The sequence below is a fragment of the Zoogloea ramigera genome (assembly GCF_006539865.1).
Classification (GTDB): Bacteria; Pseudomonadota; Gammaproteobacteria; order Burkholderiales; family Rhodocyclaceae; genus Zoogloea; species Zoogloea ramigera.
This window is the reverse complement of sequence record NZ_BJNV01000004.1, coordinates 53054-109236: the sequence shown is the minus strand read 5'-3', so window position 1 is coordinate 109236 and position 56183 is coordinate 53054. Positions and strand designations below refer to the sequence as shown.

The window sequence follows — 56183 nt, the reverse complement described above, 5'->3', positions numbered from 1 at the left end:
TGACAAGGGGAGGGCCGGGGAGGGGTTTGGCGGAGGCTGCGCTTGGGCTCGCACCGTCGGCCTCACGTCACGGCGAGTCGTGCCGCTTACCCCCCATGGTAGCCGCCCCACCGCCCGAGAAAACCGGAGACGGCTGAGCGAGGAGAGCAGCGCCACCCACCACGAGCCCGCAACGAACCCGCGTCAGCGGGCTTCTTGCTGTGTAGGATGTCGGGGTATCCGGCTTGGGTGAGGCGGGCGCCGCCGGGGAGGCGACCATCGGCGAACCCTTAACTGTCACGTACCCACCAGATACCCGCCAGATACCCGCAACACCCGGCACGCTGCCGGCGCATCCATCGACACCCCTCCACCAAGGCCGAAGCCCACTGCACGACGGCGGCAAACCGCCAGATCACCCGGAGAGAGACGCATGAACACACAAAATCACGTGCTTGCAATCACCCTGATGCTCGCCGCCGGCACGGCCATCGCCGCGCCCGCGCCGGCCCGGCAGACCGCCGACAGCATCTGGTCCGGCGGGGCCATCCTCACCATGAACGACAAGGCCATGCGGGCCGAGGCGGTGGCGGTGGCCAACGGCAAGATCATCGCCGTCGGCAGCCGCAAGGAGGTGATGAAGCTCAAGGGCCCCGGCACGCAGCTGGTCGACCTCGCCGGCCGCACCCTGGTGCCGGGCTTTGTGGACGCCCACGGCCACGTCATGGTCGGCGGCCTGCAGGCGCTGGCGGCCAACCTGCTGGCCCCGCCCGACGGCAGGGTGCTCGACATCGCCTCGCTGCAGCAAACGCTGTGTGACTGGGCCAAGGCCAACGCGGCCGTCGTCGACAAGGCCAAGGTCATCATCGGCTTCGGCTACGACCCCTCGCAGCTCAAGGAGCAGCGCCACCCCACCCGCGAAGAGCTCGACGCCGTCTCGGCGGATGTGCCCATCCTCCTGGTCCACCAGTCCTCGCATCTGGCGGCGGTCAACTCGGCGGCGCTGAAGATCATGGGCTACGACGCCAGCACCAAAGACCCGGCCGGCGGTGTCATCCAGCGCAAGCCCGGCGGCACCGAGCCCAACGGCACCCTCGAGGAGACCGCCTTCTTCCTCGGCGCCCCCAAGCTGCTCGGCGGTGTCGGCCAGGACGGGCTGAAGGTATTTGCCCGCGAGGGCGCCAAGCTGTGGGCGCGCTTTGGCTACACCACCGCCGACGAAGGCCGCGCCACGCCCCAGACCGCCGAGGTGCTCAAGCAGGTGGCGGCCGAGGGCGGCTTTGCGAATGATGTGATCGCCTACCCCGACGTGCTGCTGGGCCGTGAATACATCAAAACCAACCAGCGCGCCACCTTCACCAACCGCTTCCGCATCGCCGGGGCCAAGCTCACCATCGACGGCAGCCCGCAGGGCTTTACCGCCTGGCGCGACCAGCCCTACTACAAGCCGGTCGGCGACTACCCGCAGGGCTACTCCGGCTACCCCGCGGCAACGGCCGAAGAGGTGATGAGCGCCATCCAGTGGGCCTACGAGAACAAGCTGCAGATCATCACCCACTCGAACGGCGAGCGCGCCTCCGACCTGCTGATCGCCGCCCACCAGGCCGCCCAGGCGCGCTTCCCCAAGGTAAAGGGCACCCGCCCCGTGCTGATCCACGGCCAGTTTCTGCGTGAAGACCAGCTCGACCGCTTCAAGGCCCTCGGCGTCATCCCCTCGCTGTTCCCCATGCACACCTTTTACTGGGGCGACTGGCACCTCGACCACACCGTCGGCCCCCAGGCGGGCTTGAACATCTCGCCCACCGGCTGGGTGCGCAAGCGCGGCATGATCTTCTCGAGCCACCACGACGCGCCGGTGGCCTTCCCCGACTCGATGCGCGTGCTCGACGCAACCGTCACCCGCCGCGCCCGCGGCTCCGGCCGCATTGTCGGCCCCGAGCACCGGGTGGATGTGATCACCGCCCTCAAGGCCATGACGATCTGGCCCGCCTACCACCACTTCGAAGAGAAGACCAAAGGCAGCCTCGAGCCCGGCAAGCTGGCCGACTTTGCGATCCTGTCGAAAGACCCCACCGCGGTCGCCCCCAACGCCATCGCCGAAATCAAGGTCACCGAGACCGTCAAGGAAGGCAAGACCATCTTCAAGCTCGACCCCGCCACCCACGCCGACAACGCCAGGGTGGACATCACCCCGCTGCTGGCGGCTTTTGGTGGACATGGAGGGCAGGGCGGTGAGCCCGGCGACACCTGCGCCCACGACGCGATGTTCCGCATGACCGCAGTGATGGCGGGGAGCGCGGAAGGGCGCTGATTCCGCGTCTTGTGCCAGGTCTTTTGCCACGTCTGTGCGCTGAAGTTGTGAGCCGCGCGCCCCCGCGCGAGGCTCACAACACGGCGCGACGCCCCCCGGCCGCTCTCCCTGCCCATTTCCAACCCGCCGAGGTTCTCGCACAAGCGCTCGAGGCTCTCGAGCCAGCGCTCGAGGTTCTCGACACGGTCGACGAGAACCTTTGCACGCCTGCAAAGCCTCTCATCATAGTAAAAACCCTTAATCGCACGCGTGCAAACAAGGGTTTTTACTATGATGAGAACCATTGCAAGCCTGCAACCCATCTCGACACGCCTCCCATCGATGTTTGCACGGCTGCAAACATCGATGGGCCGTGCGACATCGATCATCCCACCCCCGTAATCGAGGGTTGCAAGCCTCGCGAGACACATTGCACGCCGCTCGAAGACCATTGCAGGCCTGCAACAAGGCTCGCCACCCCGCGCGAGGCCCCCGGCACCTCCGCCGTCGGGCCTTCGCCGCCCGGGTGTCATCCTGCAGCTACCGGAAGGCATTTTCAGCTTATCGGCACATCATTCGCACAAAAGCTTGTGCGAGTATGGTGAACGAATTAATCTGACGCCTCGGCCAGCGCCACCTACCGGCCGCACAACCCAAAGGAGACAGCATGACCGCCAGCACCCGCCGCCGCATCACTGCCAAGGAACTCCAGGACGATATCGACGCGTTCTACGCCCTCAAGCTCCTCACCGACTACAAGCCCCACGACCCCAACGCCACCGTCGAAGCCATCGCCCCCATCGTCGACAAGATCCGCGCCAAGCAGGAAGCCATCATCGCCCACCAGGTCGCCCTCGACGCCATGCGCGACGACCTCAACGACTCCTCCCTCGAACTCCACGGAAGAATGGGCGTCTCCAAAAACGAAGTCCGCGCCCAATACGGCGACAACTCCAACCAGATCGCCTCGCTGGGCTTGAAGAAGAAATCGGAACACAAACCCCGCAGGCCGAAGAAGGTGAAGGCAAGTGAGTGATGGAGGTAGGTGAGACTGCCTGAAATGAGCCCGCGGAAGCGGGCTTTTTGATGAGGGTGGGGGTAGGATTAGAGAAAGTCGAAGGGGAAGTGTGTCGCGTTGGGGGCGTCAGTCGGCCAACTGCGGACTATCAATCTCGAACGTCCCAAGCTTACGTTCAGATTTTCCACACTAAACACGTTTGCCCGCACTATCAATCATAGACGGGCTCATATAGCCGCCTACTATTAGTTAATCTTTACAATAAAAAAACTCATGACCATTTATATACTAAATAACGACCACGGCAGATCTGCCGAAGAAATTATTGATAATGAAATACTGTCATTGAATAGAGTAAAGCAACGAAGACACGAGTTGTGGATACTCACTTGTTATGTTGATTTTGGCATTTTAGAAGAATATGTAGAGCACCTACTTAAGCGTATTCGGATTACCGACGTATACTTGACATTCAATTTTTCGGAAATATACAAGGATGGTCCAAAAAATACCGCCAAGAAACTGAGAGAGATTACAAGTCGTCTAAAAAATAAAAGCGTAAATTTTCAGTGGAGAGCGCTTGCATCTTCAAAATTAGTTCACGCTAAAGGATATGCATTAATTCAAAGATCTAATGGCGCTGTGTCGGGTGGTATTGTGCTGACGACTTCAGCGAATTTTACCACCCCGGGCTTCAAAGGAGAAAATGTTGAAATTGGATATCTATCAACCAAGAAAAAAGATATCAACGACTTTGAAAAAACCTATGACTATCTTTGGGAAAGCTTGGGTAAAGATATAGAATCAGCCGTTTTCAAACAAGAAAAATATCTACTGCAGTACGCTTTGCTGTCTTCTGGTCTATTTCTTCACAAGTGGTCAGGCAGTCTAAGTCAACATCTTGGAATTAAGTATAAGCTTACGCCACTTGCTAAAGAAAAAGGAGCAATTGCTCCGGAGTTGGCAGCTGTTGGCTTTGAGGCTGGTGATACATTTACAAGGCAAGTGTTAAACATGAGCGAACTCCCAGCCAAAGACATACCTAGCTCATTCATTAAACAATTTACTATTGAGACTTACTGGGGAAGGTGGTGTCCGCTTGATGCTTGGAACGCGTTGAGTACATCTTTTGAAGGGGCAGGTCAATTTATAAAAGAATTTGAGATCGCGACAATAGAAAGTACATTGATTGATGCAAGTGAAAAAGCACTTGCAGTGCAAAATGATCTCGTTGCAAAAGGTTTGATAAAGCCTGTCAACGAAAATCACCTAGAAAACTGGGTGGCTAGAATTATGGAATTGCGATCCAATCGCCGGCGCCTTGAGCGCTTCTATATCGGGTATGAGGCGCATGAACTACCCTATACGATCGATCAAAAAGCCGAAATTGAAGAATTGTTTGATAGCTTAATGGAAGCAGTCGAGCTTTCAAAATCCACGAATGTCGCAAAAAAGAAAATTATTGCTGCAATGACGAAGGCAAATCCTAATGTTCTCGCGCTATCGAATGAACAAATTCAAAGAGTGCGAGAGATGAGCAGGAGCGCTTGACATAGCTCGCTACCGGAAATAAATGCCACTGAGCTCCATTGCTACTGTTGAGCTTAATCGTTGAATGTTCGCTCTTCAAGAGTCTGACTGTCCGCAGACGGTCATCGCATTCCTTATTCAGTCTCGTAGGTCGGGTTAGCGCAGCGTAACCCGACACCGCCCACGCAATACCGACGCGCTACGGTTCCCGGCGGCTTCTTCTTCACCCTCGTAGCGGAATCCTGCCGACCCATCCTGGCTTCGGCTGATGTCGTCAATGTCTTGCTTAATCCCTTTCGATTCGCCTTCCAATCACGTCCGTTCGATAACGACGCCATCGTCGTCATGCCCGATCATGTACAGTCGGGTTACGCTTCGCTAACCCGACCTACGGGACTGCCAGACATCATGCGCAACACACTTCTCATTGCAGCCTGCCTGGCGCTCACTTTCGCAGGTGCTCAGGCAAATGCTACCGAATGTCAGAGTCGCTCCGCTTTGCTAACTCATCATTACGGAAGGCCTGTGTCATGTCACTGTGGCGCAGAGCTCGCCAATGTTGAAGTTACGTTGCCGAAGGGGTTGGTGCTCGCGCGAGCGTGCAATCTTCGTTTTTCCGATGGACGTTCGCCTGACATTCGTCAGGAGCGAATTTCGCTAGATCGGTATGACTCGGCGGGGAATGCAATATATGGCGAATTTCTTCTGAAGGGCGAGTTGCACCTGACTGGCTATGTTCGCTACGAACCAAGCGATGGCGGCGATCTTTGGTTTCGTCCAAGCGTTCCTGTTCTTCAGCGGCAAACGGCATTCGAACCGAATTTCCGTTTCTTTGCCCTGCGCCAGCAGAGCGCTTACTCGAAATTCCGCCTCGCAAAACATCTTCGCGCCAAAGGTGACTGTTTTCAGGCAAAGGCAGAAGTCGTCTTTCGTGGCTTTGAGCTTCTTGTTAACGAATCTGACGAAGCAGGAATCTCACCCCGGACTATAAAAGTCATAAACGTGTCGGGTTTTTCGGCATGCAAGAGGGGGGAATGATGTCTGGTCTTTCGTGGCAAGCCGCGCAATCTGGTTCGCTCCACGATTGAACGCCCGCACTTCAAATCCTGACCGTTGCCATGTGCGCCAATTACCGTCCCTCCACCCCCGAAGCCCTGAAGTCCTTCCCGCTGCCTCCGCCCGACTTCGCCTACGGCGAGGCCTACCCCGGCTCGGTGGTGCCCATCGTCACCAACTTCGCGCCGCGGCAGTGGGTGCCGGCGTCTTTCGGCTTGGTTCCAGGCTGGGCGAGGGACGCGAAGATCGTGCGGTCGACCTACAACGCCCGCAGCGAGACGCTGGCCGAGAAGCCGTCGTTTCGGGATGCCTGGCAGCGCGGGCAGTTGTGCATCATCCCGGCGGAGGTGCTGTACGAGCCCTGCTACGAGACGGGGAAGGCGGTGCGCTGGGCGATCCGGCGGCAGGACGGCCGGCCGATGGGGATCGCGGGGCTGTGGGAGAGGAGGGCGGGCGAGGTAGGTGAGGTGGGCGAGGGCGGCGCGGCCGTGTGGTCGATGACGATGCTGACGATCAACGCCGACGGGCATCCGCTGATGCAGCGCTTCCACAAGCCGGAGGACGAGAAGCGTTCTGTGGTGATTCTGCCGGACGCGGCGTGGGGTGAATGGCTGCGGGCGAAATCCGAGGGCGCGGCGCGGGCGCTGTTGCAGGGGTTCGATGCGGCGGGTTTGGTGGCGGAGGCGGCGCCCCGCTGAGGGCGGGGTGCAAGGACGCCGGTTGCGGTTCATCCGGCAGTCGCCGCCTTGCGGGTTGAAGGCTTGGCTCGCCGGGGTATGCTTGCGGCACGCCATTCATCTGGCACCCACTCACCCTTGCTTTGCCCCGGAGGTTTCGCCTTGACCACGCCCGCCGACATCCTCGATTTCTGGTTTTCCGAGATCCAGCCCGCCCAGTGGTGGAGTAAGTCCGATGACTTCGACCGCCTGATCGCCGCGCGTTTTGGCGCCGTGCTGCAGGCGGCGGCGCGCTGCGAGCTGTACGCCTGGCGCGCGACGCCGGCCGGGCGGCTGGCCGAGGTGATCGTGCTGGACCAGTTCTCGCGCAACATCCGCCGGGGCGAAGCGCAGGCCTTTGCCAACGACGCGCTGGCGCTGGGGCTGGCCCAGGAGGCGGTGGCGGCGGGGGCCGACCGGCTGCTGGCGCCGGCCGAGCGGGCTTTTTTGTACATGCCCTACATGCACAGCGAGTCGGCGGCGATCCACGCGCTGGCGGTGGCGCTGTTCAGCCAGCCGGGGCTGGAGGGCAATCTGGATTTCGAGCTGCGCCACAAGGCGATCATCGACCGCTTCGGACGCTACCCCCATCGAAACGCGGTGCTGGGGCGGGCGTCGACGGACGAGGAGGCGGCGTTTCTGCAGACGCCGGGGTCGTCGTTTTGAGGGGGCACGCCGCGGTGCCGCGGTGGGAGGCCTGCCGGGCGGGTGGGCAGGCATGAATCAACACGCGATTTTGTGGCCGGTGCTGGCCCTGATCCTGTGGACCTTTCTGGTCCTGCTGCTGGTGCCGGTGCGGCGGTTTCGGGCGGCCTTTGCGGGGCGGGTGGCGGTGTCGGACTTCTGCCAGGGTGAGTCGGCCCGGGTGCCCTCGGACGTGTCCCTGCCCAACCGGGTGTTCATGAACCTGACCGAGGTGCCGCCGCTGTTCTATGTGGTGTGCGTGGTGTACTACGTCACCGCCACGGTGGGCCCGCTGGCGCTGGGGCTGGCCTGGCTGTACGTGGCGCTGCGGCTGGCCCACAGCCTGATCTACCTGGGCTACAACCACGTGGTGCACCGCTTTGCGGTGTTCGCCGCCAGCAACTTTGTGGTGGTGGCGATGGTGTTCGAGCTGGCGCTGAGCCTGCCGCGCTGAGGGGGGGGGGCGAGGCCGGGCCGCTCAGCGCAGGGGGCCGGCGCTGAGGCTCACGATGAAGTGGCGCCGCAGCCCGAAGGGGCGGCTCACGCCCGGGGCGTCGGGCACAAACGGAAGCCGCAGCCGGGGGGTGTCGAGCACTTCGACGGCCCAGGTGCCGTCGCCGCAGAAGGCAAACTCCACCCTGCGCGGCGGGATGAGCCGGGGCTGGCCAAACGCTCCGGCCTGATCGACGCGGCCGATGGTGGCGCGGTCGAGGGGGCGCGGTCGAGGGGGCGCAGGTCGGCGCCCAGCAGCAGCACCGTGAGCAGCTCTTCAAAGGGTACGTCGTCGGTGAGGAACAGCAGGTGACGCCGGCCCACCACCACGGCGAGCGCCAGCACCGCGCCGGGCACGGTGCGCGCTGCGGGGTAGCCGTCGACGAGGAGGTCGGCGGCGGGGGCTTTGCCGGGGGCCGCGGCCCGCGGGCGGATGCTTAGGGTGGTGGAGAGGTGCATGGCGGGCCGCTGCCTCGGAGGGGGGCGAAGGCTGCGGGCGCACCGGCGGTGCGCGAGCCGTCGGGGGCGACGCGGGCGCCGGGCGTCACCGCCCTGCCCGGGGCGACACCCGAGCGGTGCGGGCCGTGGGGCGGGCAGGGGGGCCGTGCGCCTTACTCGTTGTAGAAACCCACTCCGATGAGGCTGCCGTTCTCGCGGCGCACGAAGGTGCGCTTGCGTTCCACGGCGTTGGTAACCGGGTTGCGCCAGACGTAGTCCACGGTGCCTTCGCCCTTGTCGCGGGCGATCGCCAGCATGTCGCTGACGAGCGGGTGGCCTTCGACGTCGTGGAGGTCGGTGGCGTCGGTGCCGGTCCACTTGGGGTTCATGCCGTGGGCTTCGAACTTGCCGGTGGCGAGGTTGATGGCAAACACGTAGAGGTCGTCACGCACGAAGCCGCCGCGGGGGGCGTTGAAGTTCTTGACGGCCTGGGCCATGCCGAGCTTCTTCACCTGGGCGCTGGCGGCGTCGAGGAGCTTGCGGGCGTCGTCGGCGGTGGAGCGGGGGGCGTGGTAGCCAACGCCGACCACGTAGTCGCCTTCGCGGTGCAGCCAGACTACCTTGGGTTCGACGCGGTTGCTCTGGCGGTTGAGCCACACGTAGCGCACGTTGGCTTCGGGCTGTTTGTCGGTGACGGCGATCATCTGGCGGAACAGCGGGGTGCCGGCGGCGTCGACGGTGTCGAGCACGTTGAGGCCGACGAGCTCGGCCGGGGCGGCGCCGTTGGCGATGTAGGTGCCCTTGCGGTCGATGACGTAAACGTAGAGGTCTTTCTTGACGAAGGGGCCGCTGCGGTTGTTGAACGCTTTCCAGGCCTTGTCCGGGCCATTGACCTGCAGGTACTTGACGGCCTGGTCGAACAGGGCGCGGGCTTCGCGCGGGGTGGCGTGTTCGGCCGCCGCGGCCAGGCCGGCAAGCGAGAGGGCGAGGCTGGCGGCGCCGATGCGGATGAAGCGGGGGGACATGAGTTCTCCTTCAGGTCGTGGCGAGCGTGGTGAAAACGGCCGGGGCGCCGCGTGCTGCTGCAGCGCCCCGGCCGGCAGGGCTTACGAGCCCTTGTGCAGCTTGAAGACCCAGACGGAACCGCCCTGCTCGAGGAAGTTCACCCGCTTGGCCACGTCGCCGCCCCACAGCGGCACGGCGCCGCCCCAGCCGGTGACGACGGCAACCATCTGTTCGCCGTCCTGTTCCCAGGTAACCGGGGGTGCCACGATGCCGGTGCCGGTCTGGAAGGACCACAGCTCCTTGCCGGTCTTGGCGTCGAGGGCCTTCAGCAGGCCTTCGGGGGTGCCATAGAAGACCAGGCCGCCGCCGGTGGACAGCACGCCGCCCCACAGGGGAGCGTAGTTCTTGTTCTCCCACACGATCTTGCCGGTGGCCGGGTCCATGGCGCGCAGCACGCCGATGTGGTCGTCGTGGATGGCCTTGATGGTGAAGCCGGCGCCCAGGTAGGCAGCGCCCTTCTTGTAGGCGACGGGCTCGTTCCAGATGTCCATCGACCACTCGTTGGCCGGCACGTAGAACAGGCCGGTCTGCGGGCTGTAGCCCATCTGCTGCTGGTTCTTGCCACCCAGGAAGGACGGGGCGGAGAACACGACCTTGCCCTTCTTGCCATCGGCGCCGGCGGTCGGGTCGCCCGGACGGCCTTCTTCGATGTAGTTGGGGCGGCCGGTCTCGAGGTTGTAGCCGGTGGCCCAGGTGATCTTCTTGACGAACGGGTAGGCGCCGAGCAGCTTGCCGTTGGTGCGGTCGTTCACGAAGAAGAAGCCGTTACGGTCGGCCTTGGCGCCGGCCTTGATGACCTTGCCGGTCTTCGGGTCCTTGAAGTCGAAGGAGATGAATTCGTTCACCCCGTCGAAGTCCCAGCCGTCGTGCGGGGTGTTCTGGTAGTGCCAGGCGATCTTGCCGGTGTCGGCGTCGATGGCCACGGTGGAGGACGAGAACAGGTTGTCGCCGGGGCGCAGGTGGCTGTTCCACGGGGCCGGGTTGCCGGTGCCGGCGAAGATCAGGTTGGTCTCGGGGTCGTAGGTGGCGCCGTTCCAGGTGGCTGCGCCGCCGGTCTTCCAGAGGTCACCTTCCCAGGTGGCGTTGGTGGTGCCGGAGATGCCGTTCTCGATCTGCTTGCCGTCGGCGTCGTACTTGTAGCCCATGTGGCCTTCGACGGTCGGGCGGGTCCACAGCAGCTTGCCGGTCTGCGGATCGCGGGCGTCGATGCGGCCAACCACGCCGAACTCACCGCCGGAGACGCCGGTGATCAGCTTGCCCTTGGCAACGATCGGGGCGGCGGTGGCGGAGTAGCCAGCGGCGTAGTCGCCGAGCTTCTCTTTCCACACCACCTTGCCGGTGTTCTGGTTGAGGGCCACCAGCTGGGCGTCGAGGGTCGCGAAAATCACGAGGTCGCCATGCAGGGCGGCGCCGCGGTTGATCACGTCGCAGCAGGGCATGATGCCGTCGGGCAGGCGGTGCTCGTACTTCCACAGCTTCTTGCCGGTCTTGGCGTCGACGGCGAAGAGGCGGCTGTACGAGGCGGTGACGAACATCTTGCCGTTGTGGATCACCGGCTGGCTCTCCTGGCCGCGCTGCTTCTCGCCGCCGAACGACATCGACCAGGCCGGCACCAGGTTCTTCACCGTCTTGGTGTTGATCTGGTTCATCGGGCTGAAGCGCTGGCCCTGGGTGCCGAGGCCGAAGCTGACCACGTCACCCTTGGTGGCGGCGTCGTTGAGGATGTCGGCGTCGGTGACGGTGGCCTGGGCCGGGTTGAAGGCGAGCGCGCCGAGGGCAAGCAGCGCGATGGAGATCGCACTCCGCTTGGGGTGTGGGTTTTTTTGCATGGATTGTCTCCTAGGTTTTTTCCAGTGGTCGCGGGCCTGCGGATGGGGCCGGCCAACCGACGAATGGCCATCCTTCCCCTGAATGTGTTCGCCGGCTGGCTTGCGCCTCTGCAAAGGCTGTGCCAGCGGCAGGGTTTTGAGGCTGTGGCGGCCCGCCGGTAGGGCGGGCGGGGCGTCGGGTGCCCTGGGGCTTGCTCCGGGGCCGTTGCCCGCTAGCAACTGCCCGGTGCTCCAAATATCACCGGGTGTTCAAAACTTGCGCAGTTGAACAGGTGGGAGCAGGGCGGGGGCGATTCATGGGCGACGTGCCGGGGCGTATCCGCTCGCCCGCAGCAGCAAATTAGAGGGGTAGGTCGGGTTAGCGCAGCGTAACCCGACACGTCCAGGCCGCAGCGCCCCACCTCCCAACCCCTGGCACGCCCCTTGCAGAGAATTTCTCTATACAAGCCCGCAAAGGGCGATATGGAGCGAGACACCATGAAATTTCAACGGACCCTTTCGGTCTCGGCCTTCTGTGCGCTGCTGGCGGCGATGTCGCTGGCGGTGGCCCAGACCGGCCGCGTCGACCCCCTCGATTCGGCGCGCTGGGGCGACATGCACCACAGCGTGCTGGCCGACGCGCCCTTCGAGTTCGACGACCGGGTGCGCGTCATCGCCCCGACCACCGCCGAGAACCCGATGCAGGTGCCCGTCACGGTGGACGCGACGGCGCTGCCGGGGGTCGAGGAGGTGCTGGTCTTCGCCGACTTCAACCCCATCGTGCGGGTGCTGCGCTTCTTCCCCCAGGAGGCGCCGGCCCAGCTGGGCTTTCGGGTCAAGCTGCAGCAATCCACCCCGGTGCGCGCCGCGGCCCGCACCGCCGACGGCCGCTGGCATGTGGGCGGCACCTGGGTGAACACCGTCGGTGGCGGTTGCACGGCGCCGTCTGCGGCGGCGGCGTCCACCGAGTGGCAGCGCCGCCTCAACGAGGTGAGCGGGCGCCAGTGGACCGAGGGCCCCAACGCCGGCCGCCTGCGCCTGCGCATCGTGCACCCCATGGACACCGGGCTGGTGGCGGGCACGCCGGCCTTTCACCTGGAAGAGATCAACTTCACCGACGCCGCCGGCAAGCGCCTGATGCGGGTCGAGACCTTCGAGCCGGTCAGCGAGAACCCGGTGTTCACGCTGCAGCGCGGCGCCCTCGCTGGCCCGGTGGATGCCCGCGGCCGCGACAACAACGGCAACGCCTTCGACGCGAGGATCGCACCGTGAAGCGCCACCTCTTGATGGGCCTCGCGCTGCTGATGCTGGCCGGCAGCGCCGTCGCGGCGGCCTTCGACTATGGCCTCAAGGCCCGGCGCGTGGCCGACGGGGTGTATGCCTTCATCGGCCACACCGAAGATTTCGACACCGTGAATGGCGGCAACATCGCCAACGCGGCCTTCATCGTGGCGCCGGGCGGTGTGATCGTGGTCGACAGTGGTTCGTCGCTGCGCTACGGGCAGCAGATGCGCGCGGCCATCGCCGCCGTCACCGACAAGCCGGTGGCGCTGGTGATCAATACCCACCACCACCCGGACCACTTCCTGGGCAACCAGGCCTTTGCCGGCGTGCCCATCGGCGCGCTGGCGGAGACGCGCCAGGCGATTGCCGCCGAGGGCGACGCCTTCGCCGAGAACCTGTTCCGGATGAGCGGCGACTGGATGAAGGGCACCGAGCTGCAGCAGCCGACGCGCACCCTCGCCGCCGGCCCGCTGGAGATTGCCGGCCGCCGCCTGCGCCTGCTGGCCTTCGACGGCCACACCGGCGCCGACCTGGTGGTGGTGGACGAGGCGAGCGGGGTGGTGATCGCCGGTGACCTGGTCTTCCATGGCCGCGCGCCCACCACGCCCCACGCCAACGTTGCCCACTGGCTGGCTGCCCTCGACCGCCTCGAGGCGCTCACCCGCGAGCTGGGCTTCAAGGTGCTGCTGCCCGGCCACGGCGAGCCCTCCACCAGCGCCGCGCCGATCCGCGAAACCCGGGCCTGGCTGGTGTGGCTGGTCGACGCCATGCGCCAGGCCGCCCGCGACGGGCTCGACATGAACGAGGTGCTGGCCCGCCCGCTGCCCCCCGAGTTCGCCAGCCTGCCGCTTGCCGCCAGCGAATACCGCCGCTCGGTTGGCCACCTCTTTCCCGCCGCCGAGCAGGACGTGCTGGAAGGCCGCGCCCAATGAATACCCTGGCGGACCGCCGCTTCCAGCACATGCTGGGCCTGTCGGTGCTGCTGCACGGCGCGCTGTTCGTGGCCCTGCCGCGGCCGTCGGTGACGCCGCCGGCCATGCCGCAGCTCGTGGCGTCGATCCGCCTGGTGATGCCGGAGGTTTCGATGCCTGCCCCTGCACCGGCCGCGCAGCCGGCGCCCGTGCAAGAAGCCCTTCAAGCGCCCGCCGCCGCGCCGCGTTCGCCCAGGGCCGAGCGGGCCGAAGCCCGGCCGGTGCTGGCCACGCCGCAGCCCGCGCGGCCGGCCTTGCGCCAGGCGCTGGCGGCGAGCCCGGCGACGCCGTCCGAACCTGTCGCCGTGCCCGTAACCCCACCCCCCATGCCCACCGAACTTGCCGCCGCACCGCGCGCCGCCGAAGCCACCGCGGCGCCGCCCGCCACCCCCCCGCACCCGACCGCCCAGCGTGCCTCCACCGAGGCCATCGACAGCTACCGGCGCCAGCTCACCGATCTCTTCGCCCGCGAACACGAATACCCCCGCGTCGCCGCGATGCGCGGCTGGGAGGGCGAAGTCCGCCTGCGCCTGCGGGTGGCGCGCCGGGGCCAGCTGCTCGGCGTGCGCGTCGACCGCTCCAGCGGCTTCGAGGTGCTCGACCAGGACGCCCTGGCCCTGCTCGAAGGCCACGGCAAGCTGCCACCGCTGCCCGAGGCGCTGGAAGTCGCCGAGATCGAAGTTGTCGTCCTCATCACCTACCGCCTCAGAAAAGCCACATGAAAACTAGACCTCATCAGGCGGCCCTGGCCCTCACCCCGATTGCCCGGGCCACTGCAATCGCCCTCGCCACCCTCGGCCTGCCGGCCCACGCCCAGACCGTGGTGACCACCGAGCGCATCGAGGTGGTCGGCACCACGCCGCTGGCCGGCGTTGGGGTGCCGCGCCTGCACCTGCCGGCCAACGTCCAGTCCCTCGACGCCCAGCGCATGGAAGATGCCGAAAGCCTCCACGTGGCCGACCAGATGCTGCGCCAGGTGCCCGCGGTGACGGTGAACGAGATCCAGGGCAACCCCTTCCAGATGGATCTCAACTACCGCGGTTTCACCGCCTCGCCGCTGCTCGGCACCGCCCAGGGCCTGTCGATCTACGTGGACGGCGTGCGCGTGAACGAGCCCTTCGGCGACACGGTCAACTGGGACCTGATCCCCAACTCGGCGATCGCCGGCATCGACCTGGTGCCCGGCTCCAACCCGGTGTTCGGCCTCAACACCCTGGGCGGCGCGCTGGCCCTGCGCACCAAGAGCGGCTTCTCGCACCCGGGCGGCAAGCTCGAGGTGTCGGGCGGCAGCTTCGGGCGCAGCAACACCGAGATCGAGTACGGCGGCAACGACGGCACCCTCGGCGCCTACATCGCTGGCGACTGGTTCCGCGAGGACGGCTGGCGCAACTTCTCGCCCTCCGACGTGAAGCAGATGTTCGGCAAGCTGTCGTTTCGCAACCGCGACGGCGAGGCCGACCTCAGCCTGACCCGCGCCCGCAGCCGCCTGGTGGGCAACGGCGTGGTGCCCCAGTCGATGCTGGCCCGGGAGCGCGAGGCGATCTTCACCCACCCGGACGAGACCCGTAACTCGCTCACCCAGCTCGCCCTCAACGGCAAGCTGTGGCTCGGCGATGCCCAGAGCCTGTCGGGCAGCGTCTATCACCGCCGCACCCGCACCGGCACCCTCAACGGCGACATGAACGACGCCTACGAGGACGACCCCACCCAGCCCAGCGGCGCCCACAACCGCACCCGCAGCACCCAGCGTGGTACCGGCGCCGCGCTGCAGTGGAACCTCACCACCGCCCGCCACCAGCTCGCGGTGGGCGGCTCGTGGGATTACGCCCAGGTGCGCTTCGTGCAAACCCAGGCGCTGGGCGACCTTGACAGCAGCCGCGGCATCGTCAACCTCGCCGGGGAGCAGGAGGAGAACCGCCTCTCCGGCGCCACCCGCACCACCAGCTTCTTTGTCACCGACACCTGGTCGATCACCCCGGCGTTGCACCTCACCGGCTCGGCCCGCTACAACATGAGCCGCGTCACCACCCGCGACGAGCTCAACCTGGCGCCGCCCAACCTCGACGGCGACCACAAGTACCACAAGCTCAACCCGGCCCTCGGCCTCTCCTGGCAGCTCAACCCGGCGCTCAATGCCTACGCCGGCTTCAGCCAGGGCAGCCGCGTGCCGTCGCCCATCGAACTGGGCTGCGCCGACCCGGCCAACCCCTGTTCGCTGCCCAACTCGATGGCCGCCGACCCCTACCTCAAGCAGGTCGTCGCGCGCACCCTGGAGGCCGGCCTGCGCGGCAAGCTGGCCGGCGACATGCGCTGGAACGCGGGCGCCTTCCGCACTGTGAATAGCGACGACATCCTGTTCGTCGGCACCTCCACCAGCGCCGGCTACTTCACCAACTTCGGCAAGACGCTGCGCCAGGGCCTGGAGTTTTCCCTCGACGGCCGCCTGCGCCGCGTCGACTGGTACGCCAGCTACACCTGGCTGCAGGCCAGCTTCCGCTCCCAGGCCTGCATCCTGGCCGAAAACAACAGCACCCGCGGCACCGCCCCCGAATGCACCGGCGGCGGCCAGGACGACGAGATTCTGGTGCGCAAGGGCGACCGCCTGCCCGGCCTGCCGGAGCACGGCGTCAAGCTGGGCCTTGCCTGGCGCGCCACCGACCAGCTGCGCCTGGGCGCCGACCTGCAGGCTTTCTCGAGCCAGCTCCTGCGCGGCAACGAGAACAACAGCCACCGCCCCGGCACCTACACCGATGCAGGCGGGACCACGCGCACGTTTGACGGCCCCGGCAAGGTGGGCGGCTACGCCGTCCTCAACGTGAACGCCGAGATGGGCCTGGGCGCCGGCTGGCAGGCCTTCGCGCGCATCAACAATTTGTTCGACCGGCGCTATGCCAGCGGCGGCGCGCTGGCCGAGAACCCCTTCGTCGGCGGCAGCTTCCAGGCCAACTCCGACCACTGGCGGCGCGAGAGCTTCGTCGCCCCCGGCGCGCCCCGCGCCGCCTGGGTGGGCGTGCGTTATTCGTTCGGCGGGAGATGATGATGAGCAGCGCCTCCACGGTTTCCTCGACGTATCGCAGTGCCGGCGGCCTCAGCCTGCACACCCGGGTCGGCCTGGTGCTGTGCCTGCTCACCGCCAGCCTGCTGGGGGTGCTGGGGGGCCTGTGGCTGCAGGGTACGCGCAGCGCGATCCACGAGGAGGTGGAGGCAGCCACCCGGGTCTCCGGGCAATGGCTGAAGGTGGTGCTGGCCGACCTCGAAGCGCGGCCCGCCGACGAGCAGGGCACGCGCCTGCTGGCGGTGGCGGCCTCGGTGGGCCGGGTGCGCGCCCACCAGCTTGAGATCCGCGACGGGGCCGGCGTGCTGCGTCACGTCTCGCCGCCGCCCACCTACAAGGTCGGCCGCGCCGCGCCCGAGTGGTTCGCCGCGCTGGTGGCCCTCGATCTGCCGGTGCGCCACTTCGCGTTGGGTGACTTCCGGCTCAGCCTGCACCCGGACGCCTCCCGCGCGGTGCTCGACGCCTGGGACGAGCTGCTGGCCCTGGCCGGCTGGGGCCTGCTCTTGCTGCTGGCCCTGTTTGCCGCGGTGCGGGCGGCGCTGGCCCGGGCGCTCTCCCCGCTGGAGCAGGTGATGGGCGCCCTCGACCGCACCGGCGCGGGCCGCTTCGACACCCGCCTGCCGGGCTTTGCGACGCCCGAGCTGGCGCGACTGTCGCGGGCCTTCAACGGCATGGCCGACCGCCTGCAGGCGGCGGTGAATGACAACGTGCGTCTCGACACCCAGCGCGAGCTGGCCGAGCGCATGCAGGCCCGCCTCGCCGCCGAGCGCCGCGACATCGCCTGCGAGCTGCACGATGAGCTGGCCCAGGGCATCACCGCGGTGCGTGCCCTGGCCGGCGCCATCGTGCAGCGGGCGCCCGCCGAATCCGCGCTGCATGTGCCGGCCCAGGGCATCGTTGCCGTCACCGGCGAGATGCAGGACGGCGTGCGCCGCATCCTGCAGCGCCTGCGCCCGTCGGCCACCGGGCTGGCGGAGGGGCTGGAGCAGATCTTTGCCGGCTGGCGTACCCGCCACGACGGCATCACCCTCACGGCCCGCCTGGAGCTCGGTGACGGGCCGGTGGCTGCCGAGACGGCGGCGGTGATCCTGCGCGCTGTGCAGGAAGGGCTGACCAACGTGCTGCGCCACGCCCGCGCGAGCCGGGTGGAGTTTGCCGTGGTGCGCGAAGGTGCCTGGCTGCGGCTGTCGCTGCAGGACGACGGCGCCGGCAGCGGCCAGCCTTCGGCCCAGGCCGGCTGCGGCTTCGGGCTGGCCGGGATGGGCGAGCGCATCGAAGGGCTCGGCGGTGAGTTCAGCACCGGCCGGGCGGCGGGCGGCGGCTTCCGGATCGAAGCGCGGCTGCCGGCCATGCCATCCAAGACATTTGAGGAGTCTGTCCATGAGTAATGAACTGGAAGGCCTGCGCATCGTGCTGGCCGACGACCACGCGGTGGTGCGGCTGGGTTTCAGGCTGCTCCTCGAAGGGGTGGGGGCCACGGTGGTGGCCGAGGCCGAGCGGGGCGAGGGTGCCATCCGCCTGTATGCCGAGCACAGCCCGGACGTGCTGGTGATGGACGTGTCGATGCCCGGCATCGGCGGCCTGGCGGCGCTGGAGCGCCTGCTCGGGGTGGCGCCGAAGGCCCGGGTGCTGATGCTGTCGGCCCACGAGGACGCCATCGTGCCGGTGCGGGCGATGCGCATCGGCGCCCGCGGCTACCTGTGCAAGCGCGCCTCGCCCGAGGAGTTTTTGCGTGCGGTGGGCGAGGTGGCGCGGGATCGGCGCTACCTCGACCCGGCGCTGGCCCAGGTGGTGGCGCTGGCCCAGCTGTCGGGCACCGCCAGCCCGGTCGAGTCGCTGACCGCCAAGGAACTCGCTGTTTTCATGAAGCTCGCGCTGGGCCGCTCGGTGGGCGAGGTGGCGGAGGATTTCTGCCTCAGCGCCAGTACCGTGGGCACGCACCTCTACCACATCAAGCAGAAGCTGCAGGTGAACAACGCCGCCGAACTCACCCTGGTGGCGCTGCGCAACGGGCTGATCGAAGGCTGATGCCAGGAGCGACCAAGCACGCCCGCTGAGGTGGAACGAGGGGCTGCCGGTATCTGGCCTGCGCTGTGCGAGCAAGCTCGCACCTACAAGGGGATGAGCCGGATTGAGCGAGTTTTGATCGGCACCGGCCGTCGAGCGCCTGTAGGTGCGAGCTTGCTCGCACTCTGCCGGTGGAATCGGCGTAGATCCTTCGTTCCACCTCCGCGGCAAGCAATCTTGCCCCTACAGATTTTCGCTAGCCCAATTGCCGGATCGTCAGGACGCGGGGCAGCGGGCGCTTGCGAATAATGGGTGCCAGGCCGGCCCGCTGGGGCGGGCATTGTCTCCAGGAGAAATCATGAGCCGGCACCATCCTTCCCCCTTGTTCCGCCCGTCCCGGCTCGCCCTGCTGCTGGCCGTCAGCTACCCCTGCATGGGCTGGGCCGACGGGGCCCTGACGCTGGACCCGGTGGTGGTCACCGGCAGCCGCGTCGAGACCCGCTCCTTCGACCTGCCCGCCGCCATCGAGGTGGTGGATGCGGCGCGCATCAACGCCGACCAGGCCCGCGTCAACGCCTCCGAGGCGCTGGCCGGGGTGCCCGGCATCAGTGTCGCCAACCGGCAGAACTACGCCCAGGACCTGCAGATCTCGTCCCGCGGCTTCGGTGCCCGCTCGGCCTTCGGGGTGCGCGGCGTGCGCCTGGTGGCCGATGGCATTCCGGCCTCGATGCCCGACGGCCAGGGCCAGGCGGCCACCTTCAACCTCGACCGCGCCGAGCGCCTGGAGGTAATGCGCGGCCCGATGTCGGCCGTGTATGGCAACTCGGCGGGGGGCGTGATCCAGCTGTTCACCCGCGAGGGCAAGGGCCGGCCGAGCGTGGAGGGCGGTTTCAGCGCCGGCAGCTACGGCAGCTGGAAGGCCGACCTGGCGGCCGATGGGCAGGCCGGCGGGGTGGGCTACGTGCTCGACGCCTCGCGCTTTGCCACCGAGGGCTACCGCGACCACAGCCGCGCCGAGCGCGACCAGCTGCTGGCCAAGCTGAGCCTGGCGCCCAGCGACGACGGCAAGCTGACCCTGGTGGCGAGCAGCTTCCGCCAGGAGGCCCAGGACCCGCTGGGCCTCAGCTGGGCCAGCTATCTGCGCGACCCGCGCAGCGTCGACCCGTCGGCGCTGCAGTTCAACACCCGCAAGTCGATCGACCAGCAGCAGGGCGGCCTTCATTACGTGCATCGCTTCGGCGAGCAGCGGGTGGAGGTGTCGGCCTACGCCGGCAAGCGGGCGGTGACCCAGTACCAGTCGATTCCCACCGGGGTGCAGGGCAACCCGCGCCATTCGGGCGGTGTGATCGACTTCGACCGCGACTACATGGGCGTCAATGCGCGCTGGATCGGCCGCTTTGCGGTGGCCGGCGGGGCGCTGACGACGACCGTGGGCGTCGACTACGAGGAGTCCGAGGACGACCGCCGGGGCTACGAGAACTTCGTCGGCAGCACGCTGGGCGTGAAGGGCCGCCTGCGCCGCGCCGAGACTGACAAGGTGAGCAGCTTCGACCAGTACGCCCAGGCCGAGTGGGCGTCGGGCAACTGGGTGGTGAATGGTGGCCTGCGCCACAGCCGGGTGGCCTTCAAGGTGGATGACCGCTACATCAGCGGCGTGAACGGCGACGACAGCGGCGGCCGCAACTACGAGAAGACGACCCCCTCGGTGGGCGTGCTGTACCGCCTCACGCCGGTGGTGAACCTCTACGCCAGCGCCGCCCGCGGCTTCGAGACGCCGACTCTCAACGAGCTGTTCTACTCGGGCAGCGGCGGGGCCTTCAACTTCGGCCTCGACGCGGCCACCAGCACCCACTACGAGGCCGGCCTGAAGGCCTGGGTGGGCAATGACAGCCGGCTGGATGTGGCGCTGTTCGAGATCCAGACCAACAAGGAGCTGGTGGTGGACAGCGCCCTCGGTGGGCGCACCAGCTACAAGAACGCCGGCCAGACCACCCGCCAGGGTGTCGAGGTGGCGCTCGACAGCCGCTGGGCCCACAACTTCACCAGCCGCATCGCCTACACCTACCTCGACGCCCGCTACGACGAGGCCTTCGTGACGCGCATCTACAACCCGGCCACCAGCAGCGTGCAGAACGCCACCGTGGCACCGGGCCGCCGCCTGCCCGGCGTGGCTGCCCACAGCCTGTTTGGCGAGCTGGTGTGGCGCCACCCGGGCAGCGGCTTCCACGCGGCGGTGGAGGGCGTGGCCCGCAGCGAGGTGTTCGTGGAGGACAGCAACACCCTGCAGGCCGCCCCGGGCTACGTGGCCGCCAACCTGCGGGCTGGCATCGAGAAGCGCATGGGCCCGCTGCGCATGAACGGCTTCGTGCGGGTGGACAACCTGTTCGATCGTCAGTACGTGGGTTCGGTGATCGTCGGCGATACCAACGGCCGCTTCTACGAAGGCGCGCCGGGGCGCAACTGGCTGGCGGGGGTGAGTGCGCGGTATAGCTTCTGAGGGCCTCCCAGGCCGGTTGGGGCAATGGCCTTGGGTTTCGTTGAGAGCGGGTTTGGTGGTTTGGTGTTGGTTTCTGTTCGCCGATGGGGGCTGGGGGGCTTTCCGTTGTTTGGCGTCACATTGGCCGGGTCCCGGCCCGGCGGCCGGCCTACTTCTTTGCGTCGCCAAAGAAGTAGGCAAGAAAGGCGACCCCGCCGAGCCGGCCGTCTGCTCAAGCTGTCGCTTGATCAGACGACTCCCCTGCGCTGCTCACAACAGGCGGCCGGCGCAGAACTCGCGGGCTGCGCCCGCTCAGACAGCTGCGCCGGACATCCCCGCCTGTTGCTGCGCTGCTCGGCGGCTCGGAAGGGGCTTTCCGGAATCACCTCGTGTTTCAGGACGGGCATGTGTGATCGACGCAAAAGCAAAAATTCCGGTCAGTTCGCTGCTTACACAAGAGGGTCGGGTTAGCGCAGCGTACCCCGACACCGCACTCGCCGATGACATCAGGCGCTTCAGCAAAGGCTCGGTGTCTGCTGAAAGCCCCTTCTGAGCCTTTGATCCGCGGAGCATTGGGCGGGGCCTTCCGGCGCAGCTGTCTGAGCCCGCGCAGCGGGCGAGTTCTGCGCCGGCCGCCCGATGCGAGCAGCGCAGGGGAGTCTTTTGATCAAGCAACGCTTGAGCAAACGGCCGGCTCGGCGGGGTCGCCTTTCTTGCCTACTTCTTTGGCGACGCAAAGAAGTAGGGCGCCTGCCGGGGCGCGCCCCGGCCAATGTGACGCCAAACAACGGAAAGCCCCCGGCCCCCATCAGCGAACAGCCATCCAGGTCCCTCCATCACAAGCCCTCGTGATGCGACTGCACCTTCCAGTTGTCGTATCACAAGCCCTTGCACCACGATCACGATAGCGTTTTATCGCATCACAAGGCCGTGTGATTTGAGCACACCCTATCGTTGCCTTATCACAAGCCCTTGTACCACGATCACACGCGGCTGTTATTTGATCACGATAGCCTTTTATCGCATCGCAAGGCCTTGTGATTCGATCGCACCCTATCGTTTCTTCATCACAAGGCCGCTTGCCTTGATTACACGCCCTCGCGATGCGATCACAAGGGCGTGCAAGCTCATCTCGCTGCCTTGTGCCCGCAGCATCAGGGCCTGTGGTGCGATCCCGGGCGCGTGTGTCTTGAGCGCGTGGCCTTGGGGTGGCATCGCAGGGTCGTGGCGGCAGGGCGGGCCCGGAGCGGTGGGCGAGACGCTGTTCCATTAAAGACCAGCGCCGCAACAGATGTACAGAAAATGAACTGCCGATTGCTCAACGGGGCGCTGTTCAATTTTGGAGCCATGCCGTGAAACCCAGCGCCGGCGCGGCTTTCCGGGCTTGGGGGCGATGTGGGGGAGGGGGCGGCAAGGTTGGCACGCGCTTCGCACTCCAGATGTTTCCACGCCACCTTGCCGGTGGCTGGGGAGGTATGGCCCGCCGCACCAGGCGGGCGGAAGACACCAAAAAAATCAGGAGACTCGTCATGCACAAAACCCCGTCCCTTCGTCCGCTGGTCCTTGCGCTGCTGGCCTGCGGGAGCACCGCCAGCCACGCCGTGAGCTTCACCCAGAACGATGTCACGCTGGACATCAACGGCACGATCAACGGCTTCTACGTGGTTCGCGATGCCAAGTCGATCAACCGGGCCACCGGCGCCGAGACGTCCACCACCAACAGCGCGCTGACCAACGGCCTGCTGCCGGGCTGGATCAACTTCGTCGCGACGACCCGCAGCCAGGGCCTGGATATCAAGGCGCACATCAGCTTCGCGCCGGGCATCAACAACAACTCCGACACCGTGGGCCTGCCGATCGGCAACCCGAACCCGGGCTCCGGCACCCCGGCCAACCCCTACAGCCAGATCGACACCCGCAACGTTTACTTCCAGTTCGGCAACTCGGAGTGGGGCACCCTGAAGTTCGGCCGTGACATCGGCCTCTTTGGCCAGAACATCATCCTGTCCGACATGACCCTGCTGGGCGTGGGCGGCACCAGCAACGCCAGCATCCCCTACAACACCACCTTCGGGATGATCGGCCACGGCTACATGTACACCGGCTTCCAGCCGCAGATCACCTACACCACGCCGGCGGTGGGCGGCTTCCAGGCGTCGGCGGGGATCTTCCAGCCGAGCCGTTTTGCCGGTGACGAAACCAAGACGCCGGGCTTCCAGGCCAAGGTGGATTACGACTGGAAGGGCGGCATGCCGGGCAAGGTGTGGGGCGGCCTGGTGAGCCAGAGCACCAGCTGCTCGTCGAGCACGCCGTGCGCAACCAAGTCGTTCTCGGCGACCGGCATGGAGCTGGGCGGCAAGGTGGCGCTGGGCAACTTCGAGGCGGTGGCGTATGCCTTCCAGGGCAAGGGCCTGGGCCTGTCCACCGTTGGCGCGCAGTTCTTCGGCGGCAGCAACGGGGCCGGCAACAAGACCGACTCCCAGGGTTACTTCCTGCAGGGCACCTACAAGATGGGCGCCACCAAGTTCGGCATCAACTACGGCGCCAACAAGGACAAGGACGGCTTTGTGCTGACCGGTGCGGGCACCTCGAACCAGATCACCAACCGCGCGGTCACCGTGGGCGTCTATCATTCGCTGAACAAGTTCATTACCCTGGTGGGCGAGTTCAACGACGAGAAGATCAGCAACGTGGTGGACAGCAACTTCGACAACAAGAACCGCACCGTGTCGCTGGGCGGTTTGATCTTCTTCTGATGGCTGCAGCCTGAGCCATGCCCGGAAGCCCGCTCCGCTCGCGGTTCGGGGCGCCCTCTCAAGGAAACGCAGGGCCGCCCCAAGTTTCCTTGACCCCCACGGGGGGCGGGCTGGGCAAAGCCCGGCCCTGGGGGCTCCCAGTGGCGTCCCGGTGGGCTTCCGCCCTGCTGGTGTGGTGTGTGCCGGCGTTGCTGGCGCTTTTTGCGTTTAGCCGGCATGTCGTCGCCGCCGACGACATTGTCAGCGTGGTGCTCCCCGGCACTGATTTTCAGGCCGCGCGGGAGGCCTTGATAGAGAGCATCGAAGAGGAAGGCCTGGTCGTCAGTGCCGTGATTCCCTTCAACGACATGCTGCAGCGCACGGCTGCGGCGTCGGGCCCGAGCGCGCCCCTGACCTCGCCCTTCCTGCGGGCCGAGATCGTGCAGTTCTGCAGCAGCCGCATCGCCTGGCAGCTGCTCACCGAAGACAGGGCCCAGATCGCCCTGTGTCCCCTTTCCGTCAGTCTCCAGCAGCGCCGCGATGCGCCCGGCGAGGTGCGCCTGGCGTGGCGCAGCGTGGGGCGCTCGAGCCCCGGCCGCGTTGCCGCCGATGCGCTCGTCGAGCGGCTCGTGCGGCGGGCCGAGGCGCTCGCCCGCTAGCTGGCAGGCAGGGCGCCGGCTTGCGGCGCCCCGAGCGCTGGGCTTCAGCGGGCCGTGGGGTCGGAGGGTTCGTTGAGGGACAGCCAGTACAGCCCGAGCTGGCCGACGGCCTGCAGGAAGCGCTCGAAATCCACCGGTTTGCGGATGTAGCTGTTGGCCCCGAGGCGGTAGGCCTCGAAGATGTCCTGGTGTTCCTTGGAGGTGGTGAGCACCACCACCGGGAGCAGCGCGGTGCGCTCGTCGGCGCGGATGCGGCGCAGAACCTCGAGCCCGTCGATGCGCGGGAGCTTCAGGTCGAGCAGCACGAAGGCCGGCATGATGAGGCTGTCGCGGGACGCGTATTGCCCCGTGCAGAAAAGATAGTCGAGGGCTTCGACGCCGTCCCGTGCCACTACCACCTGGTTGGGGATCTTGTTCTTGCTGAACGCGCGAAGCGTCAGGGCTTCGTCGTCAGGGTTATCCTCGACGAGGAGGATGGGGCGGTCGGTCGCCATAGGTGCTCCTTGACCTTGCTTTTGTCATTTTTATCGAAACCTGTCTGAAGTGCTGAAAACAGTAATTTCGAGCCATGCAAGATCATAAGCACCATCTGATGCTGGTGAGGATGACCGAATCCTCACCAGGACCGCGTTTTACAACAATTGACCTGCTTCGAGGACAAATATCTTGTCGTCGCCGCTGGGGGCCGACAACCATGTAGGCGAGAGGGCCGGGAAAGCCTCTTCGACGATCTCCCGGTTGTGCCCGACTTCGATCGCCAGCAGGCCTTCGGGGGCAAGGTAGCGGGGGGCATCGGCCAGCAGCTTGCGCACCAGGTCGAGGCCGTCTTCGCCCGAGCCGAGGGCGAGGCCGGGCTCGTGGAGGTATTCGGCCGGCAGGGCGTCCATGGCCTCGCGGGTGACGTAGGGCGGGTTGCTGAGGATGAAGTCGAAGCGCTGCTCGGGCACCTGCGCGAAGCCGTCCGACTTGACCAGGCGGATGCGGTCTTCGAGGCCGTAGGCAGCGATGTTGGCGGCGGCCACGTCGAGGGCGTCCTGGGAGATGTCGACGGCGACGATCTCGGCGTTGGGGAAGGCGAAGGCCATCAGGATCGCCAGGCAGCCGGAGCCGGTGCACATGTCCATGGCCGCGGTGACGGCGTCGGGGTCCTGGACCCAGGGCGTGAAGCCGTCGTGGAGCAGCTCGGCAAAATAGGAGCGCGGGATGATGACGCGCTTGTCCACCTGGAAGCGGAACTCGCCGAGCCAGGCTTCGCCGGTAATGTAAGCGGCGGGCAGGCGGTCGACGGCGCGCTTCTCGATGACCTCGAGGATGTCCTCGCGCTCGTCGCCGGGGATGCAGGCGTCGAGGAAGGGCTCGAGGCGGTCGAGGGGCAGGGCGAGGGTGTGCAGGATGAGATAGACGGCTTCGTCGTAGGCATCCTGCAGCCCATGGCCGTAAAAGCAGCCGGCGCGGTTGAAGCGGGTGACGGCGTAGCGCAGCCAGTCGCGCACGGTGACCAGCTCGGCCAGCGGGCCGTGCTCGTGTTCGTGGTCGTGCTCGTCTTCGTGGGCGGGGTCGTGGTCGTGGGTCATGCCTTGTCCGATGCGGTGAGCAGGTTTTCGAGGGTGCGCCGGTAGATCGCCGAGAGGGGCTCGATGGCGTCGACGGCGATGCATTCGTTGAGCTTGTGGATGGTGGCGTTGACTGGGCCGAACTCGGCCACCTGGGGGCAGATCTCGGCGATGAAGCGGCCGTCGGAGGTGCCGCCGGTGGTGGAGAGCTCGGGGGTGATCGCCAGGGTGTCGCGGATCGCGCCTTCGAGGGCCGCCACCAGGCCGCCGCGAGGGGTGAGGAAGGGCTTGCCGCCGAGGGTCCAGGCCAGGTCGTAGTCGAGGCCGTGGCGGTCGAGGACGGCGTGCACGCGGGCCTTGAGGTCGTCGGCGGTGTGCACGGTGGCGAAGCGGAAGTTGAACATCACCTCGAGCGTGCCGGGGATGACGTTGGTGGCGCCGGTGCCGGCCTTGATGTTGGACATCTGCCAGGAGGTGGGCGGAAAGTATTCGTTGCCCTCGTCCCACACCTCGGCGGCCAGTTCGGCCAGCGCGGGGGCGGCCAGGTGGATGGGGTTCTTCGCGAGCTGGGGGTAGGCGATGTGGCCCTGCACGCCCTTCACGGTGAGCTTGCCCGAGAGGCTGCCGCGGCGGCCGTTCTTGATGGTGTCGCCGAGGGTGGCCGTGGAGGTGGGCTCGCCGACGATGCAGTAGTCGAGGGTTTCGCCGCGGGCCTTGAGGGTTTCGACGACCAGCGTGGTGCCGTGGGTGGCGTCGCCTTCTTCGTCGGAGGTGAGCAGCAGCGCGATGGAGCCGGCGTGCTGGGGGTGGGCGGCAACGAAGGCCTCGATGGCGGTGACGAAGGCGGCCAGCGAGGATTTCATGTCGGCGGCGCCGCGGCCGAAGAGCATGCCATCGCGCTCGGTGGGCTCGAAGGGGTTGGACGCCCAGGCCTCGAGGGGGCCGGTGGGCACCACGTCGGTGTGGCCGGCGAACACCACGAGGGGGGCGGCGGTGCCGCGGCGAGCCCACAGGTTGCTGACGCCGCCGCCGTCGATGCGTTCGCAGACGAAGCCGAGGGGCGTGAGGCGGGCAGCGATGAGGTCGAGGCAGCCGGCGTCTTCGGGGGTGACCGAGGGGCGGGCGATGAGGGCGCGGGTGAGGTCGAGGGTGGGTGTGGTCATGGGCGGTGGTGAGTCGGCGGGCATGGCGTCGCCCCGGGCGGACACGGGGGCCGGGCGCGGCGGGGCGGTGGCCGGATCAGTCGTTGTCGAGCTCGAGGGTGAACTCGCGGAAGGAGGAGCCGTCCGGGTTGGTGGTCTCGAAGTCGATGCCGCTGGGCGGCTTGGCCGCTTTTTCAGCGTTGCCGTTGCCGAACTGGGCGTTGTTGATGAGCCAGGACAGGTTGGTCGGCGAGTCTGAGTTGGCGAGGGCCTCTTCGAGGGTGATGGCCTTGTCCTTGTAGAGGCGGAACAGGTCTTGCTCGAAGGTGCGCGAGCCCTGGGCGAGGCTCTGCTCCATGGCCTCGCGGATGCCGGAGATCTCGCCCCGCTCGATGAGCTCGGTCACCTGGCGCGAGTTGAGCAGGATCTCGACGGCCGGGATGCGCCCGCCGTCTGGCCGCTTGACGAGGCGCTGGGAGATGATGCACTTGAGGGTGGCGGCCAGGTCGAGGGACAGCAGGGTGCGGCCGTCGGTCGGGAAGAAGCTGAAGATCCGGTTGAGGGCGTGATAGGCGTTGTTGGCATGCAGCGTGGCCAGGCACAGGTGGCCGGTTTGCGCGTAGGCGAGGGCGGCGGCCATGGTCTCGCGGTCGCGGATCTCGCCGATCAGGATGCAGTCGGGGGCCTGGCGCATGGCGTTGCGCAGGGCGTTGTGCCAGTCGACGGTGTCGGAGCCGATCTCGCGCTGGTTGACGATCGACATCTTGTGCTTGAACAGATATTCGATCGGGTCTTCGATGGTCAGGATGTGGCCGGAGCGGTGCTCGTTGCGGTAGTCCAGCATCGAGGCGATGGTGGTGGACTTGCCCGAGCCGGTGGCGCCGACGACCAGCACCAGCCCGCGCTTCTCCATGATGACGTCGGAGAGCACCGGCGGCAGGCCGAGGTTGTCGAGCTTGGGGATGTCGCCGGCGATGTAGCGCACGACGATGGCGATGCTGTTGCGCTGCCAGAAGATGTTGATCCGGAAGTTGCCCATGTCGCGCCTCCCGAAGGAGAGGTTCATCTCCCGGGTGGTCTCGAAGCGCTCCACCTGTTCCGGCGTCATCATCTCGTAGGCCATGCGATGGATCATCGTCGGATCCATGGCCTGCTGGTTGATCGGCACCGTGTTGCCGTCGATCTTGATGTGGATCGGCGTGCCGACCGTGATGAAGATGTCCGAGGCCTTCTTTTCGGCCATCAGGGCGAATAGCTTGTCGATGATCATCGGGCGGGCCGCAATCGAACGGGGCCGCCCGCAGGCGGCCCGGAAGTGGGGTCAGTCGCGCAGCAGCTCGTTGATGCTGGTCTTGGCGCGGGTCTGGGCGTCAACCTTCTTGACGATCACGGCACAGTAGAGGCTGTACTTGCCGTCGGCGGAGGGCAGGTTGCCGCTGACCACCACCGAGCCCTCGGGCACGCGGCCGTACATGACTTCGCCGGTGGCGCGGTCGTAGATCTTGGTGCTCTGGCCGATGTAAACACCCATCGAGATCACGCAGTTGTCTTCCACGATGACGCCTTCGACGACTTCGGAGCGGGCGCCGATGAAGCAGTTGTCACCGATGATGGTCGGGTTGGCCTGCAGCGGCTCGAGCACGCCGCCGATGCCGACGCCGCCGGAGAGGTGAACGTTCTTGCCGATCTGGGCGCAGGAGCCGACGGTGGCCCAGGTGTCGACCATCGTGCCTTCACCGACATACGCGCCGATGTTCACGTAGGAGGGCATCAGCACGACGCCCTTGCTGATGAAGCTGCCCTTGCGCGCAACGGCGTTGGGCACCACGCGGAAGCCGCCGTGCTGGAAGTCGGCTTCGGTGTAGTCGTCGAACTTGGTCGGGACCTTGTCGTAGTAGCGGGTGTCACCGCCCGACAGCACCTTGTTGTCGTGGGTGCGGAAGTACAGCAGCACGGCCTTCTTGATCCACTGGTGGGTCACCCATTCGCCGTTGATCTTTTCGGCGACGCGCAGCTTGCCCTGGTCGAGGTCGTCGATGATGTGCTCGATGGCGCGCAGCTGCTCGGCCGTCGCGGTGGTGGGCGACAGCTCGGTGCGGCGCTCCCAGAGGTCTTCGATGATGGCGGCAAAGGGGTGTTCGTGATGGGGCATGATATGGACGAGTACGCTCATGAATTGTTCGAAAGTTGTTGGGCGAAGGCGGCGATGCGGCGGGCCGCCTCGACGCACTCTGCCAGGTCGGCAACCAGTGCGATACGCACGAAGCCGGCGCCGGGGTTGACCCCGTGGGCCTCGCGGGCGAGGAAGCTGCCGGGCAGAACCGTCACATTATATTCAGCCTGCAGCCGGCGGGCGAACTCGGTGTCGGAAAGGCCCAGGTGGTCGACCCGCGCCCACAGGTAGAAGCTGGCGTCGGGCAGGCTCACCTGCAGGTGTTCGGCGATCAGCGGGGTGATCTGGGCGAACTTCTCGCGGTACAGGCGGCGGTTCTCGATGACGTGTTCTTCGTCGTTCCAGGCGGCGGCGGAGGCAGCCTGCACGGCGGGGCTCATGGCGCAGCCGTGGTAGGTGCGGTAGAGCAGGAAGCGCTTGAGCACCTCGGCGTCGCCGGCGACGAAGCCGGAGCGCATCCCCGGCACGTTGGAGCGCTTCGAGAGGCTGGAGAACATCACCACGTTGCGGAAATCGCTGCGGCCGAGGCGATGGGCCGCCTCGAGGCCACCGATGGGCAGGTTGGCGTCGTCGAAGTAGATCTCGGAATAGCACTCGTCGGCGGCGATGACGAAGCCGTGGCGATCCGACAGCTCGAACAGCGCCTGCCATTCGGCCAGCGACAGCAGCTTGCCGGTGGGGTTGCCCGGCGAGCACACGAAGACCAGCTGGACGCGCTCCCACACCTCATCGGGCACCGCCGCGAAGTCGGACGCGAAGCCGTTGCCCGGCAGGTTGTTGACGAAATAGGGCTTGGCGCCGGCCAGGTAGGCCGCGCCCTCGTAGATCTGGTAGAACGGGTTGGGGCACAGCACCAGCGCGTCGGGCCGGGCGCCGTTGATGACGCACTGGGCGAAGGCGAACAGCGCCTCGCGGGAGCCATTGACGGGCAGCACCTGGGTGGCGGGGCTTACCGCGGGCAGGCCGAAGCGGCGCTCCAGCCAGCTGGCGATGGACTGGCGCAGGGCGTCGGAGCCCTGGGTGGTCGGGTAGTTGGCGAGGCCGCCCAGGTTGTCGATCAGGCTCTGGCGGATGAAGGCCGGCGTGGCGTGCTGGGGCTCGCCGATAGACAGGCGGATGGGGGCCAGGCCAGCCGGCGGGGTGATGCCGTCAAAGAGCTTGCGCAGCTTTTCGAAGGGGTAGGGCTGGAGTTCGTCGAGGTGCGGGTTCACGTTGGGTGGAGTTCCTGTATTCGGCCCGGTGCGGGCATGAAAGAGGTCGCTGCCGGGCGCGCGGGCAGGGGGCCGTGAAAGCGGTTGTCAAAGCGGCAGCCTGAGCCGTTGCCCAAGCGGCCGTGACGGCGGCCGTCAGGGCAGGCTGCGGCGGCCATGATAAGGGCGCTCTGCCCGGCCGCGAAATAAGCCTGCTGGTCACGTTTTGGCCGGATGGTATTATAGCGGCCGCAATTTATGCGGCGGTGCAGCATATTTGCTGGCACACTAGCTGCAAAACCCTGCTTCCAGCCCACAAACCCAGCGTATTTCATCGGACTTTTCGTGCGTCTCGCCAAACTCAAGCTTGCCGGTTTCAAGACCTTCGTCGACCCGACGACCGTGCTCATGCCGGGCAATCTGGTGGGCGTGGTGGGGCCGAACGGCTGCGGCAAGTCCAACATCATCGACGCGGTGCGCTGGGTGCTTGGCGAGTCGCGGGCCTCGGCCCTGCGCGGCGGCTCAATGCAGGACGTGATCTTCAACGGCTCGACCACCCGCAAGCCGGTGTCGCGGGCCAGTGTCGAGCTGGTCTTCGACAACGCCGAAGGCCGCGCCGCCGGCCAGTGGAAGCCCTACGCCGAGGTGGCGGTGAAGCGCGTGCTCGACCGCAGCGGCGAGTCCACCTATTACATCAACGGGATGCAGGTCCGCCGCAAGGACGTGATTGACCTGTTCCTCGGCACCGGCCTGGGCCCGCGGGCCTACGCGATCATCGAGCAGGGGATGATCTCGCGGATCATCGAGGCGCGGCCCGAAGAGGTGCGCGGCTTCCTCGAAGAGGCCGCCGGCGTCACCAAATACCGCGAGCGTCGCCGCGAGACCGAAGGGCGCCTGTCCGACGCCCGCGACAACCTGATCCGCCTCGAGGACATCCGCAACGAGCTCGGCCAGCAGATAGGCCGCCTCGAGGTGCAGGCCGCGGTGGCCGAAAAATTCCGCGCCCTCAACGCCACCCAGGCCGAGCGCCAGAACCTGCTGTGGCTCCTGAAACGCAACGAGGCCCGGGCCGAGCGGACGCGGCTGGCCGACGAGCTCGCCGACGCGACCCGCCGCATCGAGGCCGATTCGTCCCACCTGCAGGAGCTCGAAGGCCGCCTCGAGACCGCCCGCGAGGCCCAGTTCTCGGCCAACGAAGGCGTGCAGCAGGCCCAGGGCGCGCTGTACGCGGTGAGCTCCGAGCTCACCCGCCTCGAGGGCGAACTGGCCCGCCTGCGCGACAGCCGACGCATCCTCGAGAGCCGCCTCGCCCAGCTCGAGCGGGACGACGCCCAGTGGCGCGGCCAGCTCGACAACCTCGCCGTCGAAGGCGAGCGCTGGCAGGGCCTGCTCGACAACGCTGCCCTGCGCGCCGAGCAGGCCGAAGCCCGCCACATGGAGGCCGGCGACCGCCTGCCCGAGGCCGAAGACGCCCTGCAGACCGCCGACGCCGCGGCCAGCGCGGTGCGCCGCGAGCTCAACCAGGCCGAGCAGCAGATCCGCGTCGAGGAAACCCACCGCCAGGCCAGCCAGCGCAGCCTCGACAGCCTGGCCCAGCGCCGCGCCCGCCTGCAGCAGGAGCAGGCCTCGGTGCAGGCTCCCGACCTGGGTCAGCTCGCCGAGCGCGAGGCCGCCCTCGCCGAGGCCGAGGACACCCTGGCCCGCCAGCAGGGCGACATCGCCGACACCCAGGCCCGCCTGCCGGCGGTGCAGCAGGCCCTCAAGCAGGCCCTCGACGCCGAGCGCCAGGCCCAGCGCCAGGCCACCGAGCTCAAGGCCCGCCGCGACGCGCTGGTCCAGCTGCAGAACAAGGTGCAGGTGCAAGGGCAGTTGGGCGACTGGCTCAAGCGCCACCACCTCGACGCGCTCAAGCCCCTGTGGCAGCGCATCCGGGTGGAGGCCGGCTGGGAGCTCGCGCTGGAAGCCGTGCTGCGCGAGCGCCTCGCCGCCCTGCCGGCCGACGATGGCCAGGCCGCGCTGGCGGCGCTGGGCGACAAGGTGCCCGGCGCCTTCGCCTTCCTGCTCGCCGACGCCCCGGCCGACGGCGACGCCTGCCCGCCGCCCGCCGGCACCCAGCCGCTGCTGGCCCGGGTCGGCACCGACGACCCCGCGCTGGCGGGCGTGCTGGCTGGCTGGCTGGCGCGGGTCTTCGTCGCCGACGAGCTTGGCGCCTGGCTGGCCCGGCGCGTCGAGCTGCCGCCGGGCGTCGTTCTGGTCTCCCGCGAAGGCCGCCTGCTCAGCCGCCATGCGCTGGTCCATTACGCCCCCGACTCGCGCACCCACGGCGTCATCGAGCGCCAGCGCGAGATCGACCACCTCGCCGCCGACGTCGACCACGCCCAGGAGTCCGCCGCCCTGGCCCACGGCGCGGTGGGCGAGGCCGAGGCCCTGGCCGGCCAGCTGCAGGACACCCTCACCGGCCTGCGCCGCGACGCCCAGGCCCTGCAGGCGCGGGTGCACGCCGAGAAGGTGGACGTGCTCAAGCTCAACCAGGCGCGCCTGCGCTTCGAGGAGCGCTGCGGCCAGATCGAGCGCGACCTCGGCGAGATCGAGCACGGCGAAGAGGCCGAGCGCGACCGCCTGATGCGCTCCGAAACCGAACTCGAACGTGCCCGCGAGATGGCCGAGCTGCAGCGTGGCCGGCTCGACGCCGCCGAGGCGGTGCGCCGCGAGCGCGAGAGCAGCCTGCGCGAGACCCGCGCGCTCGAACAGGCGCTGGCCCGTGAGCTGCAGGAAGCCCGCCATTCCGAGCGCGAATGTTCCAGCAAGCTCGATGACATCGCCCGCAACCGGGCGCTGGCCAGCGAGCAGCTCGAGCGCATCGCCGACGAGCTCACCGAGCGCCGCGAGACCCTGCTCGAGATCGACGAGGTGTCGGTGGCCAGTGCGCTGCAGGAGGCCGTTGCCCTGCGCGCCGCCCGCGAAGCCGCGCTGGCCGAGAGCCGCAACACCCTTGAGGGCGCCAACGCGCTCTTGCGCGGGCTAGAGGAAGACCGCCAGCGCACCGAACACGCCGCGGCGCCCCAGCGCGAACGCGTCGCCGACCTGCGCCTGCGGGTGCAGGCCGCCGAACTCGCAGAGGGCCAGCATGCCGCCCGTCTCGAAGAGGCCCAGGCCGACGAGGCGCTGCTCGCGCCGCTCCTCACGCCGGACATCAAGGAAGGCGCGCTGCAGCGCGAGCTGGCGCGCCTCGGCCGCGAGATCGCCGAGCTGGGGGCGGTCAACCTGGCGGCCCTCGACGAGCTGCGCAGCGCCTCCGAGCGCAAGGCCTACCTCGACGCCCAGGGCGACGACCTGCTCGGCGCGATCGAAACCCTCGAAGATGCCATACGCCGCATCGACAGGGAGACCCGGGAGCAGTTGCAGGAGACGTACAATACGGTCAATCATCACTTCGGCAGCCTGTTTCCCATGCTGTTCGGAGGCGGTGAAGCGCGGCTGGTGCTCACCGGCGACGAGATCCTCGATGCGGGCATCACCATCGTCGCCCAGCCGCCGGGCAAGAAGAACAGTTCCATCCAGCTGCTTTCGGGCGGCGAGAAGGCCCTGACCGCGATTGCGCTGGTGTTCTCCATGTTCCAGCTCAACCCGGCGCCCTTCTGCATGCTGGATGAGGTGGATGCCCCACTCGACGATTCGAACACCGAGCGCTACTGCCAGATGGTCAAGCGCATGTCGTCGCAGACCCAGTTCATCTTCATCAGCCACAGCAAGATCACCATGGAGATCGCGCAGCAGCTGGTGGGTGTCACGATGCAGGAGCAAGGTGTGTCGCGGGTGGTGGAAGTGGATATCGAAGAAGCGCTGCGTCTGGCCGAGACGGTCGCAGCTTGACGCAGGAAACAAGGAATAGCGATGTCGATCAGTGAGTTGCAGATGGGTTTGGTTGGTGCTGGCGGCGTGGTCGTCGTCGGCATCTTTGCCTTCAACAAGTGGCAGGAGCGCAAGCACCGCAAGGCCGCGGATGCCCTCGCCAAGGTGGGTGTCCAGGAGCCGCTGGCCGGTGAGCCTGCTGCCGGCGGTGAGCGCGTAGAGCCGGTGATCGGCGCCGAGGCGCCACCGCGCCCCACGCCCACCGACCAGCAGCTCCGCGACGCCAGCGCCCGCCGGGTGCCGCCGCTGTTGCCGCCCGAGGTGGACGAGCGGGCCGACTGGGTGGTGCGCATCGAGTCCATCGAGTCCGTGGTGGCCGGCCAGTTCTATCATGCGGCCGCCCAGCACCTCGACGGCCTTGGCAAGCCGGTGCGCTGGTTTGGTTTCTCCGACACAGAGAACCGCTGGGAGCCGCTCAACCCCCACGGCGCCGCCCGCTACCACTGGCTGTGCGCGGCGCTGCAGCTGGTCGACCGCCGCGGCGCGGCCACCGAGGGCGATCTCGCCCATCTGGCGGCCGGCCTGCAGCGGGTGTGCGACGCCTTCATGGCGATCCCGTCGCCCCCGGCCCGCGCCGAGGCGCAGGCCCGCGGCGCCGAGCTCGACCGCCTGTGCGCCGGTGTCGACATCCAGATCGGCGTCAATGTGCTGGCCCGCGACCAGGCCTTCTCCGGCGCCAAGCTGAGCGGGCTGCTGCACACCGCCGGGCTCGAGCTGCAGGGCGACGGCTGCTTCCATTCCCGCGACGACAAGGGCCTGACCGAGTTCGTGCTGTCCAACCTGGAGCCGGTGCTGTTCTCGGCCGAAGGGATGCGCGGCCTCACCACCCAGGGCATCACGCTCACCCTCGACGTGCCCCGCGTGGCCGACGGCGTGCAGGTCTTCGAGCGCATGATGGCGCTGGCCCAGCGCATCGCCGAGGCCCTCGGCGGCGTGGTGGTGGACGACAACCGCGCGCCCTTTGGCGACAAGGCGGTGGGCCTGATCCGCAGCCAGATCGAGCAGTTCCAGGGTCAGATGGCCGAGCAGGGCATTCCGGCGGGTTCCCCGCTGGCCCTGCGGCTGTTCTCGTAAGCGGGCGCGCCGATGGCTGTCAGCCCCGACCTCCGCGCGCGGGCGCACGCCCTGCGCGCGGAGCTGCAAGCCCATGACCACGCCTATTACGTCCTCGACGCGCCCACCGTCCCCGACGCCGAGTACGACCGGCTGTTCCGCGAGCTCCAGGCCCTCGAGCTCGCCCACCCCGAACTCCTGAGCCCCGATTCGCCCACCCAGCGGGTCGGCGGTGCGCCGTCGCCCGAGCTGGCGTCGGTGGCCCACCGGGTGCCGATGCTGTCGATCCGCACCGAGACCGACACCACCGAGCAGGGCGCGATCACCTTCGACACCCGCGTGCGGCGGGCCCTCGGCCTCGACGAAGCCGCGCCGCCGCTGGTCTATGCGGCCGAACTCAAGTTCGACGGCCTTGCCATCAACCTGCGCTACGAAGACGGCCTGCTGGTGCAGGCGGCCACCCGCGGCGATGGCAGCACCGGCGAGGACGTGACCCGCAACGTGCGCACCGTGCGCAAGATCCCGCTGCGCCTCACCGGCAATGCACCGCCGGTGCTCGAGGTGCGTGGCGAGATCTACATGCGCCGCGACGACTTCGAGCGCCTCAACGCGGCCCAGGCCGCCGAGGGCCAGAAGGTCTTCGTGAACCCGCGCAACGCCGCCGCCGGCAGCCTGCGCCAGCTCGACCCGGGCATCACCGCGCGGCGCCCGCTGTCGTTTTACGCCTACGGCCTCGGCGAAGTGCAGGGCTGGGCGATGCCCGACACCCACAGCGGCATCCTCGACGCGCTGGCCGCCTTCGGCCTGCCGGTGTGCGAGCACCGCTGCACTTCCGCGGGGCCCGACGGCCTGGCGCGCTTCCATGCCGACATGGCGGCGCTGCGTCCGAGCCTGCCCTTCGACATCGACGGCGTTGTTTACAAGGTGGACTCCCTGTCCCGCCAGCAGGAGCTCGGCTTTGTGTCCCGCGAGCCGCGCTGGGCGGTGGCCCATAAATACCCGGCCCAGGAGGTGGCGACCCGCCTGCTCGGCATCGACGTGCAGGTCGGCCGCACCGGGGCGATCACCCCGGTGGCGCGCCTCGAGCCGGTGTTCGTCGGCGGCGTGACGGTGACCAACGCCACGCTGCACAACCAGGGCGAGATCGACCGCAAGGACGTGCGCATCGGCGACTGGGTGGTGGTGCGCCGGGCCGGCGACGTGATCCCCGAGGTGGTCGGCCCGATCGTCGAGCGGCGCGAGGGCGAGCCGCCGCGCTTCGACTTGCTGGCCGCCATCGACCATAAATGCCCGGAGTGCGGCTCCCACGTGGTGCGCGGTGAGGACGAGGCGGTGGCCCGCTGTACCGGCGGCCTGTTCTGCCCGGCCCAGTGCCGGCAGGCGCTGCTGCACTTTGCCGGGCGCCGGGCGATCGACATCGACGGCCTGGGCGAGCAGATCGTCAGCCAGCTGGTGACGGCGGGCCTGCTGCGCACGCCGGCTGACCTGTACGACGCCGCGTGCATCAATGCCGAGGCGCTGGCCGGCCTTGAGCGGATGGGCGAGAAGTCTGCCGCCAACCTGCTGGCCGCGATCGACAAGAGCCGCGACACCACGCTGGCGCGCTTCATCTTTGCGCTTGGCATCCGCAACGTGGGCGAGACCACCGCCAAGGACCTGGCCCGCCATTTCGGCAATCTCGACGCCCTGCTGGCGGCCGACGAGGCCGCGCTACTCGAGGTGCCCGACGTGGGCCCCATCGTCGCCAAGTGCATCACTGAGTTCTTCGCCGAGCCCCACAACCGCAGCGTCATCACGGCGCTGCGCGGGGCGCTGCGCTGGGCCGAGGGCGAGGGCGCGGCGCGCCCGGCGGAGGGGCGCCTCGCCGGCAAGACCCTGGTGCTCACCGGCACCCTGCCCAGCCTGCGGCGTGACGAGGCGGCGGCGATGATCGAGGCGGCGGGTGGCAAGGTGGCCGGCTCGGTGTCGAAAAAAACAGATTACGTGGTGGCCGGCGCGGATGCCGGCAGCAAGCTCGAGAAGGCCATCAAGCTGGGCGTCGCGGTGATGGACGAGGAGGCCCTGCTGGCCCTGCTGGCGCCGTCCGATGACGGGGGCGAGGCGCTGCAGCCGGATCTATTTGGAGAATGACGATGAAGAAAGTGACGAAGGCGGTGTTCCCGGTGGCGGGCCTCGGCAGCCGCTTCCTGCCGGCCACCAAGGCCAGCCCCAAGGAGATGATGCCGATCGTCGACAAGCCCCTGATCCAGTACGCGGTCGAGGAGGCCGTGGCGGCGGGGGTGACCGACCTGGTGTTCATCACCGGGCGCTCCAAGCGGGCCATCGAGGACCACTTCGACAAGGCCTATGAGCTGGAAACCGAGCTCGAGAACCGCGGCAAGGCCGAGCTGCTGAAGATCGTCCGCGATACCGTGCCGTCGCATGTGAACTGCATCTACATCCGCCAGGCGGAGGCCCTCGGCCTGGGCCACGCAGTGCTGTGCGCGGCGCCGGTGGTGGGCGAGGAGCCCTTCGCGGTGCTGCTCGCCGACGACCTGCTGGACGGCGAGGGCGCCGCACCGGTGATGAAGCAGATGGTGGATGTGTACAACTACAACCGCTGTTCGGTGCTGGGCGTGATGAACGTGCCGCTGGCGCAGACGCGCCAGTACGGCATCGTCAGCACCGAGCGCGATGTGGGCGACATCCAGCGCGTCACCGGCATCGTCGAGAAGCCGAAGCCCGAGGAGGCGCCGTCCACCCAGGCGGTGGTGGGGCGCTACATCCTCACCGGGCGGATCTTCGACCACCTGCGCCAGCTCACGCCGGGGGCCGGCGGCGAGCTGCAGCTCACCGACGCGATCGCCTCGCTGCTCAAGGAGGAGGCGGTGCTGGCCTACCAGTTCCAGGGCGTGCGCTACGACTGTGGCTCGAAGCTGGGCTACCTGCAGGCCACCGTCGAGCTGGCCCTCAAGCACCCCGAGGTGCGCGAGGAGTTCGCCGCCTTCCTGGCGGGCCGCTTCGGCGCCTGAACTCCGGCGAGCCATCCGGCGGATGGCTCCGGGCATCGCCGGGGTGGGATGGCCTGTTTCCAGGATGCGAGGTCTCGTCGCCGGGATGCAATGCCCCTTGTCCAGGGGGCGATGTTCCATCTGAAAGCTGCGATGCCCCGGCCTGGAGCTGCGATCTTCCCTCTTCGGGATGCGATATCCCGGGGCCAGGTTGCGATGCTCTACCCCAGAGGCGCGATGTTCCATCCCTGGGATGAGATGTCCTCACTCTCGGGCAGGCCATCCGCTCTCCGGGGTGGGACGAGCCATCTTCAGGCTACCTTGACCCTTGCCTGGGGAATCTGTGTGTCGCCTGCAAGTGCGTCGATGTGTCCTTGAAGGGGCCCCTACGGGGTGGCCTGTCTCCGGGATGCTGATGCCCGGCGGACAGACGAAAAAAAAGCGCGACCCGAGGGCCGCGCTTTTGTTTGCTGGCGAGGCCGCAGCCCCGCCGGCGATGCCGATCAGGCCTCTTCGCGGGACGCGCGCTTGCGGTCGTGTTCCTTGAGGAAGCGCTTGCGCAGGCGGATGCACTTCGGGGTGATCTCGACGATCTCGTCGTCCGCGATGAATTCGATGGCGGATTCGAGGGTCAGCTGGATCGGGTTGATCAGGCGCACGGCTTCGTCGGTGCCCGAGGCGCGGACGTTGGTGAGCTGCTTGCCCTTGATCGGGTTCACCACCAGGTCGTTGTCGCGGGTGTGGATGCCGATGATCATGCCTTCGTACAGCGCGTCGCCCGGGCTCACGAACATGCGGCCGCGGTCCTGCAGGTTCCACAGGGCGTAGGCCACGGCCTCGCCGTCGTTCTGGGAGATCAGCACGCCGTTGCGGCGCTCGGCCATCTGGCCGGCCATCGGGCCGTAGTCGTCGAACACGTGGCTGGCGAGGCCGGTGCCGCGGGTCATGGTGAGGAATTCGCCCTGGAAGCCGATCAGGCCACGGGCCGGGATGCGGTACTCGAGGCGCACGCGGCCCTTGCCGTCCGGCTGCATGTCCTGGAGTTCGCCACGGCGACGGCCGAGCTCTTCCATCACGCCGCCCTGGTGGTCTTCTTCGACGTCGACGGTGAGCATCTCGTAGGGCTCGCACTTGACGCCGTCGATGTCCTTGAACACCACGCGCGGGCGGCCGACGGCCAGCTCGTAGCCTTCACGGCGCATGTTCTCGAGGAGGATGGTGAGGTGCAGTTCGCCGCGGCCGGAGACTTCGAAGGTGTCGGAGTCGCTGGTGAAGTTGACGCGCAGGGCGACGTTCTTGAGCAGCTCTTTCTCGAGGCGCTCGCGGATCTGGCGGCTGGTGACGAACTTGCCTTCACGGCCGGCCAGCGGCGAGGAGTTGACCATGAAGTTCATGGTCAGGGTGGGCTCGTCGACGGCGATCGGGGTCATGCCGTCGAGGCATTCCGGGTCGCACAGGGTGACGCCGATGTTGACCTGGGAGATGCCGGCCACCAGCACGATGTCGCCGGCTTCGGCGACTTCGGCGGGGGAGCGCTCGAGGCCCTTGAAGGTGAGGATCTGGCTGACCTTGCCCTTGCCGCGGTTCTCGTCGCCGTACATCACCACGACTTCCTGGTTGGGCTTGATGCGGCCGCGCTTGATGCGTCCGATGCCGATCTGGCCCATGTAGGTGGAGTAGTCGAGGGAGCAGACCTGCATCTGCAGCGGGCCGTCGGCGTCGACCTCGGGGGCCGGCACGTGCTTGAGGATGGCCTCGAACAGGGGGCGCATGTCGGTGCGCTCGTCCTCGAGGTTTTCCATCGCGAAGCCGTTGAGGCCGGAGGCGTAGATGATCGGGAAGTCGAGCTGCTCGTCGGTGGCGCCGAGCTTGTCGAAGAGGTCGAAGGTGTGGTTGATGACCCAGTCGGGGCGCGCGCCCGGACGGTCGATCTTGTTCACCACGACGATCGGCTTGAGGCCGAGGGCCAGGGCCTTGCGGGTCACGAAGCGGGTCTGGGGCATCGGGCCTTCGACCGAGTCGACCAGCAGCAGCACGCTGTCGACCATCGACAGCACGCGCTCGACCTCGCCGCCGAAGTCGGCGTGGCCCGGGGTGTCGACGATGTTGATGTGGGTCTCGCCGTACTGGATGGCGCAGTTCTTGGAAAGGATGGTGATGCCGCGTTCTTTTTCGATATCCCCCGAGTCCATGATGCGTTCGCTGACCTGCTGGTTTTCACGGAAGGTGCCGGATTGGCGCAGGAGCTGGTCGACGAGGGTGGTCTTGCCGTGGTCGACGTGGGCGATGATTGCGATGTTGCGGATGGCGCGGGACATAGGGGTTGGATACCGGAAGTACTTGTAAACCTGAGATTTTAGCACGTCTTTGCGCAACGCAGCATCAAGAGCGCGGTGGGCCCCCGTGCTAACATTCGCGCCCGATTCGGTTTTCGAGGAGTAGCCCGGACATGCTGGCGATTATTGGCGGTAGCGGTTTGACCCAATTGGCAAACCTGAACGTGATCCGTCGGGAGGTGGTGCGCACCCCCTACGGCGAGCCCTCCGGGGCGCTCACCTTCGGCCAGCTGTGCGAGCACCCGGTGGTCTTTCTGGCCCGGCATGGCTATGGCCACACGATCCCGCCCCATCGCGTCAACTACCAGGCCAACCTGTGGGCGCTGAAGGAGGCCGCGGTGGAGATCATCATCTCGGTGGCCTCGGTGGGCGGCATCCGGGCCGACATGTGTCCCGGCACGCTGGTGGTGCCCGATCAGATCATTGACTACACCTGGGGCCGCAAGAACACCTTCCACGAGGGCACGGACGAGCCCGTGGTGCATATCGATTTCACCGAACCCTACGACGCAGCGGTGCGTCGGCGCATCCTGGCGGCCGCGGCGGCGGCCGGCGAGAAGGTCTTTGATGGCGCCGTGTATGCCGCCACCCAGGGCCCGCGCCTCGAGACGGCGGCCGAGATCAACCGCCTGGAGCGGGACGGCGCCGACGTGGTCGGGATGACCGGGATGCCCGAGGCCGCGCTGGCCCGGGAGCTCGGCATTCCCTATGCAGCGATCAACGTGGTGGCCAACTACGCGGCGGGCCGCGCCGACAGTTCGCAGCGGATCTGCTTCGACAGCATCGAGACGGCGCTCCACGAGGCGATGGGCCGGGCGCGCAAGGTGCTCGACCATCTGTGCTCCGTATGATCCGCGACGTCTTGCGGATGGGCGACCCGCGCCTGCTGCGGCGCGCCCTGCCGGTGGAGGCCTTCGGGACGCCGGCGCTGGCGGCGCTGCTGGTTGACATGCGCGACACGATGGCGGCGCTGTCGGGGGCCGGCCTGGCGGCGCCCCAGATCGGCGTCGATCTGCGGGTGGTGATTTTTGGCGGCGGCGCCAGCCCTCGCTACCCCGACGCATCGGCGGTGCCCGACACGGTGCTGATCAACCCGGTGCTCACGCCTTTGGGGCCGGATGAGGAGGGTGGCTGGGAGGGTTGCCTGTCGGTGCCCGGCCTGCGCGGCTGGGTGCCGCGCTGGACGCGCCTGCGCTATACCGGCTTCGACGCCTCGGGGGCGCCCATCGACCGCATCGCCACCGGCTTTCATGCCCGCGTGGTGCAGCACGAATGCGACCACCTGGACGGCATCCTGTACCCCATGCGGGTGCGTGATTTCTCGCGCTTCGGCTTCACCGACGTTCTGTTCCCGGACGGCTCGGTGGCCGCGGACGACTGACTGCGGCTTGCGCTCAAGGAAACGCAGGGCCGCCCCAGGTTTCCTTGAACCCCCTCGGGCGGCGGGCTGGGCGGGGCCCGGCCCTTGGGGCGCTCAAACCGCCAGTTTCTCGAGAAGTTCGGATTCGATGCGTACGATCTGAGAGTCCTGGCCGAGGTCTGAGCCGCTGATCAGGAAGGTGTCTTCGATGCGCGCGCCGAGGGTTGCGATCTTGGCGGTGTGCAGGTTGATGCCGTGGTGGACCAGGGTTTCGGCGACGCCGAAGAGCAGCCCGGGCCGATCGGCGGCGGTGACCGACATGATGAAGTACTGGCCGCGCTCGTCGGGGCGGATGCTGATCGTCGGGGTGATCGGGAAGTGTTTCACCTCGCGCGGCAGCCGGCCCCCGGCGGGGCGGTCGGCGGGGGCGTCGCTCTTCAGGCGCTCGCCCAGGTCGTGTTCGAGCAGGTTGATGAGGTCGCGGTAGTGGATCTCGTGGCCGGGGTCGAGGAGCACGAAGCTGTCGAGGGCGTAGCCGTTGCGCGTGGTGTGGATCTTGGCGTCGGCGATGCTGAAGCCGAGGCGGGCGAAGAAGCCGCACAGGCGCATGAAGAGATCACGGCTGTCGCGCATGTAAACCATGACCTGCAGGCCTTCGCTGCTCTGGCTGGGGCGCGCCTTGACCACCGGCTCGTCGGTTTCGACGCGGTAGTACAGCATGCGCGTGTGCCAGGCGATCTCCTCGGGGTCGTGGCGCAGGAAGTAAACGGTGTCGAGCTGGGCCCACAGGGCGTCCTCGGTGCCCGGGCGCAGGCCGTAGTAACGCAGTAGGTTGCGGGCGTCGTCCTGGCGGATCGGGGTGCCGAGGGCCTGCTGGGGCTTGGCGCCGCGCAAGAGGCGCTGGGTGGCCAGGAAGAGGTCTTCGAGGAGCTTGCCCTTCCAGCCGTTCCACACCTTGGGGCTGGTGCCGCGGATGTCGGCGTGGGTGAGGATGTAGAGCGCGGTGAGGCGGCGCTCGGTCTTGACCAGGGCGGCGAAGCGCTGGATGACGTCGAGGTCGGAGAGATCCTGCTTCTGGGCCACGTTGGACATCGACAGGTGCTGGCCGACCAGCCATTCGACGAGCTCGGTGTCGGTTTCGTCGAGGCCGTGGGCGACGCAGAAATCGCGCGCGTCCTTCATGCCGAGCTTGGAGTGGTCGCCGCCGCGCCCCTTGGCGATGTCGTGGAAGAGTGCCGCGATGTAGATCAGCCAGGGCTTCTCGAAGCTGGTGGCGAGGCGCGTCATGAGCGGGTATTCGTGGGCGTGCTCGGCGACCATCAGGCGGCGCACGTTGCGCAGCACCTGCATGATGTGCTGATCGACGGTGTACACATGAAACAGGTCGTGCTGCATCTGGCCGACGATGCGCCGCCAGGCGGGCAGGTAGAAGCTCAGGATGCTGTACTTGTTCATCCGCCGCATCTCCTGCACCACGCCGCGCTTCTGCTGCAGGAGCCGCAGGAACAGCGCCCGGTTGGCGGGGTCGCGGCGGAAGTCGGCGTCGATCAGCTTGCGGCCGTGCCACAGGGCGCGCAGGGTGCGGGCGGTCATGCCCTTGAGTTCGGAGCGCTGCTGCAGGAGCAGGAAGCATTCGAGCACCGCGCTCGGGTGGCGCTCGAAGACGCCCTCGTCGCGCACGTCGAGCAGCTCGCGCACGCACTGGAAGCGTTCGTTGATGTTGATCGCCACCGGGTGGCGGTTTGGGAAGAAGGCGACCCCGAAGTTGAGCATCAGGATGGTGTTGAGCTGGGTCACCTTCTTGGCTGTGCGGTAGTACTCCTGCATGAAGACCTCCGAGGCCCGGCGGGCTTCGGTGGCCTCGCAGCCGAACAGCCGGGCGAGGGTCTCCTGGTGGTCGAACAGGAGGCGGTCTTCGCGGCGGCCGGTGAGGTGGTGCAGGCGGATCCGCACGTGCTGCAGGAAGCGCTCGAGCTCGCGAAGCTCGGCGGCCTCGGCGGGGGTGATCAGCAGGTGCCGGGCGAGGTCGCGCCAGTGGGTGCCGAAGCCGGCGGCGCGGCTGATCCAGCCGATCAGCTGCAGGTCGCGCAGGCCTCCCGGGCTCTCCTTGCAGTTGGGCTCGAGGGAGTAGGGCGTGTCGTCGTGGCGGGTGTAGCGCTGGTCCTGCTCGAGGCGCTTGGCCTTGAAGAACTGGCCGGGGTCGACCAGGGTGCGCAGTGCCACTTCGAAGGCACTGAACAGGCGGGTGTTGCCGCCGATGAGGCGCGCCTCGAGGAGGTTGGTGAGTACGGTGATGTCGCGGACAGCCTCTTCGAGGCATTCGTTCACCGTTCGCACGCTGTGCCCGATATCGAGCCCGATGTCCCAGAACAGCCCGATCATCTGGGTCAGGCGCTCGCTGGTGTCGTCGTCGAGGGGCGTGTCGAAAAGGAACAGCAGATCCACGTCGGAGCACGGAAAAAGCTCCTCCCGCCCATAGCCGCCGACGGCCACCAGGGCCGACGAGGCAGGCAGGTCGAAGGCCTTCCAGATGTCGAGCAGCACGCCGTCGACCAGGCGCGAGCGCCCCTTGAGGAGGGGGTCGGTGAGCGGGTGAGCTTCGTAGGCGCTGCGCAGCGCCTCGCTGCCGCCCTTCAGGCGCGCCTTGCAGCGGGTGATGAGTTCGCGGTTGGCGTCCGGGGGGGCGGTGTCGAGCATGGGCGGGCGGGTAGGGGGTCAGGGCAGGAGATTGGCGACGATGTCCGGGCGGGGCGGGCTGCCTGCCGAGAGGGTCAGCACTTCGACGCCGGTCTCGGTGACCAGCACCATGTGCTCCCACTGGGCCGACAGGCTGCGGTCGCGGGTGACGATGGTCCAGCCGTCGGGCAGCTCGGAGATGGCGGCCTTGCCTGCGTTGATCATCGGCTCGATCGTGAAGATCATGCCGGGCTTCAGTTCGATGCCGGTGCCGGGCTTGCCGTAGTGCAGCACCTGCGGGTCTTCGTGGAAGTTCGCGCCGATGCCGTGGCCGCAGAATTCGCGGACCACCGAGAAGCCGTTGCCCTCGGCGTGCTTCTGGATTGCGTGGCCGATGTCACCGAGATGGGCGCCGGGCTTCACCTGGGCGATGCCGAGCCACATGCACTCGTAGGTGATCTGGCACAGGCGCTTGGCGCGGATGCTGGTGTCGCCGCCGACCATGAACATCCGGCTGGTGTCGCCGTGGTAGCCGTCCTTGATGACGGTGATGTCCATATTGACGATGTCGCCCTTCTTGAGCAGCACCTTCTCGCTGGGCACCCCGTGGCAGACCTGGTGGTTGATCGAGGTGCAGATGGACTTGGGGTAGGGCGTGTAGCCCGGCGGGCAGTAGTTGAGCGGTGCGGGGATGCAGCCTTGCACATCCACCATGTAGTCGTGGCAGAGCTTGTCGAGCTCGCCCGTGCTTATGCCGGGCTTGACGAAGGGCGTGATGTAATCGAGGACTTCCGAGCCGAGACGGCCCGCGACGCGCATTTTTTCGATTTCTTCGGGCGTTTTGATCGTGACGCTCATGGCTGCTGTCTGTATTGGGGCATTGGGCCATCTAGGCTAGCTCAAGCCGCCGTGCCGGGCAATCGGCGGGCCGGCGCAGCGGGCGATTTGCGGCTGGTCTTGAGGCATGTCATGGGATGCTGCTACAATCACGGGCTTGTCTGGCAAGGGTGCCAGGCAAAATACACACGTCCGGCCCATTGGGGTCCGGCAGTCGGCCCGGAAAGCATCTTTGATTTGTTTTTCCGGTAGATCTTGGGCCACGCGCCTGAGTGCCTGCTGCGGCATAGTGTGCTCCCGCACAGGGCGGGGCATGCAGACCGGACGGCGGTCAAACCTCAGTACTGGAGTCAAGCAATGTCTGTCACCATGCGTCAAATGCTCGAAGCGGGCGTCCACTTCGGCCACCAAACCCGTTTCTGGAACCCGAAGATGGCCCCGTTCATCTTTGGTCAGCGCAACAAGATCCACATCGTTAACCTCGAAAAGACCCTCGTCAAGTACAACGAGGCCATCGATTTCGTGCGCAAGCTGGCTGCCAACCGCGGCACCATCCTGTTTGTCGGCACCAAGCGTCAGGCTCGCGAGATCATCGCCGAGGAAGCGGCCCGTGCCAGCATGCCTTTCGTCGATGAGCGCTGGCTGGGCGGCATGCTCACCAACTTCAAGACCGTCAAGGTTTCGATCAAGCGCCTGAAGGACATGGAAGCCATGGTCGAAGACGGCTCCATCGAGCGCCTGTCCAAGAAGGAAGCCCTGATGGCCTCCCGCGAGCTCGAGAAGCTGCAGAAGAGCCTCGGCGGCATCAAGGAACTCGGCGGCCTGCCGGATGCACTGTTCGTCATCGACGTCGGCTACCACAAGATCGCCATCACCGAAGCCAACAAGCTGGGCATCCCCGTCGTGGCCGTGGTTGACACCAACCACTCGCCCGAAGGCGTTGATTTCGTGATTCCGGGTAACGACGACTCCTCCCGCGCCATCCGCCTGTACGCCCGTGGCGTCGCCGATGCCGTGCTGGAAGGCAAGAACGCCGTGATCCAGGAAATCGTTGCTGCCGGTTCCGACGAGTTTGTCGAAGTCGACGACGGCGCCGAAGAGCAAGCCTGATCCCGATCCGGGCCCGGTTCAGCCGGGCCCGACTGATTTAAATCCAAATTTATCTAGGAGCAAGCATGGCGGAAATCACCGCAAGCATGGTCAAGGAGCTGCGCGAAAAAACCGACGCGCCCATGATGGAATGCAAGAAGGCCCTGTCCGAAGCCGCTGGCGACATGGCCAAGGCCGAAGAAATCCTGCGCGTCAAGCTGGGCAACAAGGCCTCCAAGGCCGCTGCCCGCGTGACCGCCGAAGGCATCGTCGGTGTGTATATCTCCGCCGACGCCAAGCTGGGCGCGATGGTTGAAGTCAACTGCGAGACCGACTTCGTCGCCAAGAACGACGACTTCCTGGCCCTCGTCAAGAACGTCGCCGAACTCGTCGCCACCAAGAACCCGGCCGACGTCGAGGCGCTGTCCGCCCTCGAGATCAACGGTCAGACCGTTGAAGAAGTCCGCAAGGCGCTGGTTGGCAAGATCGGCGAAAACATGTCGATCCGCCGCTTCGTCCGCACCGAAGCCCAGGGCGCCGTTGCCAGCTACATCCACGGCGGCTCCAAGATCGGCGTGCTGATCGACCTGGTTGGCGGTGACGAAGCCCTGGCCAAGGATCTGGCCATGCACGTCGCGGCTTCCAAGCCCAAGTCCCTCGACGCCTCCGGCGTGCCCGCCGAGCTGCTCGACGTCGAGCGCCGCATCGCCATCGAGAAGGCTCGCGAAGCCGGCAAGCCGGAAGCCATGCTCGAGAAGATCGCCGAAGGCACCGTCCAGAAGTTCCTCAAGGACGTCACCCTGCTCGACCAGGTCTTCGTGAAGGCCGAGGACGGCAAGCAGACCGTTGCCCAGCTGCTGAAGGCCAAGGGTGCTTCCGTGGCCGGTTTCACCCTCTACATCGTGGGTGAAGGCATCGAGAAGAAGGTGACCGACTTCGCCGCCGAAGTTGCCGCCCAGGCCGCTGCCGCGGCTGCCCAGAAGTAAGAAGGGGCGCACAACGATGAGCCAGCCCGCCTACAAACGCATTCTCCTCAAGCTCTCCGGCGAAGCCCTGATGGGTGACGACGCCTATGGCATCAACCGGGATGTCGTCGCCGGGATCGTCCGCGATGTCATCGACGTCACTCAGATCGGTGTCGAGGTAGGGGTGGTGATTGGCGGCGGGAACATCTTCCGTGGCATGGCAGGGGCGGCGACCGGCATGGACCGCGCCACTGCCGACTACATGGGGATGCTGGCCACCGTGATGAACGCGATGGCCCTTGCGGACGCATTCCGCGCCGCAGGGGTCAATGCCCGCGTCCAGTCTGCGCTGCGTATCGACCAGGTGGTTGAGCCCTACATCCGCGGCAAGGCGATCCGCTACCTCGAAGAGGGGCGGGTGGTCGTCTTTGGCGCCGGTACGGGCAATCCCTTCTTCACGACCGACACCGCGGCCGCCCTGCGTGGCGCCGAGATCGGTGCCGACATCGTGCTGAAGGCCACCAAGGTCGATGGCATCTACACCGCCGACCCGAAAAAAGATCCGTCCGCGACCCGCTTCCAGCGGATCTCCTTCGACGAGGCAATCGCCCGTAACTTGGCGGTCATGGACGCCACGGCGTTCGCCCTGTGCCGCGACCAGCGCCTGCCGATCAACGTGTTCAGCCTGTTCAAGGCCGGCGCGCTGAAGCGGGTCGTGATGGGCGAGGACGAAGGTACGCTGGTTTATTGCTGAGGATGTCAAAATGATCCCCGAGCTCAAGAAAACTACCGAACACAAGATGCACCGGTCCATCGATGCGCTCAAGGCGGATCTCGCCAAGGTGCGCACGGGCCGTGCCCACACCGGCATTCTGGATCACGTGACCGTCGAGTACTACGGCAGCCCCGTGCCCATCGCCCAGGTTGCCAACATCACCCTGATCGATGCGCGCACCATCGGCGTCCAGCCGTGGGAAAAGCCCATGATCGGCAAGGTCGAAAAGGCCATCCGTGACTGCGACCTCGGTCTGAATCCGGCCTCCCAGGGCGAGATCATCCGCGTCCCGATGCCCGCGCTGACCGAAGAGCGCCGCAAGGAGCTCATCAAGGTCGTCAAGCACGAGGGTGAAGGCGCCAAGGTTGCCGTGCGCAATCTGCGCCGCGATGCCAACGGCCACCTCAAGGACGCCCTCAAGGCCAAGACGATCTCCGAAGACGACGAGCGTCGTGCCCAGGACGACATCCAGAAGCTGACCGACAAGGCCATCGTCGAGATCGACAAGCTCCTCGCACAAAAAGAACAAGAACTGATGCAGATCTGACCCTCGCGGGTCCAGATCTGTCATCCCGGTTCCTTGCAGGCGGAAAAATCATGGTGCGACTGCCGTTCATCAGCTCCACGCGGGCTGTTCCCGAGACTGTGCAGGTTCCCCGGCACATCGCGATCATCATGGACGGCAACGGCCGCTGGGCCCGCAAGCGCCTGATGCCCCGGGTTGCCGGCCATGCCAAGGGCGTGGATTCCGTGCGCGATGTGGTGCGCACCTGCCTGGACCACAAGGTCGATTACCTCACGCTGTTCGCATTCAGTTCCGAGAACTGGCGGCGTCCGAAGGACGAGGTGTCCTTCCTGATGCAGCTCTTCATCAAGTCCCTCAAGGGCGAGATCGAGCGCATTCACCGCAACAACATCCGCCTGCGGGTGGTTGGCGACCTCAGCCGCTTCGACAAGCCGCTGGTGGACATGGTCCATGAGTCCGAGGCGCTGACCGCCAACAACACCGCGATGAACCTCACCATCTGCGCCAACTACGGCGGTCGCTGGGACATCATGCAGGCGGTCGAGAAGATGCTCGCCGCCAAGCCCGATGCCCGCGAGGGCTTCAGCGAGGACGAGCTGGCGGCACATCTGGCGCTCAACTTTGGCCCCGAGCCCGATCTCTTCATCCGCACCGGCGGCGAGAAGCGCATCAGCAACTTCATGCTGTGGCAGCTGGCGTATTCCGAGCTGTATTTCACCGACAAGCTGTGGCCAGAGTTCGGCGAGGCGGAGCTGAAGGAAGCGATCAAGTCTTACCAGGGGCGCGAGCGCCGTTACGGGCGGACCAGCGAGCAGGTGCTCGCCGCCGATCCCGACTCCTCCGCGCCCGGCCATGCTTAAGGCGCGGGTCGTCACCGCGCTGATTCTTCTCGCGGGCCTCCTGTCTTCCCTGTTTCTGTTGCCGGCTCTCGGCTGGTTGCTCTTCGCCTCGCTGGTGTGTGGCGGGGCCGCCCTCGAGTGGGGTGCGATGGTGGGCTTCGGCCCGGTGCCGCGGCGTGTCTACGCAGTGCTGCTGGGCTTGTTGTGCCTTGCCGGCGGCCTGGTCGCCGGGCTGCATCTTCCCGCTAGTGTGGCGCCCTTCGCGCTTGCGCCGGCGTATGCCCTGTCGGCGCTGTTCTGGCTGCTGTGCGTGCCGTTCTGGCTCCGCGCGCGCTGGAAGCTTCCGGGCGCCGGGGCTGCCGCCCTGGTGGGGTTCGTGCTGCTGGTTCCGCCGAGTCTCGCCATCGCTCATCTGCGTCTGCTCAGCCCCTGGCTGCTGTTGGGGGTGATGGCGGCGGTGTGGGTTGCCGACATCGCGGCCTACTTCACCGGTAGGGCCTTCGGCCGCCGCAAGCTGGCGCCGTCGATCAGCCCGGGCAAGAGCTGGGAAGGCGCCTATGGGGCGGTCGTTGGCGTTGCTGTCTATGGCCTGGCCTGTCTTTCATACATCGGCTACCCCCTTGGTGAGCCGGGCAGGCTGGTGCTGGCGCTGGTCGGGCTGGTGGCCTTCACGGCCGTCAGCATCATCGGCGATCTGTTCGAATCAATGGTCAAGCGTCAGGCGGGTGTCAAGGACAGTGGCACTCTTCTTCCCGGTCACGGGGGAATCCTCGATCGGATCGACAGTCTGACCTCGACGCTGCCGCTGGCAGCCCTCGTCGTCCTCTGGATCGCGAAGTAAACTCATGACCCAAGGCAAGAAACTTCTCACGGTGCTGGGAGCGACCGGCTCCATCGGCGTCAGCACCCTCGACGTCGTCGCGCGCCACCCCGACCGCTACGGCGTCTTCGCGCTCACCGCCCACCGGCAGGTGGACAAGCTCTTCGAACAATGTCGCGTCCATCGGCCGGCCTACGCGGTGGTCGATCGGGCCGAGGATGCCCAGCGCCTGCAGGCGATGCTGGAAGGCGCCGGCTGCTGCACGGAGGTCCTGTCGGGGTCGAACGCCCTCGCCGAAGTTTCCGCTGCGCCCGAAGTCGACATGGTCATGGCGGCCATCGTCGGCGCGGCCGGCATGGTGCCGACGCTGGCGGCCGCCCGTGCCGGCAAGCGCGTGCTGCTCGCCAACAAGGAGGCGCTGGTGATGTCCGGTGCCCTGTTCATGCGTGAAGTTGCCGCTAGCGGCGCCACCCTGCTGCCCATCGACAGCGAGCACAACGCGATCTTCCAGGCGCTGCCGGCGGGCTTCGGCGGCGGGGTCGACGGGGTCGAAGTGACGCGCATCCTGCTCACCGCGTCGGGTGGCCCGTTCCGCCGCAAGCCCCTCGAAGAGCTCGCCGCCGTGACCCCGGAGATGGCCTGCGCCCACCCCAACTGGGTGATGGGCCGCAAGATTTCCGTCGATTCGGCGACGATGATGAACAAGGGCCTCGAGGTCATCGAGGCTCACTGGCTGTTCGGCGCACCGGCCGAGCGCATCGAGGTGGTGATCCACCCCGAGAGCGTGATCCACTCCATGGTTGCCTACGTCGATGGTTCGGTGATTGCCCAGCTCGGCAACCCCGACATGCGCACTCCGATCGCCCACGCCATGGCCTTCCCGGAGCGCGTTGACGCCGGCGTGAAGCCGCTCGATCTGTTTGCCATCGGTCAGCTCAACTTCGAGCGGCCCGACCTCGATCGCTTCCCCTGCCTGGCCCTGGCCTACCGGGCGCTGGCCGAGGAGGGCGTGGCGCCGGCGGTGCTGAATGCCGCCAACGAAGTGGCGGTGGGGTGTTTCCTCGACGGCGCGCTGGGCTTCGACCGCATTCCCGCGGTGATCGCAGCCACCCTTGATGCGATGAATCCGAGCGCGGCAGACTCTCTCGAGGTGGTGCTCGAAGCCGACCGCTGGGCCCGCGAGTTCGCCGCCGGCCATATCCGCAAGTCCCTCCGCTGAAGGGCATGAACCTCCTCGACTACATCCTGCCCTTCCTTCTGGCCCTCGGCATCCTGATCGTGGTGCATGAGTTCGGCCATTACGCCGTCGCGCGCCTGTGCGGCGTGAAGGTGCTGCGCTTTTCGCTGGGCTTCGGCAAGCCGCTGCTCGTCCGCAAGGCCGGCGCCGATCAGACCGAATGGGTGCTGGCGGCCTTTCCGCTTGGCGGCTACGTCAAGATGCTCGACGAGCGCGAGGCGCCGGTGGCGGCCCACGAGCTGCACCGCGCCTTCAACCGGCAGAGCGTGTGGCGGCGCATCGCCGTGGTGGCGGCTGGCCCGCTGGCCAATTTCGTGCTGGCGATCGCCCTTTACTGGGGCCTTTACACCGGCGGTGTCGAAGAGCTGCGCCCGCGGCTGGCCGCGCCCGAGGCCGCGACTTCGGCGGCCCATGCGGGTTTGCAGGGGGGCGAGCTGGTCCGCTCGATCAATGGCGAAGCCGTCGAGACCTGGCAGGAGTTTCGCTGGAAGCTGCTCAATCTGGCCCTCGACAAGCAGGTGGTGACGGTCGAAACCGTTAACGCCAGCCGGGAGATCGGCTTTCACAAGCTGGATCTGGCCGGGGTTGTGGTTGACCAGGCCGAGCGCGACGTCACCGCCCAGCTGGGCCTTCAGCTGCAGCGCCCCAAGCTGCCGGCCGTGCTGGGCCGGCTGAGCGCAAGTGGTGCGGCCGAAGCGGCTGGCCTTCGGGAGGGCGACCGGGTTGTGCGGATCGGCGACAGCAGCGTCGAGCTGTGGACGGATCTGGTGACCATCGTCCGCGATGCGCCGGGCCGCACGCTGGAGTTCGAGGTATTGCGTGACGGCCGCGCGCTGCGCTTCCAGGTCACGCCGTCGGCCGTCGATGATAACGGTCGCAGCGTCGGGCGCATCGGTGCGGCCCTCGCGGATGCGGAAGATCAGCGCGAGCAGATGTTCGTCACGGTGCGCTATGGCCTGGGCGAGGCCTTGTCGAAGGGCATTGGCCAGACCTGGGACACCGCCGCGATGAGTGTCTCGGTGATGGGCCGCATGATCGTCGGCGAGGTGTCGGTCAAAAACCTGAGTGGGCCGGTGACGATCGCCGACTTTGCCGGGCAGTCTGCCCGCATGGGCTGGGCCCATTACATCAAGTTCCTGGCCCTCATCAGCATCAGCCTGGGGGTCCTCAACCTGATGCCGGTGCCGGTGCTCGACGGTGGGCACTTGCTGTATTATGTGATTGAAATCATTAAAGGCGGCCCGGTTTCCGAGCGTGCTATGGAAATCGGCCAGCAGATCGGAATGGCCCTGCTGGCTGCGCTAATGGCTTTTGCCTTCTACAACGACATCAACCGCCTTGTTGCCAGCTGAAATCGGATGAAATCCAAGTTACTCCCCGGGGTGATCGCGGCCTTGCTCGCATCGCCCGCACTCGCTTTTGAGCCATTCGTCGTCAAGGATATCCGTGTCGAAGGCATTCAGCGTACCGAAGCCGGTACGGTGTTCAGCTACCTTCCCGTGAAGGTCGGCGAACGCTTCTCTGAAGAAAAAGCCTCCCAGGCCATCAAGGCCCTGTTCGCCACCGGCTTCTTCAAGGACGTCCGGCTGGAGGTCGAGAACGACGTGATCGTCGTGCTGGTGGATGAGCGCCCGGCGATCTCCCAGATCGACTTCGTCGGCATCAAGGAATTCGAAAAGGACGCCCTCAAGAAGGGGCTCAAGGAGGTCGGGCTCGCCGAGTCCCGCATCTTCGACCGCGCCGTGCTCGAACGCGCCGAGCAGGAGCTGAAGCGCCAGTATCTGTCCAAGGGCCTCTACGGCGTCCAGATCACCACCACCGTCACGCCCCTCGAGCGCAACCGCGTCGGCGTGAACTTCAACGTGGTGGAGGGCGAGGCCGCCAAGATCCGTCAGATCAGCGTCATCGGCAACAAGGTGTTCAAGGAGAAGGAACTCCTCGACCTGATGGCCCTGACCACGCCGGGCTGGATGACCTGGTACTCCAAGAGCGACCAGTATTCCAAGCAGAAGCTGTCGGCCGACATCGAGGCGCTGCGCTCCTTCTACCTCAACCGGGGTTATCTGGATTTCAGCATCGACTCCACCCAGGTGTCGATCACGCCCGACAAAAAAGACATCTACATCACCCTCAGCATCACCGAAGGTGAGAAGTACACCATCTCCGACGTCAAGCTGGCTGGCACGATGGTCGTGCCCGAGGCCGATCTGCAGCCGCTGCTCAAGCTCAAGGCGGGGGACACCTTCTCCCGTGACAGCGTCACCGCCACCACCAAGGCCCTCAGCGACCGGCTCGGCAACGAAGGCTATGCCTTCGCCAACGTCAACGCCGCCCCCGAGGTGGACAAGGTCAAGCGCGAAGTCGCCTTCACCTTCTTCGTCGATCCGGGCCGTCGGGTGTATGTGCGCAAGATCAACTTCGCCGGCAACGCCCGCACCCGCGACGAGGTGCTGCGCCGCGAGATGCGCCAGATGGAAGGCGCCTGGTACGACGGCGCGGCCATCAACCGCTCCAAGGTGCGCCTCGATCGCCTCGGCTACTTCGAGGATGTCGCCATCGAGACCCCGGCCGTGCCGGGCTCCACCGACCAGGTCGATGCCAACTTCACGGTCAAGGAGCGCGCCACCGGCAACCTGATGCTGGGTGCGGGTTTCTCCAGCGCCGAAAAGGTCATCCTCTCCGCGTCCATCGCCCAGCAGAACCTGTTCGGCACCGGCAACGCGATGACCCTGCAGATGAACACCGGCCGGATCAACCGCACCATTGCGCTGTCCTTCACCAATCCCTACTGGACGGTGGACGGGGTCAGCATCGGCTGGGACGTCTATCAGCGTAACGTCGACCCCACCTCGCTGTCGGTGGCCACCTACAAGTCGTCGTCTATCGGCGCCGGCGTGCGCTTTGGTTACCCCATCGCCGAGGATGATCGCATCAACTTCGGCCTGGCCATCGATCAGACCAAGATCGACGTCTTCGACACCAGCCCGGCGCCCTACATCAGCTTCGTGAACAACTTCGGCGACACCGCCCGCAGCCTGGTGGCGACCGCCGGCTGGGCGCGCGACCGCCGCGACAGCTTCCTGTATCCCACCTCCGGCGTGTATCAGCGGGCCTCGCTCGAAGTGGCGACCCCGGTGCTCGACCTGCGCTACGTGCGCGGCAGCTACCAGCACCAGCACTGGTTCCCGTTCGGCGGCGGCCACGCCCTGATGCTCAACGGCGACATCGGCTACGCCCACGGCTACGACGGCAAGGAGCTGCCGTTCTACAAGAACTTCTACGCCGGCGGTATCGGCTCGGTGCGGGGCTATCAGCAGAGCACCCTCGGCCCGCGCTACATCGACGCCAACAACTACACGCGCTCGCTGGGCGGTAACCGCCGGGCCGTGGCGAACGCCGAGTACTACTTCCCGATGCCGGGGCAGGGCAAGGACAAGTCCATGCGCCTGTCGCTGTTCGCCGATGCCGGCTATGTGTGGGGGCCTGACGACAAGGTCCAGGCGTCCGATTTGCGTTACAGTGCGGGCCTGGCCTTCTCCTGGAGCTCGCCGGTCGGCCCGCTGAAGTTCAGCCTGGGTCAGGCACTCAAGAAGGAAGATGGGGACAGGACCCAGAAGTTCCAGTTCCAGTTGGGCACGGTTTTCTGATCGCTGCGGCAATGATGTTGATGGAGGTTTGAGTGAAAGCAATTGTTCAATCGACGCTGGCAGCCCTGGTGCTCGCCGTGTTTGCGCAGACGGCCGCTGCCGAAGTCAGGGTCGGGTTCGTCAATTCCGATCGGGTCATGAAAGAAGCTCCGCCGGCCAAGAAAGCCCAGCAGAAGCTCGAGAAGGAATTCGAGAAGCGTGACCAGGAACTGCAGCGCCTGGCCAAGCAGCTGCAGGGCATGCAGGAAGCCCTCGAAAAGAACGGCATGACCATGGCCGAGGGCGAGCGCCGCAACAAGGAGCGTGAGTTCAACGAACTCAACCGCGACTTCCAGCGCAAGCAGCGCGAGTTCCGTGAAGACCTCAACCAGCGCCGCAACGAAGAGCTCGCCGGCGTTCTGGAGCGTGCCAACAAGACGATCCGCCAGATCGCCGAGGCCGAGAAGTACGACATCATCTTCCAGGAAGCGGTTTACGCCAGCCCGCGCATCGACATCACCGACAAGGTGATCAAGGCCCTCACCGAAGCCAAGTAAGTGCAGTCGGCGATGGAAACAACCCTTGGCGAGCTGGTCAGCCGGCTCGGTGGTGAGCTCGTTGGTGACCCGGCGGTCGTGGTGCGCCAGATCGCGGCCCTCGACAAGGCGGAGGAGGGCGATCTCGCCTTCCTGGTCAGCCCCAAATACCGTGCCGCGCTCGATGCGAGCCGGGCGTCGGCCTTCATCCTGTCGCCCAAGGCGGCCGACTTCACCGACCGCCCGCGCATCCTCACGCCCGATCCCTACCTCTACTTCGCCCGG

The 56183-nt window shown here is 66.8% G+C and carries 45 protein-coding genes (1 of these 45 cut by a window edge); 33 read left to right on the top strand and 12 right to left on the bottom strand.

All coding sequences use genetic code 11. The annotated features are described in order from the left end of the window. Positions 1–412 precede the first annotated feature (412 nt). The 7 genes from ZRA01_RS01505 (at position 413) to ZRA01_RS01475 (ending at position 7727) form a co-directional block, all read left to right on the top strand. Entirely contained in the window at positions 413–2290 is a 1878-nt protein-coding gene (locus ZRA01_RS01505; RefSeq protein ID WP_218028629.1) for an amidohydrolase, read from the top strand. 646 nt (positions 2291–2936) lie between these two features. Further along, on the top strand, positions 2937–3305 hold the full coding sequence (locus ZRA01_RS01500; RefSeq protein WP_141348979.1) for a hypothetical protein: 369 nt from the start codon (positions 2937–2939) through the stop codon (positions 3303–3305). A 255-nt stretch (positions 3306–3560) separates the two neighbouring features. After that, positions 3561–4838 carry a restriction endonuclease PLD domain-containing protein gene (locus ZRA01_RS01495; RefSeq protein WP_141348978.1) on the top strand — a complete coding sequence of 426 codons (1278 nt, stop codon included), beginning with the start codon at positions 3561–3563 and terminating at the stop codon, positions 4836–4838. A gap of 387 nt (positions 4839–5225) precedes the next feature. Then, on the top strand, positions 5226–5855 hold the full coding sequence (locus ZRA01_RS01490; protein ID WP_141348977.1) for a hypothetical protein: 630 nt from the start codon (positions 5226–5228) through the stop codon (positions 5853–5855). A gap of 80 nt (positions 5856–5935) precedes the next feature. Continuing rightward, entirely contained in the window at positions 5936–6571 is a 636-nt protein-coding gene (locus ZRA01_RS01485) for an SOS response-associated peptidase (protein WP_141348976.1), read from the top strand. 141 nt (positions 6572–6712) lie between these two features. Beyond that, the gene (locus tag ZRA01_RS01480; protein WP_141348975.1) at positions 6713–7255 is read left to right on the top strand and encodes a DUF924 family protein; all 543 of its coding nucleotides are present in this window, start codon (positions 6713–6715) and stop codon (positions 7253–7255) included. 52 nt (positions 7256–7307) lie between these two features. Next, entirely contained in the window at positions 7308–7727 is a 420-nt protein-coding gene (locus tag ZRA01_RS01475; RefSeq protein WP_141348974.1) for an MAPEG family protein, read from the top strand. 86 nt (positions 7728–7813) lie between these two features. Here ZRA01_RS01475 and ZRA01_RS01470 read toward each other — a convergent pair whose 3' ends face one another. From ZRA01_RS01470 to ZRA01_RS01460, 3 genes are all read right to left on the bottom strand, one after another. Further along, entirely contained in the window at positions 7814–8224 is a 411-nt protein-coding gene (locus ZRA01_RS01470) for a hypothetical protein (protein ID WP_141348973.1), read from the bottom strand. Positions 8225–8376: 152 nt separating this feature from the next. After that, the gene (locus ZRA01_RS01465; RefSeq protein ID WP_141348972.1) at positions 8377–9228 is read right to left on the bottom strand and encodes a cache domain-containing protein; all 852 of its coding nucleotides are present in this window, start codon (positions 9226–9228) and stop codon (positions 8377–8379) included. A gap of 81 nt (positions 9229–9309) precedes the next feature. Further along, the gene (locus tag ZRA01_RS01460; protein ID WP_141348971.1) at positions 9310–11097 is read right to left on the bottom strand and encodes a PQQ-dependent methanol/ethanol family dehydrogenase; all 1788 of its coding nucleotides are present in this window, start codon (positions 11095–11097) and stop codon (positions 9310–9312) included. A gap of 477 nt (positions 11098–11574) precedes the next feature. On the opposite strand from ZRA01_RS01460, the gene ZRA01_RS01455 reads away from it, so the two are divergent. The 9 genes from ZRA01_RS01455 to ZRA01_RS01415 all read left to right on the top strand — a co-directional run bounded on the left by ZRA01_RS01455 (position 11575) and on the right by ZRA01_RS01415 (position 24263). Further along, entirely contained in the window at positions 11575–12348 is a 774-nt protein-coding gene (locus tag ZRA01_RS01455; protein WP_141348970.1) for a quinoprotein dehydrogenase-associated SoxYZ-like carrier, read from the top strand. Beyond that, the gene (locus tag ZRA01_RS01450; protein WP_141348969.1) at positions 12345–13292 is read left to right on the top strand and encodes a quinoprotein relay system zinc metallohydrolase 1; all 948 of its coding nucleotides are present in this window, start codon (positions 12345–12347) and stop codon (positions 13290–13292) included. The genes ZRA01_RS01455 and ZRA01_RS01450 overlap by 4 nt, the downstream gene beginning before the upstream one ends. After that, a complete protein-coding gene (locus ZRA01_RS01445; protein ID WP_141348968.1) occupies positions 13289–14053 on the top strand; it encodes an energy transducer TonB family protein in 765 nt (254 codons plus the stop codon). The genes ZRA01_RS01450 and ZRA01_RS01445 overlap by 4 nt, the downstream gene beginning before the upstream one ends. Continuing rightward, on the top strand, positions 14050–16368 hold the full coding sequence (locus tag ZRA01_RS01440) for a TonB-dependent receptor (RefSeq protein ID WP_141348967.1): 2319 nt from the start codon (positions 14050–14052) through the stop codon (positions 16366–16368). Before ZRA01_RS01445 ends, ZRA01_RS01440 begins: the two co-directional genes overlap by 4 nt. Positions 16369–16370: 2 nt before the next feature. Continuing rightward, positions 16371–17774, top strand: coding sequence for a HAMP domain-containing sensor histidine kinase (locus ZRA01_RS01435; protein WP_170182864.1), 1404 nt, complete (start codon positions 16371–16373; stop codon positions 17772–17774). Further along, complete coding sequence (locus ZRA01_RS01430; RefSeq protein WP_141348965.1) at positions 17767–18414, top strand: response regulator; 648 nt, start codon at positions 17767–17769, stop codon at positions 18412–18414. The genes ZRA01_RS01435 and ZRA01_RS01430 overlap by 8 nt, the downstream gene beginning before the upstream one ends. Before the next feature lie 337 nt (positions 18415–18751). Further along, positions 18752–20890, top strand: coding sequence for a TonB-dependent receptor family protein (locus tag ZRA01_RS01425; RefSeq protein ID WP_141348964.1), 2139 nt, complete (start codon positions 18752–18754; stop codon positions 20888–20890). Positions 20891–22398: 1508 nt separating this feature from the next. Further along, positions 22399–23625: a porin gene (locus ZRA01_RS01420; protein WP_141348963.1), complete on the top strand. Its 1227-nt coding sequence runs from the start codon at positions 22399–22401 to the stop codon at positions 23623–23625. A 179-nt stretch (positions 23626–23804) separates the two neighbouring features. After that, positions 23805–24263, top strand: a complete 459-nt coding sequence (locus ZRA01_RS01415) for a DUF302 domain-containing protein (RefSeq protein ID WP_170182863.1) — start codon at positions 23805–23807, stop codon at positions 24261–24263. Positions 24264–24307: 44 nt separating this feature from the next. Here ZRA01_RS01415 and ZRA01_RS01410 read toward each other — a convergent pair whose 3' ends face one another. The 6 genes from ZRA01_RS01410 to dapC all read right to left on the bottom strand — a co-directional run bounded on the left by ZRA01_RS01410 (position 24308) and on the right by dapC (position 30342). Then, on the bottom strand, positions 24308–24757 hold the full coding sequence (locus ZRA01_RS01410) for a response regulator (protein ID WP_141348961.1): 450 nt from the start codon (positions 24755–24757) through the stop codon (positions 24308–24310). A 138-nt stretch (positions 24758–24895) separates the two neighbouring features. After that, positions 24896–25837: a 50S ribosomal protein L3 N(5)-glutamine methyltransferase gene (gene prmB / locus ZRA01_RS01405; protein ID WP_141348960.1), complete on the bottom strand. Its 942-nt coding sequence runs from the start codon at positions 25835–25837 to the stop codon at positions 24896–24898. Next, entirely contained in the window at positions 25834–26979 is a 1146-nt protein-coding gene (gene dapE, locus ZRA01_RS01400; protein ID WP_141348959.1) for a succinyl-diaminopimelate desuccinylase, read from the bottom strand. The genes prmB and dapE overlap by 4 nt, the downstream gene beginning before the upstream one ends. A 76-nt stretch (positions 26980–27055) precedes the next feature. Then, a complete protein-coding gene (locus ZRA01_RS01395; RefSeq protein WP_141348958.1) occupies positions 27056–28228 on the bottom strand; it encodes a PilT/PilU family type 4a pilus ATPase in 1173 nt (390 codons plus the stop codon). A 51-nt stretch (positions 28229–28279) separates the two neighbouring features. Further along, positions 28280–29131, bottom strand: coding sequence for a 2,3,4,5-tetrahydropyridine-2,6-dicarboxylate N-succinyltransferase (dapD, locus tag ZRA01_RS01390; protein ID WP_246093246.1), 852 nt, complete (start codon positions 29129–29131; stop codon positions 28280–28282). Beyond that, positions 29128–30342, bottom strand: coding sequence for a succinyldiaminopimelate transaminase (gene dapC, locus ZRA01_RS01385; protein WP_141348957.1), 1215 nt, complete (start codon positions 30340–30342; stop codon positions 29128–29130). The genes dapD and dapC overlap by 4 nt, the downstream gene beginning before the upstream one ends. 324 nt (positions 30343–30666) lie before the next feature. On the opposite strand from dapC, the gene smc reads away from it, so the two are divergent. From smc to galU, 4 genes are read left to right on the top strand one after another with little or no spacing between them, the layout of a single operon-like run. Then, positions 30667–34194, top strand: a complete 3528-nt coding sequence (gene smc, locus ZRA01_RS01380; protein ID WP_174851574.1) for a chromosome segregation protein SMC — start codon at positions 30667–30669, stop codon at positions 34192–34194. A gap of 21 nt (positions 34195–34215) precedes the next feature. Beyond that, entirely contained in the window at positions 34216–35307 is a 1092-nt protein-coding gene (locus ZRA01_RS01375) for a cell division protein ZipA (RefSeq protein WP_141348955.1), read from the top strand. 12 nt (positions 35308–35319) lie between these two features. Further along, entirely contained in the window at positions 35320–37416 is a 2097-nt protein-coding gene (ligA, locus tag ZRA01_RS01370; RefSeq protein WP_141348954.1) for an NAD-dependent DNA ligase LigA, read from the top strand. Between the two features lie 2 nt (positions 37417–37418). Continuing rightward, a complete protein-coding gene (galU, locus tag ZRA01_RS01365; protein WP_141348953.1) occupies positions 37419–38297 on the top strand; it encodes a UTP--glucose-1-phosphate uridylyltransferase GalU in 879 nt (292 codons plus the stop codon). Positions 38298–38779: 482 nt separating this feature from the next. Here the strand turns inward: galU and typA are convergent, their stop codons facing one another. Continuing rightward, entirely contained in the window at positions 38780–40594 is a 1815-nt protein-coding gene (typA, locus tag ZRA01_RS01360; RefSeq protein WP_141348952.1) for a translational GTPase TypA, read from the bottom strand. Positions 40595–40725: 131 nt separating this feature from the next. On the opposite strand from typA, the gene ZRA01_RS01355 reads away from it, so the two are divergent. Both ZRA01_RS01355 and ZRA01_RS01350 read left to right on the top strand, forming a co-directional pair. Continuing rightward, entirely contained in the window at positions 40726–41463 is a 738-nt protein-coding gene (locus ZRA01_RS01355) for an S-methyl-5'-thioinosine phosphorylase (protein WP_141348951.1), read from the top strand. Next, positions 41460–41993 carry a peptide deformylase gene (locus ZRA01_RS01350; protein ID WP_141348950.1) on the top strand — a complete coding sequence of 178 codons (534 nt, stop codon included), beginning with the start codon at positions 41460–41462 and terminating at the stop codon, positions 41991–41993. Before ZRA01_RS01355 ends, ZRA01_RS01350 begins: the two co-directional genes overlap by 4 nt. Positions 41994–42086: 93 nt before the next feature. On the opposite strand, the gene ZRA01_RS01345 is transcribed toward ZRA01_RS01350, so the two are convergent. Beyond that, the gene (locus ZRA01_RS01345) at positions 42087–44669 is read right to left on the bottom strand and encodes a [protein-PII] uridylyltransferase (RefSeq protein WP_141348949.1); all 2583 of its coding nucleotides are present in this window, start codon (positions 44667–44669) and stop codon (positions 42087–42089) included. Positions 44670–44687: 18 nt separating this feature from the next. Further along, positions 44688–45506, bottom strand: coding sequence for a type I methionyl aminopeptidase (map, locus tag ZRA01_RS01340; protein WP_141348948.1), 819 nt, complete (start codon positions 45504–45506; stop codon positions 44688–44690). A 336-nt stretch (positions 45507–45842) separates the two neighbouring features. Here map and rpsB point away from each other — a divergent pair, with 336 nt between their 5' ends. The 11 genes from rpsB to lpxD form a co-directional block, all read left to right on the top strand. Continuing rightward, positions 45843–46595: a 30S ribosomal protein S2 gene (rpsB, locus tag ZRA01_RS01335; RefSeq protein ID WP_141348947.1), complete on the top strand. Its 753-nt coding sequence runs from the start codon at positions 45843–45845 to the stop codon at positions 46593–46595. Positions 46596–46660: 65 nt separating this feature from the next. Further along, positions 46661–47560 (top strand): translation elongation factor Ts, encoded by a 900-nt coding sequence (gene tsf, locus ZRA01_RS01330; protein ID WP_141348946.1) that lies wholly within the window; start codon positions 46661–46663, stop codon positions 47558–47560. 16 nt (positions 47561–47576) lie between these two features. Then, complete coding sequence (pyrH, locus tag ZRA01_RS01325) at positions 47577–48293, top strand: UMP kinase (protein ID WP_141348945.1); 717 nt, start codon at positions 47577–47579, stop codon at positions 48291–48293. A 10-nt stretch (positions 48294–48303) separates the two neighbouring features. Further along, positions 48304–48861, top strand: coding sequence for a ribosome recycling factor (gene frr / locus ZRA01_RS01320; RefSeq protein ID WP_141348944.1), 558 nt, complete (start codon positions 48304–48306; stop codon positions 48859–48861). A 50-nt stretch (positions 48862–48911) separates the two neighbouring features. Next, positions 48912–49700, top strand: coding sequence for a polyprenyl diphosphate synthase (gene uppS / locus ZRA01_RS01315; RefSeq protein WP_141348943.1), 789 nt, complete (start codon positions 48912–48914; stop codon positions 49698–49700). After that, entirely contained in the window at positions 49693–50520 is an 828-nt protein-coding gene (locus tag ZRA01_RS01310; RefSeq protein ID WP_141348942.1) for a phosphatidate cytidylyltransferase, read from the top strand. The genes uppS and ZRA01_RS01310 overlap by 8 nt, the downstream gene beginning before the upstream one ends. A gap of 4 nt (positions 50521–50524) precedes the next feature. After that, a complete protein-coding gene (gene ispC / locus ZRA01_RS01305) occupies positions 50525–51718 on the top strand; it encodes a 1-deoxy-D-xylulose-5-phosphate reductoisomerase (protein ID WP_141348941.1) in 1194 nt (397 codons plus the stop codon). A gap of 5 nt (positions 51719–51723) precedes the next feature. Further along, a complete protein-coding gene (gene rseP, locus ZRA01_RS01300) occupies positions 51724–53088 on the top strand; it encodes an RIP metalloprotease RseP (protein ID WP_141348940.1) in 1365 nt (454 codons plus the stop codon). Positions 53089–53094: 6 nt separating this feature from the next. Further along, positions 53095–55383 carry an outer membrane protein assembly factor BamA gene (gene bamA / locus ZRA01_RS01295; protein ID WP_141348939.1) on the top strand — a complete coding sequence of 763 codons (2289 nt, stop codon included), beginning with the start codon at positions 53095–53097 and terminating at the stop codon, positions 55381–55383. Positions 55384–55415: 32 nt separating this feature from the next. After that, complete coding sequence (locus ZRA01_RS01290) at positions 55416–55919, top strand: OmpH/Skp family outer membrane protein (RefSeq protein WP_141348938.1); 504 nt, start codon at positions 55416–55418, stop codon at positions 55917–55919. A 12-nt stretch (positions 55920–55931) separates the two neighbouring features. Then, positions 55932–56183, top strand: partial view of a UDP-3-O-(3-hydroxymyristoyl)glucosamine N-acyltransferase gene (gene lpxD / locus ZRA01_RS01285; RefSeq protein ID WP_141348937.1) — the beginning only. Its footprint extends 777 nt past the window's final position; the window shows 252 of its 1029 coding nt (coding positions 1–252); it begins with the start codon at positions 55932–55934; its stop codon lies beyond the right edge, outside the window.

What these genes read in the sequence shown, in the direction of transcription:
- dapD (WP_246093246.1), bottom strand. Translation starts at nt 29,131, where the DNA reads ATGAGCGTACTCGTCCATATCATGCCCCATCACGAACACCCCTTTGCC.
- uppS (WP_141348943.1), top strand. Translation starts at nt 48,912, where the DNA reads ATGGTGCGACTGCCGTTCATCAGCTCCACGCGGGCTGTTCCCGAGACT.
- ZRA01_RS01345 (WP_141348949.1), bottom strand. Translation starts at nt 44,669, where the DNA reads ATGCTCGACACCGCCCCCCCGGACGCCAACCGCGAACTCATCACCCGC.
- pyrH (WP_141348945.1), top strand. Translation starts at nt 47,577, where the DNA reads ATGAGCCAGCCCGCCTACAAACGCATTCTCCTCAAGCTCTCCGGCGAA.
- ZRA01_RS01460 (WP_141348971.1), bottom strand. Translation starts at nt 11,097, where the DNA reads ATGCAAAAAAACCCACACCCCAAGCGGAGTGCGATCTCCATCGCGCTG.
- ZRA01_RS01430 (WP_141348965.1), top strand. Translation starts at nt 17,767, where the DNA reads ATGAGTAATGAACTGGAAGGCCTGCGCATCGTGCTGGCCGACGACCAC.
- ZRA01_RS01425 (WP_141348964.1), top strand. Translation starts at nt 18,752, where the DNA reads ATGAGCCGGCACCATCCTTCCCCCTTGTTCCGCCCGTCCCGGCTCGCC.
- prmB (WP_141348960.1), bottom strand. Translation starts at nt 25,837, where the DNA reads ATGACCCACGACCACGACCCCGCCCACGAAGACGAGCACGACCACGAA.
- ZRA01_RS01490 (WP_141348977.1), top strand. Translation starts at nt 5,226, where the DNA reads ATGCGCAACACACTTCTCATTGCAGCCTGCCTGGCGCTCACTTTCGCA.
- rpsB (WP_141348947.1), top strand. Translation starts at nt 45,843, where the DNA reads ATGTCTGTCACCATGCGTCAAATGCTCGAAGCGGGCGTCCACTTCGGC.
- ZRA01_RS01395 (WP_141348958.1), bottom strand. Translation starts at nt 28,228, where the DNA reads ATGATCATCGACAAGCTATTCGCCCTGATGGCCGAAAAGAAGGCCTCG.
- ZRA01_RS01420 (WP_141348963.1), top strand. Translation starts at nt 22,399, where the DNA reads ATGCACAAAACCCCGTCCCTTCGTCCGCTGGTCCTTGCGCTGCTGGCC.
- ZRA01_RS01485 (WP_141348976.1), top strand. Translation starts at nt 5,936, where the DNA reads ATGTGCGCCAATTACCGTCCCTCCACCCCCGAAGCCCTGAAGTCCTTC.
- ZRA01_RS01505 (WP_218028629.1), top strand. Translation starts at nt 413, where the DNA reads ATGAACACACAAAATCACGTGCTTGCAATCACCCTGATGCTCGCCGCC.
- ZRA01_RS01455 (WP_141348970.1), top strand. Translation starts at nt 11,575, where the DNA reads ATGAAATTTCAACGGACCCTTTCGGTCTCGGCCTTCTGTGCGCTGCTG.
- ZRA01_RS01470 (WP_141348973.1), bottom strand. Translation starts at nt 8,224, where the DNA reads ATGCACCTCTCCACCACCCTAAGCATCCGCCCGCGGGCCGCGGCCCCC.
- typA (WP_141348952.1), bottom strand. Translation starts at nt 40,594, where the DNA reads ATGTCCCGCGCCATCCGCAACATCGCAATCATCGCCCACGTCGACCAC.
- rseP (WP_141348940.1), top strand. Translation starts at nt 51,724, where the DNA reads ATGAACCTCCTCGACTACATCCTGCCCTTCCTTCTGGCCCTCGGCATC.
- tsf (WP_141348946.1), top strand. Translation starts at nt 46,661, where the DNA reads ATGGCGGAAATCACCGCAAGCATGGTCAAGGAGCTGCGCGAAAAAACC.
- bamA (WP_141348939.1), top strand. Translation starts at nt 53,095, where the DNA reads ATGAAATCCAAGTTACTCCCCGGGGTGATCGCGGCCTTGCTCGCATCG.
- map (WP_141348948.1), bottom strand. Translation starts at nt 45,506, where the DNA reads ATGAGCGTCACGATCAAAACGCCCGAAGAAATCGAAAAAATGCGCGTC.
- ligA (WP_141348954.1), top strand. Translation starts at nt 35,320, where the DNA reads ATGGCTGTCAGCCCCGACCTCCGCGCGCGGGCGCACGCCCTGCGCGCG.
- ZRA01_RS01475 (WP_141348974.1), top strand. Translation starts at nt 7,308, where the DNA reads ATGAATCAACACGCGATTTTGTGGCCGGTGCTGGCCCTGATCCTGTGG.
- ZRA01_RS01310 (WP_141348942.1), top strand. Translation starts at nt 49,693, where the DNA reads ATGCTTAAGGCGCGGGTCGTCACCGCGCTGATTCTTCTCGCGGGCCTC.
- ZRA01_RS01500 (WP_141348979.1), top strand. Translation starts at nt 2,937, where the DNA reads ATGACCGCCAGCACCCGCCGCCGCATCACTGCCAAGGAACTCCAGGAC.
- ZRA01_RS01435 (WP_170182864.1), top strand. Translation starts at nt 16,371, where the DNA reads ATGAGCAGCGCCTCCACGGTTTCCTCGACGTATCGCAGTGCCGGCGGC.
- ZRA01_RS01410 (WP_141348961.1), bottom strand. Translation starts at nt 24,757, where the DNA reads ATGGCGACCGACCGCCCCATCCTCCTCGTCGAGGATAACCCTGACGAC.
- ispC (WP_141348941.1), top strand. Translation starts at nt 50,525, where the DNA reads ATGACCCAAGGCAAGAAACTTCTCACGGTGCTGGGAGCGACCGGCTCC.
- ZRA01_RS01355 (WP_141348951.1), top strand. Translation starts at nt 40,726, where the DNA reads ATGCTGGCGATTATTGGCGGTAGCGGTTTGACCCAATTGGCAAACCTG.
- ZRA01_RS01375 (WP_141348955.1), top strand. Translation starts at nt 34,216, where the DNA reads ATGTCGATCAGTGAGTTGCAGATGGGTTTGGTTGGTGCTGGCGGCGTG.
- galU (WP_141348953.1), top strand. Translation starts at nt 37,419, where the DNA reads ATGAAGAAAGTGACGAAGGCGGTGTTCCCGGTGGCGGGCCTCGGCAGC.
- ZRA01_RS01350 (WP_141348950.1), top strand. Translation starts at nt 41,460, where the DNA reads ATGATCCGCGACGTCTTGCGGATGGGCGACCCGCGCCTGCTGCGGCGC.
- dapE (WP_141348959.1), bottom strand. Translation starts at nt 26,979, where the DNA reads ATGACCACACCCACCCTCGACCTCACCCGCGCCCTCATCGCCCGCCCC.
- frr (WP_141348944.1), top strand. Translation starts at nt 48,304, where the DNA reads ATGATCCCCGAGCTCAAGAAAACTACCGAACACAAGATGCACCGGTCC.
- ZRA01_RS01465 (WP_141348972.1), bottom strand. Translation starts at nt 9,228, where the DNA reads ATGTCCCCCCGCTTCATCCGCATCGGCGCCGCCAGCCTCGCCCTCTCG.
- ZRA01_RS01495 (WP_141348978.1), top strand. Translation starts at nt 3,561, where the DNA reads ATGACCATTTATATACTAAATAACGACCACGGCAGATCTGCCGAAGAA.
- ZRA01_RS01445 (WP_141348968.1), top strand. Translation starts at nt 13,289, where the DNA reads ATGAATACCCTGGCGGACCGCCGCTTCCAGCACATGCTGGGCCTGTCG.
- ZRA01_RS01440 (WP_141348967.1), top strand. Translation starts at nt 14,050, where the DNA reads ATGAAAACTAGACCTCATCAGGCGGCCCTGGCCCTCACCCCGATTGCC.